The organism is Gelidibacter mesophilus DSM 14095 (assembly GCF_000423005.1).
In the GTDB taxonomy this organism is placed as follows: Bacteria; Bacteroidota; Bacteroidia; order Flavobacteriales; family Flavobacteriaceae; genus Gelidibacter; species Gelidibacter mesophilus.
Window position 1 is genome coordinate 57,672 of the sequence record NZ_AUHD01000013.1, and the last position, 55,349, is coordinate 113,020.

A 55,349-nucleotide genomic window follows, 5' to 3' on the forward strand; every position below is an offset into this window, starting at 1 on the left:
TTGATAAAGAACATAATGCCATTGACTTAATCAGGAGGAAACAATTCATATTTACCAAACATTATACAGATGCACAAGTCCTTTCTTCTGGTTTTTTAGAAGAAGTGGATGTGGCCTTTAAAGCCGTGAGGCCTTATTTTGATTATATGAGTAGTGTTCTAAGCACTAATGTGAACGGGGAACCGCTTATATAACTTCAGTAATGGTAAAGCTATTGCCATTAAATTCAATCTGATCTCCCTTGGTTTTATTTTTTAGGAGCATGCCAATTGGAGAACCAGGTGAAATTGCAAAGACATTTAAGTGTTCATTCTCAATTTTTCCCGCACTGATAGAAATATAAAAATTATTGGCAGTCGTTTTGACCAAGCTCCCCAAAACAACGTTTTCAGAAACCAGATTAGGTCTGATCGTCTTTAAACTTTCCAACATTTTTTGGGCATCGGTCAAATGTTGAGAGTTTTTCTCTAAATCATTAAAAAGTTTTCCATTACCGGAATCATCATCTGGATCGCCACCTTTATCATTGCTCTCTATCGAGTCTTTGATGGTTTCAATCTCATTCTTATAATTGGTAATCCGCTTGTTGGCGTAATCAAAACAAGCTTGCAAAACATCACTTTTTATTTTCATATAACTTTTGCCATTTCCGGCTGAAATAGTTGGATATGACTAATCAAACGCTCTTTCACAAGATTCATCATGCGCTTGTTTAAGGCCGATGAATTCTCAATATAAACACCATACTCTTCAATTGTAAATTGACCAATGATCATTCCTTTAATTGAATTTCTGAACTTCATATCCTTATGTATAGCATTTTCGATATAGTCCAATTGTTTGGGCAAAGATAGCTCATAAAACACATTTTTGTGCTTTGTAATATAATTTTTAAATACGGCAATTATAAGTTCATTTTGCAGCTTAAGTAAAGGGCGTAACGTCCCATTTTGAAAACGCTCTTCAGTGCTCATTTCCTCATAGATTAAAGCAGTGGAAATGACAGGTCTAATCGTTAAGAGAGCGTCGGTTCTAGTGTTCATGGCTTTAAGTTTTAATAAAATTATGGATAATGCTTTTTATAAATCACCAATTTGAGAGATCTTGTCAACGGGTTTATTAACAATAGTATTATTCAATGATGCTTTAAGGAGATTCGATTCATTTAAACCTCTATTGAGTAACTATTGAACTACCTTTGGACTATATTTTAAAATTTACTTTCTGATTAGTTAAACCTCTGTCTAATCTTTTAAAGAATTATGCAAAACAAGGCAGGGTTTTATCAGTTAAAACGAAGGTCTAATCCTGAATAATTTTAAAAACAAAACTAAATACATATGAGATTTCATACACGAAAATGGGTAAAACCCGAAGATCTAAATCCTAACGGCACCTTATTTGGAGGGCAACTGTTAGCTTGGATAGATGAAGAAGCAGCACTATATACAGTAGTGCAACTTGAAAACCCAAAAATTGTAACAAAGCTTATTTCTGAGATAAATTTTATGAGTTCTGCCAGACAAGGTGATATTATTGAAATAGGAATGGAAGTTGTTAAATATGGTAACTCTTCTTTGATCTTGAAATGCGAAGCACGTAATATGATGACAAGAGAAACCATACTGACTGTAGATAATATTATTATGATCAATTTGGGGAGTGATGGCAAGCCTGCACCGCACGGTAAAACAGAAGTGGAATTTGTTAAAGATCGATTGAAATAGAAATATAGTTTTGGGTATTTTATATAAATAATGGGAAACCGTTAACAACCATTTTGTAGTATTAATCGTATATTTATTAAAGCCGGTGTCACATTTATTACAATGTAAAAAAACCGGAAATTAGACTGTTTATGGCAGCTTTACTTTTGTCGTTTTCGCTTTCTAAATCTTAGAAATTTAAGAGAATGATGATAGATGACAAACTTAAACTTGCAAGAACAACTTTATAAAACTTGAAATTATGAGAACTATAGTAAAATCGATCACACTATTATTTATGGTTGTTGCATTAGTAAGTTGCGAGGCGACAAGAAATGCAAACAATAAACAAAAAGGAACTGCAATTGGTGCAGGTAGCGGCGCCGTTATTGGTGGTGTTATCGGCAACAATGTGGGTAGTAAAAACAATTCGGCTTTAGGTGCTATTATAGGTGCTGTGGTAGGTGGTGTTGCAGGTAATTATATTGGCGACAATATGGACAAGCAAGCTGACCGGATTGAAGAGGAAATTCCAGGAGCTCAAGTAGAGCGTGTTGGCGAGGGTATTAATGTTGTTTTTGATGAAAGCAGTGGTGTTTATTTTGATACCAACAAATATAATATTAACGCTGCGTCTTCAGCAACACTTAGCAAGTTGGCAGGAATATTTAAAGAATATCCTGATACTGATGTTTTGGTGGAAGGACATACTGACAGTACGGGTCCAGATGATTTTAATATGACCCTGTCTAAACAGCGAGCGAAGGCTGTAACAACATTTTTATCAGGACAAGGCATTTCTTCCAGTCGATTCACGACCAATTGGTACGGTCCTAATCAACCTAAATACGATAATGCTACATCAGAAGGCAGAGCAAAAAACAGACGTGTAGAATTGGCCATTATTGCAAATGACAAAATGAAAAAAGAAGCACAAGAACAAGCTGGTAATTAAAACTTACCTTATTTATTACTAATAGAAAGCGGCCTTATTCGAAATGAATAGGGCCGCTTTTTATAGGTTTCTATTAGTCTTAATTTTTGGGAACTTCAAAAATTGATGGGGTCAATTCAAACAGCTCTAGGTCAAAATAGTTTATGGCTGAGAGAATATGATCAAAAATATCAGACATAATATATTCATAGTTCACCCAACGCTTATCGCTGCTAAACGCATAAATTTCTAAAGGAATTCCTTGAGAGGTCGGTTCCATCTGTCTTACCATAATAGTCATGTCTTTATTAATTCCGGAATGATTTTCAATATAAGTTTGGACATACTTTCTAAAAACACCTAAATTGGTCAGATTACGTCCGTTGATCAACGTTGTTTTGTCAATATTATGCTTGGTGTTATAATCCACCAATTCCTTTTGTTTTGTCTCGAGGTAAGTGGTGATGAGCTGGATCTTCTTTAAGTTTTCAATTTCATCATCCGTTAGGTAATGGATGCTTTTGGATTTGATCAAGATGGATCTTTTGATACGTCGGCCCCCTGAAGATTCCATACCGCGCCAATTTTTGAACGCTTCGGAAATAATGGCATAAGTTGGAATATTGGTGATTGTCTTATCAAAATTCTGCACTTGAACGGTTGAAAGATTGATTTCTATCACATCACCATCAGCACCATATTTATCCATGGTAATCCAATCACCAATCCGTAACGTGTCGTTAATGGCTACTTGAATACTTGCCACAAATCCTAAAATAGTATCTTTGAAAATCAATAGGAGAACTGCCGAGGCGGCACCAATAGTGGTAAAGAATTTCAAAAATGACAAGTCGATAAGGACGGCAAGACAAGAAGCCACACCTATAATCCAAACAAAGAGCATGACCACCTGAATATAACTGTCAATGGGTTTGTCTCTTAAACGCGGTAAGGTTTTGAAATAAGATTCTAAGGTGCGTAAAACACTTCTTAAAATCCAAATAGTCAATAAGATGCCATATACTTTGAGTCCGATAACCAAGAAAGCCTCAATTCTTGGATAATCAGAAAACACCAAAGGAAATAACCTAATGGTAATAAACAAAGGGACGAGATGTGCAATATTTCGGGGCGCTTTATGACTTACCAATAAATCATCAAACGTTGTTTTTGATCGTGAGGCAAATTTTGTAAAAGCTTTTACCAATAACCTTCTGGCAATAACATCTGAAATGAAAATCAGAATTCCCAAGATAAACATCAACGTGAGCAAATTAAAAAACTTTGCCCAGTCCTCCGTAAGACCGAGATTATAATATATATCGTAAAAAAAATGATTGTATAGAAACATTATACAGCTGTTTTCAAATACTTTCTCTCAACATAAAAGGTAGCGAACGGAATTAAAGATGCTAACAAAACAATCCCTAAAGTTTTGAAAGACCATTTTAATTTAGAACCTACCAAAAGAGCCAATAGAACATAGGCTATAAACAATAGACCGTGACCCATCCCTATGGGGTAGAGCAAGGTTTTATAAAGTTCAGGATAAAAGGGTTTAATGAGAAGCATATTGCCAAACAATACCAAGTAGGAAATACCTTCTAAAATGGCGACTGCCTTAAAGCTTTTAATTAGTGTAAACATGAATACTTAAATTTTATGCAAAAATACCCATGAAATCCTATAATAACTAGTTTTTAACGAGAAATTAATGAATATCAAAACAGCTGCAAAGAAGCACATTACTTTTTCTATAACGTACCTGACTGCCCCAATTGAAATGTTATCGGAGGATTAACCTTTGTCCGGTTTTGATATGTAAAGCCACTCCATATGATCCTGATTTTGGACTAATTTAATTCGGGAAAATCCGTTTTTTTCATAAAAGTGTTGAAGATAATCTTCTTCTGTAAGCAAAAAATAGTTTTGCCTAGGGTTTTCAGATTTCAATTGGTTTAACCAAAAAGTACCCAAATTCTTATTCCGCTGGTGTTCTGCAATCCAAATAAATCCCAAATACAAATAGCCCTCGTCAAAATAAGGCTTTGCTTCAGTTTCAAAATATTCAAATTGAGGTGGCGATTTGGAAAAAACAATCCCACCTCCAATAATTGTGCAATGATTTTCTATAATATAGATTTTGGCAGAATTTTTATGAGTTTTCCAAAAAGGAACAATCTCGACCTGCCAATTTTCAGGAAGTAGGTTGAAGAATTGCTCAGGGTTATTTTTTAATTCTCTAAATGTAAACGCATCCATCTCTACTTATAATAAGCCCCATGACCATAATCGGTCTGAATCCTCAAACCATCTATCGCCAATATCAGTTCTATAATACCCATTGTTGACAATCACAGAGTGTATTCTATTGTTCATCATTTTTTGGGCATCGCGCATGGTAATTCCCGTTCCTGTCACTAAAAGCGCAATTCCGGTATTTCCTGTAATCAACCATTCCTCATTGACTTTTTTCAAGTGCATCGGGTGGATCCCTTCCTTCAAATCCTTTTTAAAAACAACAACGGCATCTTTTGAAAACAATTCGAAAGTCTTTTTGTCGTCATAAGGAAAAGGAGGGACCACAATAAAAGCACCAACCTGAAAGCCTTTTTTAGTAGCGATTTGAAAATTTTGGCCAGAAGCTACTTTATAGAGCATTTCTCCAATAGGCTCCGTAATGCCGGCACGTTGAATAAAGATTTGAGGATAACCAAAGCGGGAGGTAAATTCTAAAGGATAAATGCCATTCCCATTGACAATGCAGTTGATATCAATATGACCTAAAAACTTTTGCTTGGCTAAGGTAGCTTCAAATTTTTTCAAAGTAGCATCAAAAACAGGAGACTTGTTGACCCAAAACATGCTGGAGCCCATCTCTCCTGTTGAAACGCCCAGTTCTTTTGGAAATAGTTTCTTATGTTCAAAAGTGATGTTGTAAGGTTTTAAAAACTCTTTTCCGTTGAAAAAAGACGATACAGAAATTTCAACACCTTTTACCTTTTTCTGTAGCTGAAAGTTCCCAAAATCATCGCCCCATGATTTATCATAAGCTTTCAAGACCCTAATAACGTCTAATCCTTCATCATCACTGCCCACAAATAATAATTGTTTAAGCTCTTGAGTCTCGCCCGAAGGTTTGATTACATAAGCGTCTGGATGTTTTTCAACATAGGAAATAGCGTCCTGAAAACTTACAAACTCTTCAAATGGCAGCGTTTTGATTTTATGTTTCTTTAACTCCGTTTGACCAAAGTTCCGATCTAATTCAAGAAGGTCTGTGTAGACGCTTCCCCCAAAAACAATTTTTCCTGAAGCTCTTAATGCTTCGCATTCCTTTCCAAAACCGGTATAATCAAAGATTAGAATATCTGCCCAATCACTATGTTTTTTCCAGTCTTTAACTCTTTTGACAAACCCAGTTCCAATTTCTTTGGAGCCCTTATCTTCAATATACAATTTAACGGTGTTGCCTTCACTTTGGGTGGCATAGGCAATATCTAGAATTTCTCCCCAGCGGGAAATAAACAAGAAGTTTTTTGGTAGGCTATTCTGCTTTTTCAAAGTGTTTTTTTGAGGAATTTGATTCTACGAAATTAGTTTTTTTTTGGTTTCAAAATCATTTTTAAATGAAAAAAGACCGTTATTTCTAACAGTCTTTTTTCGGATTAATTAATCAACTTCAAATGCTATTCATTCGAGCCCATTAATGCAAAGAATTTATCTAAGTTTGGAAGAATTACAATACGTGTTCTTCTGTTTTTTGCTCGGTTGTCATTAGTGTCGTTTTCTGCAAGAGGCTTGAAGGAACTTCTTCCTGAAGCAATCAATTTCTCTGGAGCAACACCATAATCGTCTACTAGTTTTCTAACCACTGAAGTTGCACGTAACACACTTAAATCCCAGTTATCAGCAATTTTACTTGTTTTAATGCTTCTTGAATCTGTGTGACCTTCAACCATTACTTCAACACTAGGTTCAGAATTGATAACATTGGCCAATTTTTGTAAAATGTCATTTGCCTTATTACTTACTCTGTAGCTTGCCGTGTTAAAAAGCATCTTGTCTGAAATTGAAATCATGACAACAGTTTCATTGATGTCAATTGAAATATCTTCATCTTCATTTAGATTACTGCTATCCATAGACTTGTTTAAGTTGTAAGACAATGCAAGATTCATTGAATCTTTTAGAGTTTTAGCTTCAGCAAGTTTAGAAGCGTCTATGTTTTGTAATGTCTTACGCATTGCTTTTTTTGTATCGTTAGAAATTACTGCAACATTGTCAACATTAACGAGCATGGCATCATTTTCCTCTGTAAGCGAATTGATTTTTTTATTGTAGTTGTCAACTCTTGCTTGGATTGCTGAAAATTTATTTTCCAAATCTTCTTTTTCTACTCGAGTTTTAGTAAGCTCACTTTTAATCTGACCGTTTTCTTGTTCTAAAGCGACATATTTCTTCTTAGAAACACATGACGACAACATTATAGCGGTAATTAAAACAATTGAAATTTTTTTCATAATATTAATTTATTGGTTTAGTATATGTACGGACTTCCTCACATTATAGACGTTAGTCCATCTCACATTTTAGATTATTTTAACATTTGGATACTGATAGAGTCAGATTAGGTGGGAGTTATATAATGACCAGAATAATATTCGTTAGAGTGATCTCTAGAAAAGCCCAATATCAGAACAGCTCCATTTAATAATTTTTGGTTTAACATATGACGAAAGCAATTGAGATTTGTGAAATTAAACGCTCTTTTACGCTGTTGCATTATCTTCATCTTTAGTTCCGTTTTCATCTTTCTCCAATCGTATAGGGAATCCTTTTTCTCCACCATACAATTTAATTTCTTGAATATCTGCCGGTAAGTAATAACCATCCTTTTCTAAGGCTTCTTTAATGTTTCTGACGACATTTCCTTTTGTAATCAAGGCCATTCTTCTAAAATCCTTGGTATCTACCCAAAAGAATACTTTTAAGTTTACCGTACTTGTGGCCAATTCATCTTCAATCACAAAATTCTCGTGTTCTTCATCTTCAATGACGTTGGGCTCTTTTTTTAAGGTTTCCATTATCGTTTGTTTGGCCCCTTCTATATTATCTTCATAAGCAATGCCAATTACAAAATCCCATCTGTAAAAACCATCTTCGGTAAAGTTGGTCACGGGCTTCGTCAAGACATCACTGTTTGGAATATAAACATCCTTACCATCAAAGGTTTTAAGTTTCGTATATCGAAATTCTAAATTTTTAACCTTGCCAAAGTTATCTCCAATTTCTACGGTGTCGTTCACGTCAAATGGTCTATTAAAGGCTAGGATGACCCCCGCAATAAAGTTTTCACCTATATCCTTAAAAGCAAATCCCAAAATCAAGGCGCTGGCTCCTGCAGCCGTTAAGATGGCTGTTGCAATAGCTCCCAATCCTGCTGCTCTCAAGGCTACCATAATAGCAAATACAATTAAGATATATTTTATAGCTTGTCCCAAAAATTTACTCATCAGAGGGTCGTGGGTTCTGGCATTAATACGGTTTCTTGCAAATTGGCCGATCCATTTTGCAATTAGAGATCCTAAAACAACAATAAGAATGCCCATACCTATCCCTGGCAATTGGTCAATGAAATTATTGTAAAAATTGATAAAAGAATCCGAAACGGTTTTTGGGTCAGTTTGCATATAGTGTTTGATAACTGGGTTAGCTGATATAATTGATGACCATAGTCACTATATTATTACTTGGATGGCTGTTCGCTTCCATTTTCTTCCAATGCATCATTACCAGGTCCTCCTTGACTGTAAAGCTGATTTTCTTCATCTTTAAGTTTCTTTTGTGATAAATCTTCTGGTAGAGTACGTCCTGGAATATCTAAATCTTTGCCTTCAAAATCCACTGGTCGAGATCTATGATCAGCATCCAATTGGGAATCATCGCCACCATCAGTTCTTAAATTTTTATTTTTTCCACCTAATACATCCTTATCATGCTCTGTTATATTTGAATCATAGGTTTGATTCTTCTTTTGATCTTTTTTATTGTTTTCCATAATTATGAGTTATAAGATTCAACTTGAATTTTCAATGTACATCAAATTAAAAGCTAGGGTTGACCGATTTGAAACGAATCTTGATCCGAATAAGAATAGTTGGTGATGCGCACTCTTTTGAAGCAGATGGGTTCATATTAAATGCTGTAGGAGCAATCATTACCTATTTATTAACCTAATTTTGAGAAAATCAGATAACTTAAATCCTTTAGCCATGTTTTTCAACCGTGGCGTACTGAATCCTTAAAAGGATATATCTGAATCTAAAAAATATCGTATTAATGATATTTAAATCTCATTCAAAATTATATTTAGAAGATGTCCAAACAACCATTATTAACACCCTATTCATTAAACGAATTAAAATTACCCAATAGAATAGTCATGGCGCCAATGACGCGCAGTCGTGCCGACAATCCTGAAAATGCACCAACAGAAGATCTGCATGTTCCTTATTATACCCAACGCGCCACCGCGGGATTGATCATTACTGAAGGTTCACAGGTGTCCAAAAATGCTGTAGGCTATATCCATACCCCAGGGATCCATTCAAAAGCGCAGGTGGAAGGCTGGAAGAAGGTCACCACAGCGGTGCATGAAGCTGGCGGTCGGATTTTTATTCAATTATGGCATGTAGGCCGAATGTCGCATCCAGATTTTCATAACGGCGATTTGCCCTTGGCACCTTCAGCCATCAATCCTAATTCAAAATCCTTTACACCTGAAGGCTTCAAGGCAACCGTCACCCCAAAGGAAATGACGTTGGAAGATATTAAAATAACCATTTTAGATTTCCAAAATGCAGCCAAAAATGCTGTTGAAGCTGGATTTGATGGTGTAGAAATTCATTCATCCAACGGTTATTTGTTCCATCAATTTTTTAACGGCACAAGCAATCATCGCCAAGATGACTATGGTGGAAGTATTGAAAACAGAGCACGTTTTTTCTTTGAAACTTTAGATGCCATTGCCCAGGTCATTCCTCAGAACAGGATTGGTGCGCGATTTAATCCATCACTACATAATATTTTTGGAATGACCATGGATAAAGAAACCATTCCAACATTTGATTATATCATTGAAAAGTTGGACAAAAACTATGATTTGGCCTACATCCATTTATCAGAACCCTTTAATGATGTTTCTGATGTTGCATTTGCAGAACCGCATATTGCAAAGCGCTACCGTCCAAAATATAATGGAACGTTAATGATAAGCACAGGGTTTGACCAAGATTCCGGCAACAAAGTCATTGAAGACGATGATGCCGATTTGGTGTCTTTCGCTAAACTATACATCTCCAATCCTGATTTAGTAGGTCGGTTCAGAGAGCATCTTGCAACGACGCAATGGAATTCAGACACCTTTTATACCCAAGGAAAAGAAGGTTATACCACCTACCAATCAAAAACAAACAATTTAATTATAAATTCATAAGACATGAGTACTACAGATAAAAAGAAAAATTTTGCAACTATTAATCCTACTTCTGAAGAAGAGATTAAAACCTATACCTACATGACTAACAACGAGGCTGAAAAAGCGGTTGAGAAATGTCATAGCGCATATTTAAAATGGCGACAAACCCCCATTAAGGATCGTGCAAAAATTATTAAAGCAATAGGTAAGGAACTAATGAACCAAAAAGATGAATTGGCAGCATTGATGACCGAGGAAATGGGCAAGCTCCTACGACAAGGCCATCAAGAAGTTGAATTATGTGCCGGAATCTGTGAATTTACGGCTACAGAAGGTTTGAATGTTCTGAAAGATGAAGAACGTGAGTTGAACGATGGAGGCAAAGGAATCATTACCTATTCACCGATTGGCGTAATTTACGGCATTCAACCTTGGAACTTCCCAGCGTACCAAGTCATCCGTTATTCTATTTCAAATTTGATGGCTGGTAATGGGATCTTACTTAAACACGCTGAAAATGTTACTGGTTCTGCACTTTTGCTTCAAACAATTTATGAAACTGCTGGGTTGCCCAAGGATTTATTTAAAGTTTTAATCATAGATCATGACCAATCCGATTTAATTATTGAAAACGATCTGGTACAAGGTGTTACTTTAACTGGAAGTTCTGATGCTGGACGGATAATAGCCAAAAAAGCTGGTGAAGTATTGAAGAAAACCGTTTTAGAATTAGGTAGTAATGATGCCTACTTAGTATTGGAAGATGCTGATGTGGCCATGGCGGCCAAAACCTGTGTGCAAGGACGCGTTTATAATAACGGTGAAACCTGTGTTGCGGCGAAACGTTTTATCGTTACTGAAAAAGTATATGACGACTTTAAAACTGCGTTTTTGGAAGGTATGAAAGCGGTCGTAACTGGAGATCCAACAGAAAAATCTTCTAAAATGGGTCCTATTGCACGTAAGGACTTGCGCGAAACCCTTCATGAGCAAGTTGAAAAAAGTGTGGAAAAAGGCGCTAAAATTATTTTGGGAGGAAAAATGCCAAGTGGAAAAGGTTATTTCTATCCTGCTACAGTTTTGGAAAATGTCAAACCAGGACAACCTGCCTATGATGATGAATTGTTCGGTCCCGTGGCGTCTTTAATAAAAGCAAAAGATAATGACGATGCGATGCGGATTGCCAATGACAGTAGATTTGGTTTGGGTGGCGGCATCTTTTCAAAAGATGAGAATAAAGCAATCGAACTGGCGCAAAAATACTTTGATACAGGAATAATAAACATCAATTCCTTCGGATTGGCCAATCCTAATATGCCTTTTGGAGGCATTAAGAATTCCGGATTTGGAAGGGAGCATGGCGGTTTTGGAATGCGGGAATTTATCAATGCAAAATCCATTATGATTCCTAAGAAGAAATAAAACAGTATTTTGTAAAAACACAATAAAATTATAGAAGTGGTTATGGAACAAATAACCGCTTCAACAGTTAAAATTAAGTTGAACACTAAAATCTATAATTATGAAATTTGATAGAACAGCAAAAGCCCACTGGGAAGGTGGCGGAAAAGACGGAAAAGGAACCTTATCAACTGAGAGTGGGGTTTTAAAAGAATCGCCATATGCATTTAAAACTCGTTTTGAAGATGCCGTTGGTACCAATCCGGAAGAATTGATTGGAGCAGCCCACGCGGGATGTTTTACGATGCAATTGAGCTTTTTTATTGTAGAAGAAGGCTTTAAGGCAGAACGATTGGATACCAATGCCAAAGTCTATTTTGAAGATGGTAGCATTCCTAAAATCGAACTGGAACTTAAAGGGAAAGTCCCAGGCATGGATGAAAGTAAATTTAAGGACATCGCTAACAAAGCCAAGGAAAACTGTCCCGTATCAAAACTCTTGAATGCTGATATCACTTTAAAAACAACCTTTGAGAGTTAGGACTATAAAATTTTTCAGATAGAATAGTCTAAGAATGAATCAATAAATACAACAAAATGAATACAACTATAAAAGCCTTTGGAGCCGAAAATGCCAAAGCAGATTTAAAACCAATGGATATTGAGCGCAGAGCCTGTAGCGATGATGATGTAAAAATTGACATTACCTATTGCGGTGTTTGCCATAGTGATATCCATACCGTCAGGAATGATTGGAAAAACTCAAAATACCCAGTAGTTCCTGGTCATGAAATAATAGGACGCATTTTGGAAGTTGGTAAAAATGTGAGCCACTTTAAAAAAGGCGATTTGGTTGGGGTTGGCTGTATGGTGGATTCATGTCAGGAATGTTCTGCTTGTAAAGAGGATCTGGAACAATTTTGTGAAAAGGGCATGGTGGGTACCTATAATGGCAAAGACAAACATTTAGGTGGACATACCTTTGGTGGCTATTCTACTTCTATAACAGTCAATAAGGAATTTATTTTAACCATTCCTGAAAATATTGATGAAAAAGGAGCCGCACCTTTATTATGTGCAGGAATTACCACGTGGTCGCCTTTGCGCACTTGGAACGTCAAAAAAGGCGATAAAGTAGGCGTAATTGGATTGGGTGGTTTAGGACACATGGGCGTAAAATTTGCCAATGCCCTAGGGGCGCATGTTGTAATGATTACAACCTCTCCTGACAAGGCAAAAGACGCGAAAGCCCTGGGTGCTCATGAAGTTCTTATTTCAAAAGATGAAGACGACATGAAAAAGCACAAGAACAGTTTTGATTTTATATTAAACACCATTCCGGTTGGTCATGAGATGGACCCATATATTGCGCTATTAAAGCGCGACGCTACTATGGTGCTTGTAGGTGCCGTTGAGCCTTTGAAGCCATTTCATGGCGGTGGACTTATTGGTGGACGCAAGCGCATTGCGGGATCTTTAATTGGTGGGATCAAAGAAACTCAAGAGATGTTGGATTTTTGTGGAAAACATAATATCGTTTCAGATATTGAACTCATTGATATGAAGGATATTAATAAAGCTTATAAACGGGTTATCGACTCAGATGTCAAATACCGATTTGTCATTGATATGGCATCTTTGAAAAATTAAATAAGACTTTAAAATAAGATTATTTAAAGAGGCGTGTAAGCGCCTCTTTTCTTATTTTTGCGCATTCTTTTTTATAAAATCCCAACACCATTTAACCATGAGTAGTTCAAAAAACACACTCTTTATCATACTCGCTTTCTTCTCCATTTATGTGATATGGGGCTCGACTTATTTATTAAATAAGATTGCGGTATCTGAACTGCCTCCGTTTATGTTAGCTTCCATCCGGTTTATGACTGCAGGCCTTCTCATTTTTGTCATTGCAAAACTGATGGGAAAATCGTTATCCATCACAAAAAAACAGCTGGTTAATGTGTTCATTGCCGGTTTTTTATTTTTGACCATAGGTAATGGGGTCATCGTTTGGGCTTTGAAGTATGTAGACAGCGGATTTGCAGCCTTGGAAATATCAGCACAACCTTTAGTGGTATTAGTTTTGATGCGGGTATTTCAAGGAAAAAAAATTAAGGCCATGTCCATTTTGGGAGTGATTCTTGGGATTATAGGTATCTTCTTATTAGTCAGTCAAAACGAAGTGGTCAGTAAAGAAGGTTCAATTGTTGGCATGGTCATGATTTTCTTTTGTATGGTGAGTTGGGCATCCGGAAGTCTGTTTGTAGGAAATGCTGATCTGCCCAGTAATTATTTTGTCAATACCGGCTATCAAATGCTTGCGGGAGGATTTATGTTAGTCATTGGAAGTTTGTTATTTGGAGAAGTTTGGAGTTTACCCAATACGTGGAGCGAAGAAGTACAATGGTCTATGGTATTATTAATTATTTTTGGAAGTATTGTAGCCTTCACTTCTTTTAATTTTCTTCTCAAAAAAGTCTCCCCAGATAAAGTGGCCACCTCTACGTATGTCAATCCTATTATCGCCTTGTTATTGGGATGGTATTTTTTAAACGAAGTCATTACCACACAGTCCATAATTGCTGCAATAGTATTGTTAACAGGCGTATATTTTATTAACACCAAAAAGAAATTAGTCATTTTTGCAAGGTTCCGTAAGTAGAAATTAAATATCTTTAAGCTTTAATTTGCCATGGATAAACATTCACTTCTAGAAACACAAAGTCGCATTTTGCCGTATGTTCACAATACACCAATCCTAACATCGCATTTGTTGGATGATTTAGCAGGGGCAAAGCTGTTTTTTAAATGTGAAAATTTTCAAAAAATGGGTGCTTTTAAAATGCGCGGTGCCGTTAATGCCATTATGCAGCTTACTAAAGCGCAGCAGGAGCGGGGTGTGGTGACCCATTCTTCAGGGAATTTCGCTCAGGCATTATCGTTGGCGGCAAGAAATTTGGGAGTAACTGCTTATATCGTCATGCCCACTAATGCGCCCAAAGTTAAGAAGGAAGCGGTGTTGGGGTATGGTGGCATTATTACCGATTGCGAACCAAATATTCAAGCGCGGGAACAGGCTGCAACCCAAATTGTGGAGAAAAAAGGAGCAACTTTTATTCATCCTTCCAATGATCTCAATGTCATTTTGGGCAATGCCACGTCGGCTATGGAACTTCTTGAAGCACAGCCAGATTTGGATTTTGTTGTAAGTCCGGTGGGCGGCGGCGGATTGATTGCGGGTACAGCTTTGGCAACCCATTATTTTGGACAGAAGTGTGTAGTGATTGGCGGAGAACCCCTAGTTGCAGATGATGCCTACCGATCATTAAAAACGGGAAAGATAGAATCGAACGATTCAGCGCATACCATCGCAGATGGTTTAAGGACGCAACTGGGCGATATCAATTTTCCTATTATTCAAAAGTATGTAGATCATATTATCCGTGTGGAAGAGGACGAAATTTTGAGAGCTATGAAATTACTCTGGGAACGTTTGAAGATTGTAGTCGAACCCTCAAGTGCAGTGGCTTTTGGTGCGGTTTTAAAAGACAAATCCTATTTTAAGGATAAATCCGTTGGAATTATTCTTTCCGGTGGTAACGTAGATCTTGACACCATAAAATTCTCTTAAATCGGCAAACCCTTTGTCGGCGAAAATTGACGTTGGTATAATCACTTTACCTTTTAACGTTTAATTTAAGCGTTCATATAATTTTTTGTCGTTAAGGCGATTCAATCTGTTAATTTTGAAGCAATTAATAATTGTTCGTCCTATGAGAAAGTTCATTTACCTTTTGTCGTTTTCGCTTTATTTTAGTAGTTTTCATACCGTCAATGCTCAAGAATCGTATGAAGATCTTCCATCCAATTATAAAGAACGCCATCCTATATATGATTATTCTGATAAGGAGTTGAGCAATACGGATTCGATTCCTGACTTTGCATCCAAACCTAATCCGTTGAAGATTACCGGTACTGTATTTTTAAGTGATGGCGTAACGCCGGCGAAAGATGTTATTCTATTTATTAATCAAGCCGATGAACACGGTAATTACGAATTAAAAAAGCATTTTAAAAAACGTTATGTACATCATAGAGGATGGGTAAAAACTGATGCCGACGGACACTACACTTTTTATACTTTTGTACCAGGTAGGGATAGACATAGTAACGATTTGAAAAAAATTCATTTGGCCATCAAGCCACCTGACGAAGTAGAATATGTAGGTGACGATTTCTTGTTTGAGGATGATCCGCTCTTGAAAAAATCCTGTCGAAAGAGATTGGATGAAAACGGGATTGACAGTATTCTAAAGGCCGTAAAGATAGAAAACATGCATGTAGCGACAAAAAACATTATACTGAAAGAGAACAGAAACGAATACGCAAAAAATTAAAAGATTCTCACTAACAAAAAATCCCACGAGTTGTGGGATTCTTTCTTGCAATATTTTAATATGATTAATTTTTCATCTCGTTGACATTGTTTTGGATGTCAGCGATTTCACTTTTAGCGCCGGTTTTTAATTCGTCATATTTACTTTTCACCGTCGATTCTACATCGTTATAAGTGTTTTTTACTCTTTGACCAACCTCATTGGCTTTATCGTGAAGTTCTTGTTTTTTCTCTGGAGATAAATTTTTATATTTCCACCAGGCAAATACGCCTGCTCCAATTCCTAATAAGGCTAAAAGGCCTTTTCCTTGTTGTTTTTTCATGTTGTTTGATTTGTAATAAAGATAAGAAATTTTGAAGGCAATAAGAAGTTTTACAACCGTATTGTGATAACTTTAATATAACGCATTGGCCCTATTTTTTCTTTAAAACCTAGTTGCCATAATTTATGAGTTTGGAAATATTCAAATATAAAGGATTACAATTTCATGAATATTAGCAAATGTATTGAAGAGCGTTTTAAAGACAACTTGTTGATTGCGTCTATTCCCTCTTTTGAAATATAAAGAACGGTGATTTTCATTAAAATCTGGGCAGATATTTTTCCGAATGTCTCACTTCAATGCGTTAAAACATATAAAATTCTTGTTTTCAAAATCATAAAATCTTAAATTAAAGGAAAATAAAGATTATGAAAACGCTGCTTATTTATATAATTATATTATGCTCCACTCCAGTTTTTGCTCAGTTTCCGAGTGCAAGTGTTACGGACCCCAATATAAAAGTACAAGCCGATAGGATAACTGAGGATTACAGTAAACACTTGGCCCTGACCGGGGTTCAAATTCCTTTATTCAAGAATAAAGTGGCCCATTACCTCGTTTTGGCACAAGATATTAAAACAGAAAAAGAAGGTCGTGAACAATTAGATGCCTTAGTGGAAATGCAAGCCGAAGAATCCTTGGCTATGAACGATATATTGACCTTACAACAATACCGACTCTACAAAAAGTTAAAAACTGAAATTCAATCTTTAAAAATGGTGGAGTAGTCGTCTAGTTTTTATGCTCACTGATTTTTTTGGAAGACGTTTTGTATATGAGACAAATCAAACTAGGAGTTTTATTTAAATTCCACCAAATGAATTGTTGCGGGCCCACTTGCAGCTTCATTGGAAATAAAAAGCTCACCATCTTCACTAAAAGTCATGCCTTCTGGTTGTGGAAAGCTGATTTCATCTAGCTTATAGACGGTTTTTAAATTGCCTTTTTCATCAAGGATCAATAACTTCGGATGCTTACCTTCCAAAACATAAATATCATTGGTCTTTGGATGTATAGCTATTTCTGATGGATTGAAAGTTTTGTGCAATTTTTTCCCTCTATATTCTTTTAAGGCTTCTGCATTCATTTCAATTTTATAGGCAGGGGAATTAACGGCAGCAGTTTTTGAGGCCAAAGAAATCTTATAAATACCTTTAAAATCATCAGTAGTATCCTTGTCCTTTGGTGCGGTCAACAAGGAATTATCTTTTGGAGAGTACGTCAATGATTCCATATTATTGGACGCCTTAAAACCCGTTTGATGAGAGCTAATAATTTTGTTGGTGGCGCTCCAATTCTTTATTTCATATAATAAGCCATCACTTTGCATTACATACATAATGTCATTGTTGAGTGCAATGCCTTCATAGTCACCATTTCCAGCAAAAGGAATTTCTTCAACAATTGACTTTTCATCGAGATCATATAGGTATACCACGCCATTTTCATCTTCAACACAAGCTAAAGTATGGCTGTCAATCCACACGATACCACTTATTTCGTCTAGCTCTTTGGGTAATTCCCAAGTTTCAGAGATGTTATAATTATCACGTCCTTCAGTAATTTCTGCATTGGCTTGACTTACTTTAGAAAATCCAATGACTCCAATTCCAATTAAAACTGCAGTAAAAAGGCCGATATATAGGTTTGATTTTTTCATAGTCTGAATTTATAATTCAAAGGTCTGCTTAAAAACTGTAAACATTCGGGAAAACAACTCCATGGCTTTAAATTCGATCAGTTTTAACTATTATTTAGGAAAACTAAGACGGAATGTATGTTGGCCATTGAAAGTATAAGATAACTTTATCCTATACTTTTCTGCTATAGCCTTAGCAATGGCCAAACCAAGACCTGTAGATTTTTTATCAGTGCTTATTTTTTTGAATCTGGCAAATACGGTATCGGAGTCCAGTGGTTCTTTGCCACCAAAGTTACTTATTGAAATTTCTTTTTCGTTCATTTTAATGGTTACCGTATTATTCTGATGGCCGTGTATAATTGCGTTTTTAATCAGATTTGTCAATAAGATAATTGCTAAATCTTTATTTATTAGAAACGTCACATCTGAAAGAGTCTCTAAATCAAGCACCACGTTTTTATGCGCTGCAAAATCAACAAAATCGTCCATAATATCAGCAATCAATGTCTTGAAACTGAGGATTTCTTCGTCTACAAATTGTTTGTTTTCAATTTTCGAAATGAGGAGCAAGGATTTATTAAGTCTTGTCAACCTGCCAAGATTATCTAAGATTGAGGCCATGGTTTGAACATCTTCTCCGGATAAATTGGTGTTTTCAATAAAAAGTTCCAGTTTATTGATGCTAATGGCCAAAGGAGTTTGCAACTCGTGTGAGGCATTCTCAATAAAATGCTGCTGCTCCAAGAAACGTGCTCTGCTTTGATTGATGAGCGTTGTAACGGAGGTATTAAGAAGTTTAAACTCTTCAATGGTCGTGTCCTTGGTTTGGATATGATGATTTTTTTCAATTCTAAAGTCTCGTAATTGTGCCATCAGACTATGAAAGGGTTTCCAGATTTTTTTGAGCATTAAGTTGTTTAAAATAACAATCGTAATCATCAATAATGCGTAAAGAACAATCAAATAGGTCACCAAATCCTGTATCAGATCATCCTCTTCAACCATAGAGGTAATGAACTTTACTTTATAGTAATCATTGTGATAGGCTAGTTTGGTTTCATAGACTCTGACCGGTTCAAAATCCTGTTCATTGAGCATATACATTAAAGTATCCGTGTAGCGTTCTTCAAATCTTTCGTATTGATTTTTAGAAATTGGCGTGATTTCGTGATTCCAAAGATCAATATCTTTATGGTCAAGGATCTCCGGATTTGTTGGCAATCGCTGTAGAAGCAATACTTTTTGGTTTTCGAGTCCATCATCTAAACTGTCATAAATTTCATCCAGCATGGCATAATAGAAGATAAACGCCCAAATGGTGATGAGCGGCACCAGAAGAATGGCCAAGTACTTGGAAGTGTAGTTGAGTAATTTCATCAGATGGTTTCAAGTTTGTATCCTACACCATACACAGCCTCAATGGCAATCGTGGCGTGTTCAAGTTTTTTGCGTAAGTTCTTGATTTGCGAATAAATAAAATCGAAACTATCTGATTGATCAATATGATCACCCCACACATGCTCCGCAAGTGCGGATTTGGTCACTAACCTGGTTTTATTTGTAATGAGATACATTAAGATATCATATTCCTTTCTATTGAGAGTAATTTCATTGGCATTGATAGTCACTTGTCTGTTTTCAGGTTGAATGGTTAGATTTCCAATAGTGATATAAGAATTGCCTTCAAAATGTCGACGTCTTAAAACAGCTTTTACCCGGGCATGTAATTCGGCCATATGAAATGGTTTGGGCAAGTAATCATCAGCACCCAAATTCAAGCCTATCAATCGGTCGTCCAAAGAATCCTTGGCCGAAACGATGATAACACCTTCGTCCTTTCCTGAAGATTTAAGTGCTTTTAAAAGTTCTAATCCGTTGCCATCAGGAAGCGTAATATCCAACAAAATACAGTCGTAATGGTAAACTCCAATTTTATGCAAGGCCGATTTGTAATCAGAAGCTGTCTCCACAATATAGTGTTCGCGTTCTAATGTTTTAAGCATATTCTCCAACATTTCAGGTTCGTCTTCTATAATCAGCAATTTCATATCAAGGTGTTTTAGGCAATTGTAATACTGAAATCTATAATCATTTAGGAATTCCTCTAAAGTATAGAAAAAGAGGGCTACGAGTGTAGCTGTCATCTATAAATTTTTGCAAAAGCTTAACAAAAAATCAAGAACAATTCCTAATTCATTACAGTTTTGAGAGCTTTCTTTGTTTCAAATTAAAATAAATAACGATGAGAAATTTAAAAATAGCCGCATTATTATTGTTTGCAACCGCAGCAGTAAGTGCACAGGATTTAAAAATGAATGAAGTGCCTTCCAATTTACAGACCATTTTTACCAAATCGTATAGCAATGTTACGGACGTTGAATGGGAAAAGAAAGGTGAAAACTTTAAAGTTGAATTTGAAATCAACAAAATGGATCATGATATTTGGTATAATGCCCAAGGCGATGTCATTAAATCAAAAATAGAGATTTCAGAAAGCGCATTGCCATCTGCTGTGGCCTCTACGATTAAGGCGAAATATCCAGATTATAAAATTGATGAGATAGAAGTCCGTGAAGAGGGTGGGAAAACAACCTATGAAATAGAAATCGATAAAAGTTGGTCTGACGAGCGCAAATTAATTGTCGATGCTTCTGGGAAAATATTAAGTGATAACGAAGATTAATCTTTTATTACCACTTTTAGTTAAAAGGATTGAAACCAAGTTTCAATCCTTTTTTTGTTTAAAATCACGAAAGTTTGACCTTTAAAAGCGCAAACTAGGTTTCCACTTCATAGACTATGGATATAGTTTACCTCACAAGTCCATCAACGTATGACAAATCCGTTATTGTTCTATATTTTCAGAATCTTCTTTCTTTTTCCCACTCATCATAAAATTGATAAGAATTCCTACCAATGTGACGCATACGAGTGCAAAAATAACGATCATGAATACGCCATTATTCCAGTTGGCATCTAAAAGTATAGGTTGATACATGCTTATAAAGTTTTGATTGTTAACAGTAAAAATACATCATATTACTTTAAAAAAATATGATTTATATCAGTATTCTTTGGGGTCTCACGTTGCTGCAATTAATTTAGCATAAAACTTTGACTGTCAAATTAAAAATACCTGACAAATCTCTTTTATTGATATGGAATTTGTATAATTTTGCAAATTGTAATAAATCATGTAAAATGAAAACATATATTGTACTGATTTTAGTGCTCTTTTCTCTAAAATCAGTAGCCCAAATTGATTACAAAAGACAGTTGGACAGTTTGACGACCGTTCATAAGGTATGCGTTATTGAAAACAGTATTAGAAACCACCGTATCAAACTGGATCATCTTAAAAAACAAAAGCAGAGCTTGAACGCGCAACTTCAAGAAATTCAAGGTTTTAAATTAGGGCGTACTGATGCCGAAAAAGAAGAGCAGCTTGCTGAAATCAATCCGTTAATTGAGGCCAATGCCACTACGCTGACTGCAGCAGGAGTCCAATTGACCACGCTGATCAATGAATTGGTTATGGCCAATGAGGATGTGAAAGACTTGCAGATTAAGTAACTCTGAAAATAAGAATGTCTTACTTCTACGACGGAAGTGCTTAAGGTGTTTCCAATTTTGTTTGCGTACAGATTTATCGCGCTAGAACCGCGTGTTATAGTGAAAAATCTCAAGTGTATTTGAAAGCTTAAGTTACTTTAATCGAACCTTTAAACATCAAAGATAAAAGTCCACGAGGTTGAAAATCTCGATAATTAGCAACTTAAGCCGATTTGGAATTATACTGTGAAATTTGGCTACGCTCCTGGTTTTGGAGGTAAGGCAAAGGCCACGGCATCATGTTCAAAATGATTCCGGTGTGAGCCATCACAAAACGGCTTATTGGCAGATAAGCCACATCTACAAAGAGAAATCACATCACGACCGCCAAGGTCATAGACATTTCCGTCCTTATCCACAATTTCAAAATCGCCTTCAATTCTTAGTGAGCCATTATTGTTCACTTTTAAAGTTGTTTTACTCATAAGGTTTTATTTATTAGGTTAAAGTGATTATATATAAATTTTAAAAGTTTTTTATGACGTCTTGATAGGTTCCATCTGAAGTTTGAAATTCAATAATGAGACCGCTTAAAGCTACGCCAAGCTTTCATAATCTGCTAAACTACACTAAGTTTTTGAATAATAGGGAGCGAATTGACATTGGTGCTTTCAAAAAGCCCGGACCAAGGATTAACATTTTCCTAACAGCGCAACTTAAATTAATGCTGTAATTTCGTGTTTCTTAACTCTTTTGAGTTTTATTCAAACAAAAATGACTTTACAAAACATGAAATCTTCACATACCGCATATTCAATTTTAGAGCTTGCTCTCGTTTCTGAAGGACATAGTCTTAAACAAACCTTCAATAATTCTCTCGAACTCGCACAAAAAGCCGAAGACTTTGGTTATACACGCTTCTGGCTGGCAGAACACCACAACGCCGTCAACATTGGCAGCAGTGCTACCTCTGTACTTATTGGTTATATTGCTGAAGGCACCAAAACCATCCGCGTGGGCTCTGGAGGAATTATGTTGCCCAACCATTCGCCTCTCATTGTTGCCGAGCAATTTGGGACGTTAGGCTCTTTATATCCCAATCGCATCGATCTAGGTTTAGGAAGAGCTCCAGGAACTGATAGAGAAACAGCCCAAGCCATTAGATCGGATTTTATGCAAGCGGCACATTCTTTTCCAAAAGATGTGGAAGACATCCAAACGTATTTTTCCATAGAAAATATCCCATCTAAAATTAGAGCTACCGTAGCTGAAGGGGTAGAGGTACCTATTTATATCTTAGGTTCTAGTACAGACAGTGCCCATTTATCTGCAAAGAAAGGTTTGCCATATGCATTTGCGAGCCACTTTGCTACCCGACATTTAGAGGAAGCTACCGAGATATACAGAAGGGAATTTCAGCCTTCAGAAACTCTGGAAACCCCGTATGTCATGGCAGGAGTCAATATCATTATCGCCGATACCGATGAGGAAGCTGAAAGTTATGCCACTTCATTAATTCGAATGTTCCTTGGAATCTTTACCGGTAAAAGAGACTATATGCAGCCGCCAACGGCCATGACCCAAGAATATCGGGAAATTATGGAGCATCCACAGGTGCATCAAATGTTGAAATACTCATTCATTGGTAGTAAAGCCACCGTTAAAGCTCAAGTAAAAGCATTTTTAGAGAAGAATAAAGTGGAAGAACTTATTGCAGTGACTAATATTTATGATATCAAACATCGCATTCGTTCTTATGAATTGTTTGCTGAGATCATGGATGAGTTGAATGCTGACTTTAATTAGACATGTATCAGCTTTTTAGGGTATGGATCATTGTTTTTGTGAGATGAATCAATTATTATGATGATAATTAAACACCTTCGTATTTTAACTATAATTCATAAATATGATAAAGCCAAGAACTAAAACCCCAGACCTTTCAATTAATTTAGTTAACGATACCAAGTGGAAACTTAGTGATCAAGATCCTGAAAATTTCACACTTTTGGTAGTTTACCGTGGAAAGCATTGTCCGGTTTGCAAAAAATATCTAGAAACAATTCAAAAACATCTGGAAGATTTTTCTGAGAAAGGCGTCAACGTCATCGCTATAAGTTCCAATTCAGAAAAGTTGGCAAAAGCCAGTTATGAAGCATGGAAAGTTAGTGATTTGCCAATTGGGTACGGCTTTCCGATTGAAGAAGCGCGCAAGTGGGGACTTCACATTTCAAAAGGCATCAAGGATGAACCAGAAATGTTTATTGAACCTGCGATATTTTTAATTCAACCGGATCAAACTCTTTATGCATCTTCAATTCAAACGATGCCTTTTGCAAGACCAGAAATTGGAGATTTATTAAAGGCGATTGACTTTGTGGTCAAAGAAAACTATCCAGCACGGGGAGAAGCCTAGTTGAGTTTTAAGAATATGCCCGATTTGTGCTATAAAAAACAGTGTGTAGCGCTTTCAATTTTTTTACTTTTATAGAGCATGAATACACAAGACGATTCCTTAATTTTCGATTTCAAAACAGAAAGAAGCACCTCTCATTGGTTGGTAGTCAACGATGGCGTTATGGGAGGTGTATCCAAAGGGAAAATTTCAATTAATGACTCAGGCAATGGACTATTTGAGGGATTTGTGTCAACTGAAAACAACGGTGGGTTTTCTTTGGTGAAATATGCGTTTTCAAAAAGAGACGTGTCGCAATTTACATCGGTTAAACTACGATTGAAAGGCGATGGTAAATTATACCAACTTAGAATAAAAGCAGATCAAACGAAGTCATTTTCCTATATCCATCCATTCCAAACTTCGGGAGCTTTGCAAACTATAATGATTCCATTTCATGATTTTTTCGCAAGTTATAGGGGCAGCCGATTAGATATTCCCAATTACGATGGAAAGTTTATGGAAGAAGTTTCCTTATTCATAGGGACTGAAAGGTCGGGAGATTTTACCTTGGAAATTGAACGGATTTGGATGGCCTAGAAGCCGATTTTTAACAAAATTATGACCACTATATTTTCAAACAGGCTTAAAAAAACCTAAACTTCATCTTCAGAATTGTTGGATAAAAACCTAAATCACTAATGTTTATTTAGGAGTTCTAACCGTAATTAATTGAGTAAATGGTGTTATTCCCTGCAAAACTGTGGCTATCTTTGCGCAAAAGATAGTTTATGTCAAAACAATTTTCTGATTTAGGTATTAATGATCAACTGCAAAAAGGTTTGCTGGAATTAGAAATTTCAGTTCCGACAGATATTCAAGTTAAAACCATCCCAGTAGTTTTAAACCAAAAGGAAGATGTTGTGGTTCTTGCAAAAACTGGGACAGGGAAAACTGCTGCGTTTGGTTTGCCATTACTACAATTGATTGATCTAGAAAACACCAATATTCAAACGCTTATATTGGCACCCACAAGAGAATTGGGCCAACAGATTTATAATAATCTAGTAACTTTTGCTAGCTATCACCATGACGTTTCCATCGCATCTGTATGTGGTGGAATTCCTATAAAACCTCAAATAGAACGATTAAAGATGCCCACACATATCGTGGTAGCTACGCCAGGACGTCTGGTCGATTTAATGACACGAGGTGCTATTGATATCAAAAGCGTTCACTATTTGGTTCTGGATGAAGCCGATGAAATGGTAAGCGCTTTAAAAGACGAGGTGGATGCTATTATAAAGGCTATTCCGAAATCGAGAAGAACACTATTATTTACGGCTACCATGCCTGGCGCAATAAAACAATTGGTCCAAAATTACATGTCTAAGCATGTCGTACAGATAGAAGCCGATATGGGGAATGTAGGACATCAGGGCATTGATCACCAATATCTTGTTGTTGAACCTATTGAAAAACTAGAAGTTTTACTACATTTCTTGAATTCCAAAGAAGGCGAACGTGGTATTATATTTTGCAAAACTAAAGCTGCCGTTAATAAATTGGCAAAGAATTTGGCCATCAATAAGTTTTCGTCGGGGGCGCTTCACGGCAGTTTATCCCAAGGCATTCGCGACCGGATTATGGGGCAATTTAGAGAAGGTCATATTGACATTTTGGTTGCTACAGATTTGGCTGCTCGTGGGATTGACGTTAAAGAGTTGTCTTATGTAGTCAATTATCATTTACCAGATACCTATGAGGCTTATGTGCACAGAAGTGGACGTACGGCAAGGGCGGGTGCCAAAGGCTTGTCATTAACCATTCTGCAAAAAGAGGAAGTTGAAGATATTGCCGACTTTGAAAACGAACTGGGTATTGTCTTTAGAGAATTCAAAAAAGCGGATGCCGAGAGCATTGAAGAAAATAACGGGCTTTTGTGGGCCAGAAAGATTTTTAAAACCAAACCAAATCGGGAGGTTTCAGAAGATTTCAAAGCAAAGATAAAAACGATATTTCATCACTTGACCAAAGACGAGCTTGTCGATAAAATTTTGGCGAATTATTTGGCACAAACCCATACAGAAACCTCAAAAGCAGAGGTTTCCAAAAAAATAAAAAGAAGCAATAACGATGGCAAATAGCATAAAAGACCAACAGGATATTTTAGATAAGTTAAATATCCAGAGTTTGCATCCCATGCAAAGAGAAGCGATTGCCGTTATTGGATCAAATACCAATACCATTTTATTATCCCCAACAGGTACCGGAAAAACCTTGGCGTTTTTGTTGCCCTTGCTGGAGATTCTAGACCCCAAAAACGCCGATGTGCAGGTGTTGATTATTGTGCCTTCACGTGAATTGGCCATTCAGATTGAGCAGGTGGCCCGTGACATGGGCTCCGGATTTAAGGTCAATGCCGTTTATGGTGGCCGACCAATGTCGAAGGACAAAATTGAAATCAAACATGCACCGGCAATTTTAATTGGCACACCTGGTCGTATTTTGGATCATTTTGATGCGGATCGTTTTTCGAAAATGAGTATCAAAACTCTTATTTTAGATGAGTTTGACAAATCGTTGGAAGACGGTTTTGAGGAGGAGATGAAAGGCATTATAGGACAGTTGCCAAGTATCAATAAGCGAATTTTGACTTCTGCCACTAAACTCGAAAAAATTCCGGGATTTGTGCGCTTGGACAAGCCTACGACAGTGGATTACCTATCAGCCAAAAGAAAAACGACGCTTTCCATTAAAACAGTGGTATCGCAAAAGCCAAATAAACTTCCAACATTATTGGAGTTGTTGCAATATATTGGCAATCACCAAGGCATCATTTTTTGTAATCTAAGAGATAATATTGACCGGGTAAGTCATTTTTTAAAACGGAATAATATCAGTCATTCCTGTTTTTCGGGAGGGATGGAACAGCAAGAACGCGAACGTTCTTTGATCACCTTCAGAAATGGTACAAGTCAGATTCTTCTCGCTACGGATCTCGCTTCTAGAGGGATCGATATCCCAGAACTCAAATTCATTATTCATTATGAGTTACCTAAACACGAGGAAGAATTTATCCATAGAAATGGCAGAACCGCAAGAGTTTATGAAAAAGGTACTGCTTATATTTTAAAAGGCAGTGATGAGCAATTACCCGAATTTGTCAAGACCTCAAAAGTCATCAAGATTTCCACAAAAGCACCAAAGTCGGCGCCATTATGGGAAACCCTCTTTATTTCTGGAGGTCGTAAGGATAAAATTTCCAAAGGAGATATTGTCGGACTTTTCATGAAACAAGGCGGACTCACGCAAGAGCAACTGGGGACGATTGAACTCAAGCAAGACTGCGCTTTTGTTGCGGTTCCACGAAAAGAAGCCAAACGGATTGTTGACACTTTGGACAATACCCGATTAAAGAAGAAAAAAGTACGGATTAGAGTGCTTTAAATTTAGCACCTCACCCAATGGATTTTAGACAAGCCGCGATAGCTATCGCGACTTATCTAAAGAAAAACTCTTGACTAAAGGTGATCCTTTTATTTGTTAACCGGGATCGCTTTCAGCTGAATGATACCCACAGCATTCAAGACCTTAATAATTTGATAGGTCATATCAACTTCATACCATTTGACGCCAAAATTCGCTCTACTGGCAAATTTATGATGGTTATTATGATAACCTTCGCCCATCATTAAGAAATCAAAACGAAATAAATTCTTGCTGGTGTTTTTCATTTTATAATTTACATAGCCGTAGATATGCCCAAACCAATTAATGATTACCCCGTGAATAGGTGCCATCATAAAAGTAATCGGTAATAGTAGCCATTGCCACCAAGCAGTCACAAAGTAAATAAAGAACAAAACGTAAAGTGCCATCCAAAGAATTCTTGACACGCGGGAACTCGCAAACTTATCAAAAGCTTCCCATTGTGGTACGTTTTTGGTAAAGCGCTGATCCACTTCAATGCGTTGTTTATTGATATCCTGATAGATATTTTTTGTTTTCCACATCATCGCGAACATGTTAGGATCATGTGATGGTGAATGAGGGTCTTGCTCTGTATCTGTGTAAGCATGATGCATACGGTGCATGACGCCATACCCATAAGCACTTAAATAGCTTGAACCTTGAAAAATCCAAGTCAAAACAAAAGTGATGCGTTCTGTAGTTTTTGACATCGTAAACACTTGATGTGCTGCATAGCGATGCAAAAAGAAGGATTGAAAAAATAAGCCTCCATACCAAAGTACCAAAACGAATATTACAATAATCATAGTTTTTTTTTACAAAGATACTGGGATAAGAAGCATCAAACAATGAACCTAAGTCAATTAAAACTGCGTTGTAATGCAGATATGAGGTTTAACTCATGCATCCCATAATTGCAGTTTTTGCCAATAAATAAGCGAAAGGACAAAAACCATTCTAGAATCGAATTTAAATGCGCTTTCTAATTCTGCTTAAGGCTTGGGCAGTAACACCTATATAAGAACTGATGTATTTAAGAGGAATATCTTTTAAAAGTTCAGGACGTTCATTGAACAATTTCAAATAACGCTCTTCCGCGGTTAGATTCAATAAATGCTGTTCCCGTTTGGACTTGATGAGAAATAAGCGCTCCGCAGCCAATCTTCCGATGAGGTTACCAATTTCAGTAGTTTTATAGACCGCTTGTAAATCGTCATAAGAAATGCTTAACAAGGTGGTATCCGTCAAGGCCTGCAGTTGGTATGCTGAGGGTTTTTGGGTCAAAAAAGAATCGTAGGCACTGATAAATTGATCCTTGAAACTAAATCCAAATGTGATTTCCTTTTCCGGATTGTCTTTGGGTATAAATAGCCGTACGACCCCAGATTCTATAAAAGAAATGTGATTTTCTATGGCGTCAAGTTTTAAGAAAACCGTTTTCTTTGGAATCACCCGCCGTTCTAATTTGGAGGTAAAAAAATCCCAATCTGATTGAGAAATTGTGGCTATTTGATCTAAGTAAGCTTTTATTTGATGCAAGTCTTATAATCCTTGGAGTTGGAAACTCAAAGATATTGCTCTTTTATCTTAAAATCAAATCAAATTTTGAATGGAACGCTGATAATGCTGATTTTACTTGGCACTTATTGATTGTGGTTGATATCCTCATTTATTTTGATAAATTATATACCTAGAATTTAGTGGCCTGTTGGCAGAAAATGAGCATTTGGAATTTTGAATTTTTTTTGGATACTTTTTCTCTTCGCATCTTTGCGCCTCTGCGAGAAAACCTCACCCACGAAATTATAATTTGAATATGCATATCAATTGAAATAATAAGCGCATGTCATTTTTCCATTTATCTTTAAGCTATACTTTAAAAATAAAACCTACATTGCCCTATATTATACCTCAGTTGCTAACCAAAATTAACCTATGGAAATTGCCTTATTAATTGTCATTATCATTTTATTGATCGTTCAGAATTCTAAGTATCGCAAAGAAAACGGGAGTCTAACTGATAAACTTCATACGTTAAATGACAAATTGAATCTTTTATTATCGCATTATAAAGATGGAAAAAAACCAAATGATGCGGCATCTGTAGCATCAAGGGCAGTGCCTCTAACAGAAGAACCCGTTGAGGAGCCAGCAATTGTAGAAACACCACCAATTCCATTAGTTGTTGAAGAGGAGGCGACACTTGAAGAGGAAACCTCCGTACCGATAAAAGTCGCAGTATCTGCAATGTCAGCATATAAACCAGTGCCCGAAATAGAGGGTGAAAAAGAAGTGAAAGCTCCAAGACCTGGTATTTGGAAGCGCTTTAAGGAAAGAAATCCAGATTTGGAAAAATTCGTGGGTGAAAATCTGATCAACAAAATCGGGATTCTTATATTGGTTTTAGGAATCAGCTATTTTGTAAAATATGCCATTGATAAGGAGTGGATTAACGAACCTGCTCGGGTTGGGATTGGAATTTTAGCAGGAAGTTTGGTGCTTTTTATAGCCCACAGGCTCCATCAAAAATACGCCCCATTCAGTTCCGTTCTCGTTGCGGGAGCAATTGCTATTTTTTATTTTACAATTGCTATTGCTTTTCACGAATATCAATTGTTTGGGCAACAGGTCGCTTTTGCAATTATGGTCCTCATCACGGCCTTTAGCTGCTTGATTTCCTTATCCTACAATCGTATGGAGCTCGCTATTTTATCTTTAATAGGTGGATTTTTAGTGCCATTTATGGTCAGTACGGGCAGTGGAAACTATATTGTATTATTTACTTATATCGCTATTTTGGATATTGGCATTTTGGCTCTGGCTTATTTTAAAAAGTGGCATGTTGTTCAAGTGCTTGCTTTTATACTGACCATGTTGTTATTTGGAAGTTGGGTGGTTACAGAAATGGACGCTACTGATCCGCCTTATCTGGGCGCCTTAATTTTTGGATTTGCGTTTTACCTCATATTTATTGTCATTACCATCATTAACAATCTGCGGACTAAAGGCAACTTTTCCAAAGTCCAGCTGGTTATGTTAACAGTTAATAACTTTGTTTTTTATGGCATCGGAATTTTGGTGTTATCAGAATTCCAACCTGAATTAAATGGATTGTTTACGACACTATTAGCACTGCTGAACATGGGGTATGCCTTGCTCTTGTACAAGAAATTTGGTCTGGATAAAACAGCTATTTATCTTTTGATTGGTTTGACCTTGACTTTTATCACCTTGGCAATTCCCGTTCAGTTTTCAGGAAATAGTATTACGATGTTTTGGGCGGTAGAAGCGGTATTATTGTTATGGCTCTCACAGAAATCACAAATAAAAAGTTATCGTTTTGCAGCCGTTATAATTCAATTCTTAATGCTCGGAAGTTTGCTGATGGATTGGTTTAACTATGCAAATACCATTGATACTCAAAATTTTATTCTCAATCCTATCTTCATTGCCGGGCTGTTGGTGGTAGGCTCATTTGTGGGTGTTGGTTATTTATTGCGCCATGAAACCGAAAATTTATTAAAATTCGGACTGACTTTCAAACCACAAGTTTATAGAAAACTAACTGGGAGTCTTGCCATATTCACCGGCTATTTTGTGGGCTTGTTAGAAGTGTCGCACCAATCCTATTCGCGATATAGTTTTACTGATTTCTTGGCCATTAGCGTGCTTTATCATTTGTTTTTTGTAGCAGTGCTATGTTTTATGTTGTTTAGAAATAGGAATGCTTGGCGTAAGAAACTTATTAATATCATGACGCTCGTCAATATCATTTTGTTTGCATTCTTGTTGATGAGAATTCCGTTTTTGGAAGTGGAAAATAATATTCTGAACAGTACTCAGCATTATACCGCATATTATCTGCATATGTTGTCACTGGGACTGATTGTGTATTTTTGGTTTTTATTAGTTAAAAGCAATCAAGAGCAAAGAGTTTTCTCACTATTTAAAAAGACATGGACCTTATGGACGGCCGTTTTTGTGTTAGTCATTATTGCAAGTACTGAAGTGATGATACAAGGACTACATTTTATGGATGTTTCATTAGATCACACAAGATTTGATTACCATGCTCTAACTGAAATGATCTCAGCCGCCAGATATAAGATAATAAAAACAGGATTTCCAGTATTATGGGGAATCATGGCCTTTATTTTCTTGATGGTAGGCATTAAAAAACAAATTAAGCATTTACGAATTATTGCGCTTACCCTTTTGGGAATTACAATTATTAAACTGTTTGTGTATGATATCAGTAATGTTTCTGAAACCGGAAAGATTATTGCCTTTATTTTATTGGGAGTACTCATCCTAATTATTTCATTTGTCTATCAAAAACTAAAATTTTTGGTCGTTGACGCAACTAAAACCTCAGAGAATGATAAAATCGATTAAGATTTTTATAATGCTTTTCGTGAGCATGGCCTTTTCACAATCAACCCCAGTAAGTGGTACAGTTGAGCCCGTAAAGGAAGATGGACTGTACCGTATTCGCATTCCGCATGATTTTCGCTCGTACGCCACAGAAGACTTACGTGATATACGCCTTTGGGATGCCAATGGCAATCAAGTGCCGTATTTTGTGCAACCTGCTTCTGATTATAAACTGACGAAAGCTTCCGACTTCACCGAATTCGAGAGGGTTTCTAACTCCAGAATTGTAGATTCCAGCGCGACCTATATATTTAAAAACCCCTATCAAACCATTGAAAGGGCAGTGCTCTTAATAGCCAATTATCAAGGCAGTAAAACCTATCGTTTAGAAGGCAGCCTGGATCAAGAAGAATGGTTTGGCCTGGTGAATAGCGGACAATTGAACCAATTAAATCATCCAACGGAAACCAGTGTCTATAAGGAGATTTTTTTTCCAGTAAGCAGCTACCGCTATCTCAAACTCGTTTTTGACGACCGGTATTCGCTGCCCATTAATCTTTTGAGTATTGGAATGGCCACTACTGAAACGGTCAACATTGTACCCATCACGATGGAACCAATTCCGGTAAAAAGTATTGAATTTATAGAAAAAGAGAAGAAAACCTTAATCCATATTAGTTTTGAACGGCCGGAAGTCGTCGATCAGTTGCGTATGGAAATTCAAGCTCCCGGACTATTTAGTCGGAATGCTGTTTTATATACCTTGAAAGAGCGGGAGGTAAAGCGCAGTTTGGAATCTTACCGGCAGCATTTGCTAGCGTTTTCTATCCGATCGGATAAAGACCTGATTTTCAATGTGCCTTCAGGTTTAGCGCAGGAACTATTTTTGGAAATAGATAATAAAGACAATCCTAAATTGGAAATCAGCAGTCTCCAATTGATGCAAGAATCAGTATATTTGGTAAGCTCATTAAAGGCGAATGAAGTTTATGAGATCACCGCCGGCAACGCTCAATTGAACTTTCCAGATTATGATATTTTTGATGTCACCAACACCACTAAAACGGAATTACCCATTGTTGAAATTGACGGTATATTATACGAAACCCCTAAAATAGTCGCCTTAAAGCCCATGGCGTTTTGGCAACGACCTTGGTTTATGTGGAGCTGCATTGGGATTGCGGCACTCATGATTTTATATTTTGCTTTTAATATGCTGCAGGATATGAATAAGGATAAAAGTGAATAGTGGGTTTTTAAAAAATGAGAATCGGAAATAGAAGTTGAAAAGTTTTAAAATCAATATTTCTGATTGGCATATTTCCGATTTAGATTTGATGCTCAAAGAGAAACTGGAGATTGTATTTATAGAGGATTTAAAGTAATCACTATTTCAGATTCTAATTTTGAATTGAAAGTTCAAACTGAAGCTTGTAATATACTTGTGAAATAAAAACAATTTGCCATCACTTAAAATATCACGACTATGAACAAAATATTTGATACTTATCGGCCAGAAGGATTTGGAACTGTTAACGGATATTTATTCGTTGAAAATCCGGAAGCATTGATTAATTTTCTTGAGAAAGCATTCTTTGCAGAAGAAATCAGCCGGTCCATCAATCCTAAAAATGAGGATATTGCCAATGTGATTTTGAAAATTGGCAATTCCTGTTTTATGATCAGCCAGGCCAGAGGACCGTTTTTAAATATGCGCACAGCATTTTATTTATATGTTGATGATGTGGAGGAAATTCACAAAAGGGCAGTCCAGAACGGAGCAAAGGTGGAATTTGAGCCAGCAAACATGGATTATGAAGACAGACAATCGGGAATAATCGATGCGAGCGGAAATTATTGGTGGATTTCAAAACGACTTGTTAAAAAGGGCTATCACGAATAAAACAACTTGCACATCATAAGATTAAGGCTTACTTTTGTAGCCGTAAATGAAACACTTAAATAACATATTGCGTCTTCCTTTTTTCAGTACTTATTATTACCAAATAATATCTGCTCGGAATGGCTATGTATGTACTTCACTTAAAATCTAATAAGTAAATAATTTTATAACATAACCTAAAGCCCGAGCCTATGCTCGGGCTTTTTTTATTTTAAATACAATGGAAACGATTGCAAAACTCAAAGAAAATGTTGAAATCATTCTTCCTGAAAATGGATTGGAAGAAAAGTTGGAACAGGCTAAAAACGAAAACCGCCAACTCATAATTAAGCTCGGTTTTGATCCAACTGCCCCAGACTTACACTTGGGACACGCGGTTGTTTTAAAGAAACTCAAGGAGTTTCAAGACTTAGGACACCAAATTGTGATTTTGGTGGGAAGTTTTACGGCACGCATTGGAGATCCTACAGGAAAAAATAAAAGTCGGAAACCCTTAACTGTAGATGAGGTGCAGCATAATGCCGAGACCTACCTTAAGCAATTATCTCAGATTATAGATGTTGATAAAGCCAAAATCGTTTTTAACTCTGATTGGTTGGACAGCCTTTCATTCACTGAAGTCATTCAGATTTTATCAAAGGTGACCGTTGCCCAATTGATGCAACGCAATGATTTTAATAAACGATTTACTGAAAACACACCCATTGCCATGCACGAACTGGTGTACCCCATTTTGCAAGGGTATGACTCTGTAAATATTCAAGCAGATATTGAAATGGGAGGAACTGACCAACTCTTTAATTGCACCATGGGCAGGCAATTACAGGAAACCTTTAAAATGAATGCACAAACGGTCATGTGCATGCCTTTATTAAAAGGACTTGACGGAAAAGAAAAAATGAGTAAATCCTTGCACAATACCATCGGATTAACGGATGCACCCAACGAGATGTTTGGAAAGACCATGTCTATTCCTGACAGTTTAATTGAAGAATTTTTGCATTTGACAACGGATTTTTCAGAATCTGAAAGAAAAGCCATCAGCTTGAGTTTAGCAGACGGAGAAAACCCTATGAACATTAAAAAGAGCATTGCTAAAAACATTATCACCCAATATCATAATGACGTGGCTGCAATGGAAGCTGAAGCATTTTTCAGTAAACAATTCCAAAGCAAAAATTTTGAAGAAAAAGTGTTTGAACCTATTGCTTTGGATAGCATTATAACGGAGGAGGGCACCCTTACTTTGGTTGACTTATGCTTTCAGGTGAAGGACGGGTTAAGCAAATCGGCTGTAAGAAGACTTATTGAAAATGGCGCTGTTCAGATTAATGAGGAAAAAATGACCGAGCCATATACCACTGTTTCGATAACTAAGCAAACCAAAATTAAAATTGGCAAAAGAGATCTCTATGAATTGATCTAATAGGTAAAAGAAAAAAGGTTGTCCGTTCGGACAACCTTTTTTTATAACTACATCAGTACACCTAGTTCAAACTTTCCAATAGTTTTTCTGCAACCAGTTCAGAAGATGCTGGATTTTGACCGGTTATTAAATTCCCGTCCTGTAAAACGTAAGGAGCCCAAGCTTCTACATTGGAATATAATGCGCCATGTTCAATAAGCATATTCTCTAATAATACAGGAACAACGTCGGTTAATCCAACCGCTGCTTCCTCCTGATTGGAGAAGCCTGTCATTTTTTTACCTTTTACCAATCGGCTGCCGTCGGCATTCTTAACGTCTTTCAAAACTGCTGGAGCATGACAAACAAAAGCAATAGGTTTCTTTTGGGCGTTGAATTTCTCGATTAACGCAATGGAATTGGTATCGTTCACCAAATCCCATAACGGTCCGTGTCCACCTGGATAAAATACAGCGTCAAAATCGTCAGGATTCATATCTGCCAATCGTTTGGTGTTGGCAATTTTCTCTTTGGCTGCTGCATCGCTGTCGTAACGTTTGGTCGCGTCAGTGGCTGCATCGGGTGTGTCACTGCTCGGATCAATAGGCGCAGCGCCTCCTTTGGGTGTGGCAATGGTAATCTTGGCACCTTGGTCCAATAGTGTATAATATGGACTTGCAAATTCTTCTACCCAAAATCCTGTTTTTTTTCCGGTATCTCCTAGTTTATCATGAGATGTCAATACAAATAATATATTCATGTCTTTTTGTTTTTTAATGTTTGTTAGTCCTTCTGAAACTACTTCTTTGGCGTTTTGATGGTTCGCCTCTTTACAACCTGATGCCATCATCAGGATAATTAAAATTCCTGTGGTTTTAAATGGTCGCATTAACTATCAATACGCCATTTTTACAATCTCTTCAACCATATCTGGTGATAGGGATTTATGCTCACCCAAGCCTAGCCAATTCCGTTCGGTAAATCGTTTGGAAATAGTTTCGGCCGTGCCATCGTAATCTTTGGTATACGCCGACAACTTGGTGTCAATACCCATTTCGTGGAAAAAATCAACGGTTTTCTCAATGGCGGTATGCGCTTTTGAATCGGTATCACCTTCGGTAATATTCCAAACACGCTCCGCATATTGTGCTAATTTTTCTTTCTTAGCCTCAAAATTGAACTTGTAATGGCTTGGCGCGATTACCGCTAAGGTGCGTGCATGATCAATGCCAAATAAAGCGGTCAATTCGTGCCCAATGGCATGAATCGCCCAGTCGCCAGGAACGCCTTTTTGGATGAGTCCGTTAAGGGCCATCGTACAGCTCCACATAAAATCAGAAGCGGCTTTATAATCTGTCGGATCTTTTAAAACCGTTGGTGCCACTTCAATTAAGGTCTGCAGAATACTCTCCGCAAACCTATCCTGTAATTTAGCAGCTATCGGATAGGTCATATATTGCTCCAAAACGTGCGTAAATGCATCGGTTAAGCCATTTGCCAATTGACGTTTTGGAATGGAGGTTATCACCTTGGGATCTAAGATGGAGAATTCGGGAAATAATCCAGGTCCACCCATTGATAATTTTTCTTGGGTTTCTTTTCTCGTAATTACCGCTCCGGAATTCATTTCAGAACCCGTCGCAGGTAAGGTCAACACGGTTCCAAAAGGCATCCCTTTTTCAGTCTTTATGTTCTTGGTTAAAATATCCCACGGCATATCACCTTCAAATAGGGCAGCAGCGGATAAAAATTTGGTACCATCAATGACAGAACCGCCGCCAACGGCCAATAGATAGGAAATATTTTGATTCTTAATTACTTCTAAGGCCTCCAATAAAACGGCGTATTCTGGATTGGCAGGAATACCGCCAAACTCAATGACCTCTACATTGGCCAATGCTTTTTTTACTTGATCGTAAATTCCGTTTGTCTTGATACTTCCGCCACCATAAAGCAGGAGGACTTTAGCATCTTTAGGAATTTCGTTGGTCAATTTTTCTATACTGTCCTTTCCAAAAATAATTTTGGTCGGATTTTTAAATTCAAAGTTGTTCATCTGTGTTTTATCTTTTTAATTCAGATTTAAATTTTAACTACCATTTTGCCTGTGTTCTTGCCTTCGAATAGATCCATAAATGCTTGTGGGATATTTTCAAAACCTTCCACCACCGTTTCGGTATAGGTAAGTTTTTCTGCTGCTAACCATTCTCCCAATTGTTTCATGGCTTCTGGGAATTTTTCCGAATAATTAGAAACAATAAACCCTTGCATTAGGGCACTATTTTTAACTAAGAAGGGTTGTACGCTGATGCTTTTTGGTAGTTCTGTCTCGTTATAAACGGAAATGGCACCACAATTAATGGTCCGTGAAAATTTATTGATATTGAACAATACGGCATCTGAGATTGGCCCACCCACATTATCAAAATAAATATCGATTCCGTTTGGCGCCGCCTTGGCAATCGCTGCTTTCATATCCGTAGTGGTGTTATAATTGATACCTTCGTCAAAACCAAATTTGCTTTTCAGCAATTCTACTTTTTCATCGGTACCGGCAACTCCAATTACGCGTAGGCCCAAATTCTTAGCAATTTGGCCTACCACAGATCCAACGGCACCTGCCGCTCCTGAAACAATTAACGTTTCTCCTTTTTGAGGTTTGCCTATTTGGGTCAGACCTAAATATGCCGTCAATCCAGTCATGCCTAAAATACCTAAATAGGCGCTCAAAGGAGCTTTTTCAGCATCGACTTTCATGAGCTCTTTGCCAGAGGATATTTGTAGGGTTTTCCAATCTAACATGCCCATAACATAATCGCCTTCTTTGAAGTTGTCGTTTTTAGAGGATTTTACTTTGGCAATGATGCCAGATTTCATAGGCTTATTGAGTTCAAAAGGTGGCATATAGGATTTGGCATCGCTCATGCGTCCTCTTAAATACGGATCCACAGAAACATAAATCGTTTCTAAAAGTAATTCGCCTTCATTAACTGTTGGCGTTTTATCGTCTTTTACAAATTCAAAATCTGATGATTTAGGATTTCCTTTTGGTCTGTTTTTTAATAAAATGGTCTGTATCATTTTGTTTTATTTTAGATTAAAATTAATTCTTGTTATTTGTAATATAAGTCCCCGTACCTTTTTTTTAGGACTGTACATTGTGATTCTTATTTTTCGAGTCCTGTGTTAAGCCTACAGCAGTATTCAATCTTGATTCTTAATTCTGAAAGCGCAGCGGTCTTAATTCCTAATACTGCTCCAAGCTGCCTGATAGGCTTCTTCTATTTGATCAGAATTAAACTTAATTATGCCGCGCTTTTGGGCAATCATCAAAAATGATAACGGATTGATGGCATAGGCATATAGCAGATAATCTGATATCGGTTTGATAATACCTTCCTTTTTACCGCGTTCCCAAAGGTCGAGTAGGGGTTGCAAATGTTTAATGCCTTCCTGCAGACTCGGCTCGTCAATGATGGGAGAATTGTCACATTGCGACAGAAACATAGCATTTTCAGATTCCTTTAATTTAAAATCCGCAATCCGTTTCCAAATGTTTTCAAAACCTTCTTCAACGGACATGTGCTCATTATATTCGGCAAAGGCATATTCCGTATAGTTTGCCTTGACTTCAATATAGGTCTTGTTTACCAAATCCTGCTTGTTCTCAAAATACAAATAAATTGTAGCTGGCGAAACATTCGCCATTTTAGCGATTTTACTCATAGGCGTGGCGTGAAATCCGTTGTTGTTAACCAAGGCAATGGTCGCCCGGATCAGTGCGTTTCGTTTAGCAATACTTTTTTGAAGTTGGGCCATGTTGTTTTAATTCTAATGCAAAGATACAAATAAAAGTGAACGTTCATTCTTTTTTAACATGGGTTTGGGAATGGTGGTGTGGAATAGAATGTTCATGTAGCAGTGGAAGCACTTTGTTTTAGGAAATGACTTGAAACTAGCAATTTTGCTTACAAACACATACCTGCCCACCGTTACGACAGCTGGTCTCGCATGTGACGGATGTCATTCGAACTTTTCATAACCGAGAATTGGCTCCTATATATGTTACGGATGGAACGAATTTTTGGACACGAATTACACAGATTTTTACGAATGGATCATTAATACGCATTGATTCCACGAATTAAGAAGAAAAGTAAACCGTACCCTTCGTGAAATAGAATCTGACTCTTTCGAGTAGCAATTGAATGCCAAAATCGATCCGTGTGATTCGTGTTAAGCGTTCGTCGTTTTGGCGCTATTCTAAAATTAGAGTAACCGCATCATTTGATTTTGTCTGCGGCTATTAAGTAGCTGGTTAAAACTTCAGCCATCACTACAAATATTTAATTGATAGTCATAGTTTCATCTTTTTGATCTATGTTTGACGTTGATGAATAATAGCGCTTAATTTCTGCAAAGTCACACCCTAAGTATTATAAATAAAACGAAGTTTATTAACCTAAAGTTTGTTATTTGTTTTTAAACATCTTTAATCAATGGTTGCATCAGATACTTTAGTCACCTACATGTAGATTTTATTGGCAGTTTATGCTGCCGTTATTTTATTTTTCGTGGTACGAGGTGCCCGAAAAAACAAGAATATTCAAGATTACGCCGTTGGAAATATCGGTTTTCCTTCTTGGGTCGTGGGTTTGTCTCTTGCCGCCTCCATGACCAGTGCGGCCACCTTTATTATCAATCCAGGATTTATAGCGCTTTACAGGATTTCTGGGGTGATTTCTTTTGCTTTGGTATTGCCCATTGCGGCATTTATTTCGTTGATAGTATTTACCAAAGGCTTCGCCCGGCAGGGGAAAGCCGTTAAAGCAACCACTATGGCGCAATGGATAGGGAAGCGCTATGAAAGTAAAAACTACGCCATCTTCTTTGCCTTTGTAGCCCTTTTGCTCATAACATTTATTGTGTTGATCAATGTGGGACTTACCCAGGTCATTTCCAAAACATTGAATGCCGATCCGTTTTACGTGCTTATGGGCATCACGGCATTTGTGTTTGGCTATATGATGTTTGGCGGGGCTAATTCTATGGTGTACACCAATACCATCCAGGCCATCATAATGTGTATTGTCGCCCTGATATTAATAGGTTCTGGTGCAGAATATTTTACTAATGGCATTGATGGATTTATCGCCAAGCTTAACGCTATCGATCCAAACTTAACCAAACCCACCAATCCGTCAAGTTTTCTGTTCCGTGATTATTTTGAGATTATTGCAACGCAAATTGTAATTGGTGTGGCCATTGTATGCCAGCCACATATCATCACAAAATCCTTGCTGCTCAAAGATTCCAGCAAAATAAATACCTACCTGTTCAGTGGCATCTCATTTATGATCATCTTTTTTTTGGTAGTGATTGTTGGTTTATATGCGCGCATCAGTTTTCCGGATTTTATGGTGAACGGCACTACCTTAAAGATGGATGAAATCATTCCAACCTATGTGGTCACTAAGTTTTCAGTAGGTGTTGGATTGGTGATTGTCGTGGGATTGATTTCTGCTGGACTATCCACTTTGGAAAGCTTGATTCAATCCTTATCGATTACCATAACGTCAGACATTATTAATCCGTTGTTTAAAGATAAATTCACTGAAAAAACGATTTCAATAAATAAAATGGTGATTGTTGTCTTAGGAATTGTCAGCTTTTTATTGAGCTGGAACCAAATCAAGAATCCAGATATCAGTGTGGCCATCTTCGCCCAAAACGGTGTTTATGCCTATTTTGCCGCCGCTTTCGTACCGGTGCTTTTTGGAACGTTTTTAAAGAATGTTTCCACACGCTCGGTATTTATAGCGAGCATCACCGCCATCGTTGTGCATTTTGGCATCTATTACGGACGGCTGACCCCTTACATGCAGGAACCTGTCAACAATCCTGGAGTTTCAGCGGCTATCGGGATTGTCACATCACTTATTATTGGGTATATATTTTATAAATTAGACGAAAAGAAACAACGTGGACACATTAGACTGGACAGCTAAATGGGCGGATTATACGCCTGAAAAAATCGCGATCACTTCGTATGACACCAATAGAAGTTATACCTATAGTGATTTGAATAGGTATGCCAATAGATTAATTGAGATGCTTGCAGAACTTCAGTTGGAAGAAGGTGATAGGATTGCCGTTTTAGCCGAACACTGCCTCGACTATATGGTGCTCTTTGTGGCCTGTCAGCGCATGGGTATCATAATCGTGCCTCTAAATTATCGGTTGTCCAGAAAAGAAATAGCCAAGCTCATTTTAGATTGCACACCCAGTTTGGTCATTTATAATGCAAATCATCACGATAAAGTAGCCGCGCTTCCACAAGAGAATCTAAAAGCTGTCGCTTTTAATGCGCTCAGAACTTTTTTTGAAAAAGCTGGTAGCGCATCCATAAAAGACGTGCAAATCAAAGCTGATAATCCGCTGTTTATATTTTATACTTCTGGCACTACCGGCGCTCCAAAAGGTGTGATTTACACCAATAAAATGCTGTTTTGGAACAGTTTGAACACGTCCATGCAGCTTGGGATCACGTTTAGGGACTCTACCATTAATATTTTACCGCCCTATCACACCTCAGGTTGGAATGTGTTTGTAACGCCCATCTTGCACAAGGGCGGACATATTGGGATATTGGAAAAATTTGATGCCGAAAAAACCTTATGCTTGTTGGAGCTCAATAAAACGACATTGTTTATGGCGCTTCCAACCATGTTGCTGATGATGCAAAAAACACCGGTTTTTAAAAAGGTCGATCTCAAGAAATTACGGTATATCATTTCCGGTGGTGAAAACGTACCGGCAGAACTCATTTCCTATTGGAAAAAGGAAAAGAATATCTCTATCAGACCTGGTTATGGTTTGACTGAGGCAGGGCCAAGCATTACTTCTTTGCACCATAAAATGGCGCAGCTCAAACCCAATTCCATAGGCAAACCCAACTTTTATCTGGATGTGAAAATCGTCGATAAAAAAGGCGTGCAGGTCAAGCCAAATGAGGTTGGGGAACTTTGTATAAAAGGCGATATCGTCACCCCTGGCTACTGGAATAATTCAGTAAAAACAAGTAGTAAAATAAAAAAAGGCTGGTTTTTTACGGGTGATTTTGCCTATGCTGATGCTGAAGGGTTTTTATATATGAAAGGTCGTAAAAATGATATGTATATCTCTGGCGGTGAGAATATTTACCCACAGGAAGTGGAAGCAGAACTTGAGGCGCTTCAAGATATTGGCAAAGCCGTGGTTTTGAGTATAAAGGATGACAAATGGGGGGAATGTGGCATTGCCTTTGTAACCACTACCAATAAAGACCTTTCCGTTACTCAAATTCAGGAATTTTTAAAACCGAATCTCGTGGCATTCAAGCACCCAAAGTATCTATTTATTCTCGATGAAATTCCACTCACCAGCTTGGGGAAAGTCTCCAGAAAGCAACTCTATTCTTATTTTAACACCCTTAAATCAAATCCATGAAAAATTATAGCTTCTTCATTATTTTTATACTAATTATGACTTCTGCTTTTTCACAAAACGTTCAAAAACCTATGAAAGAAATTCTTTCAGACTACGATTTCAAAACCCAAATGACCACCTTAGAGGGGTTGGAGATTGCTTATATCAAAGCAGGGAACGGTGAAAAAACTTTGTTGTTTGTGCATGGTTTGAGCAGTAATTCAGATGCGTGGTCGAAAAATATTGCCGATTTAAAAAATGAGTATACCTGTATTGCTCTGGATTTGCCAGGCTATGGCAAGTCCTCCATCCCTGATGCGGCATATACGCCTTCGTATTTTGCGGATGTCTTTCAGCAATTCATTAAAAAAATGGCGTTAAAAAATATTGTATTGGTCGGGCATTCCATGGGAGGACAGGCGAGTATAAAATTAGCAACAGCCCATCCCGATCTTATTGAAAAACTCATTCTTATTGCCCCGGCCGGACTGGAACAGTTTTCTGAAGCCAATGCGGCTATGATGAAAACGTTTCTTACCACGGATTCGGTACAAAATACTACTGATGCTCAAATTGAGAATAATTATGCGTTGAATTTCTATAAACAGCCTGAAGCTGTTTCTAAGATGATCACCGACCGAAAAAACATTAAGAACGCATCCGACTTTGAAGCGCACTGCACAGCCATTGTAAAGAGTGTTTATGGCATGTTGGATGACACGGTCTCTAACGATCTGAGCGCAATCACACAACAAACTTTAGTGATTTTTGGAGATAAGGACATGCTTATTCCAAATCGGTATTTTAATCCAACCTTAACTACGGAGGCTGTTGGAACCAGCGCTTTGGAAACTATGAAGCATGCCACTTTAGAATTTATCAGCGATGCCGGACATTTTGTACAGTTTGAAAAACCTAAGGAAGTAAACGCGCTCATTCGCGAATTTATAGATCCTCAGTAATTTTTTAAGAGCAATCACTTTATTCTTTTAAAAAGAAAGCCTCGAGTCTCTTTTTTATTCGTGAAATTAAAATCAGCGTTTTCAAATCTTTTGCTTTTAAACTACAATCCATCGGAATTTAGTGCAATCCGCGTCTTAAAACTCTAGAGTCCAATCAACTAAATAAAAGTCCTAACCTTTGCCATACAGCGCCGGTCTTCACCAAATTTGCGTCCATGAAAACGAAGCTTAAAAAATTTACAGAGTTTAGTAAAACCATTCTTCCCAACGAAGCAAAATATCTCGAAACACAATATTAGTTTGTGGACGGTGAAAAGCTGCAAATTATTGAGCGTATTATCGTCAATGCGCTCTCTCAAAGTAGATTTACTGATTTTGATATTTCCATAGACAAGCGTAAATATTCCTATATCAAAGATTGGATCGAGAAGAAGTTGCAGAGCATAGATGTTGATGCCAACATTGGTTGGCTCATGGCTCTAAATCAAAAGATTCTTACTGATGCCATTACCTCCGATGAAGAAAAAGCGTTCTTGAATTATATTGCTTCCTACAAAACCATAGATTTCAATTTTCATAATCTATATGATCTTGCCAAGGAGTACAAATCTTATCTTTTGGTGCGGATGCGCTATAAAGACCACCAAATTGTAGCCGATTTTATAAAAACCTATAAATCGCACTACAACAAGGCCCAGGAGATTAAAGAAAAATTATATACCGCCACTACTGAAATCACCGATCAATATACGTTGAACAACAATGAGACCATGCATTTGGAAAAATGGCTCTTAAAAGTGTTTAAGGACGATTTGATTAACGGTAAAAACAGATACCAAGCCTTTGTATTGCTTGCTTTTATGTACACCAATTATAACGAAAATGACAAGCTGAAAGTGTTGTTCAACCAAATTGATTATTACTTCAGTCAAGGTAAAATGTACTCCAGGCGTTTGCTGTCCAACTATTATGCGAGCAGGGTGTTGTTACATTCCAAACAGGACGAATTTAAGGAAGCGGAGTTTTATGGCTACCTCTCCATCCGTCACAATAATAATGACACCTTGATGTATCTTAATAATTTGGTGGCTATTTTATTGCGTAACAATACGCCGGAAAAAGCATTTTTTTTATTGGAAAAGCACAAGGACCTTTACAAGGAAACCCATAATTACCATCAAAAGATTGGCTACTGCTCGTATCAAATTCGGGTATTATCAGAACTTCAACAAAACACGCTTGCTGAAGCTACCGCCAAAACATTTTTGAGGAAACACAAAAACGAGGTCTTAAAACACCGTTGGCACCATTTTTTCACGTCTTATATCAGTACTTTGATTACCCAGGAAAACTACGAAGACGTATTGAAGCTTGCCTCAAAATTTGATCTCATAGAGAAGGAAAAGGAACGTCAAAAGCAAAACAATTATGTGCCAAATATCTCCTGGAGTATTTCACTGTCGCGATATATGGAAGGCAAAATAAATTCGACCCGATTATTGGAGGAAATCAAAGCACCACTGTTAGACATCCAGCCCACCACAAATCAAAAACAACTCATGATTAAAGTGATTGATCGCCTCTCCAAAAACTTACCTGAGGCATTTTTAAAACTAAAGTCACACATCTGATATTTCGTAATAGAAGTCCTGTATCTACGGAAGGATGTACTTTTAAAGTTTTGATTGGTAGGGATAGTCACACTTAAAAGCTTCCGTTTTTGACTGCGTTGCTTGTGTATTTCCTAATAGATTGCCTAATATAAATTCAATCAATACTCTCAATATTATGAAAAAACTATTCTTACTATTAACCTTTATTGGTTCTTTTGTGGTCAATGCACAAGATACAGGAACGATCAGCGGATTGATTACAGATGCCAAGGGTATGCCTTTATCTGGAGCAACCGTTTCAATTAAAGCGTTGAACAAAGGTGCCATGACCGACTTTGATGGGAGGTATGCTATTGAAGGCGTGACTGCCGGTTCTCAGAATGTAGCGATATCCTATATGGGGTATGAGACCTCTAACAAAAGCGTTATGGTGACTTCTGGTCAAACCACTCAATTGGATGTGTCGTTAAATGAGTCAGATACGGTTTTAGATGAAGTGATCCTGACCGCGAATAAGAAACCCCAAAAAATCACCGATGTTCCTGCCACCGTAAATGTTATCACGGCCAGAGACATTGAAGAATTCCCAAGTTTTAATATTGGTGAATTGGCGGCAAGACAAAAAGGGGTGGACTTTGTAAGATCTGGTGTTTTGGGCACTGGAATTAATATCAGAGGATTTAACTCGGCCTTCAATTCAAAAAATCTTCAGGTGACAGATGATCGGTTATCGACATTGATCGCCACCGGATTGCCAATGGGCTCTTTTACCACTGTTTCTAAAGATGACATTGAACGTGTAGAAATTCTGTTGGGACCAAACGGAACACTTTATGGCCCAAATGCACACAACGGATTGGTGAGTACCATCACAAAAAACCCGAGAACCTCTGAAGGAACCACTTTTGCCATTGGCGCTGGTAACCAAAGCGTATTTACAGGAAGAGTACGCCATGCACAGATCATTAATGATAAATTTGCCTATAAGGTTCATTTTGAAAGAGCTCAGGGTACTGAGTTTGAATACACGGACAGTGTGTATGTAGGTACCAAAGGGTATAAGGAATTGGATTTAGATCGTGATTTCACCTCTCAAAAATATGGCGCGTCCTTAAATTATAAACCTACAAAAGGGTCAGAACTTACAGGATATTACGGACACAGCAACAGTAGCAATATTGGCGTCACCAGTGCTGGGCGTAACCAAATAAAAGACTGGACAATTGACGAGGCGCAACTTAAATTTGTGTCTAAAAACTTTTTTGCAAACACTTATTACACTTGGAGTAAAACGGACGACACTTACGCAATGAACCAGCGTACCCAAAACTATGTCTCGTTTATAGATAATGGATTCTCCGATGAAGAAGCCCGGGAACGGTCTTATACAGAGCAATGGTTCCAATTGGGCCCAGGTCAAGGTAATGGCATTCCATTGGAGCGGGGCGCCTTGTTTGTGGACGATTCAAGACGATTTAATGCAGAAGCGCAGTACAATAACAATTGGGATGCCTTCTATTTAACGGCAGGCGCCCAATATCAAAAAGATATGGCAGACTCCCATGGTACCTATCTTTTGGATGATGGTGGTATCGATTTATCGCAAACCGGTGTGTACACCCAATTGGAGTATAAGTTGGACGATTCTGGCTGGGGTTTCTTGTTGGGAGGTCGCTTGGATAATCACGATTTATACGGCTCTAACTTTATCCCAAAAGTGGCCATCACTAAGAAAGTCAATAACGGCACCTTCAGAATCACTTATGGAAAAGGCATCGCGGTACCCTCCATCCTGAACCTTAAAGGGAAATTATTTGGCGGTCTCGTATTAGGAAATGGCGAAGGCTTTACCTTGGCCGATGGTACAAAAATCCCAAAATTGGATGTAGAAACCATCAATTCCTACGAGATCGGCTACAAAGGAAAATTGTCTGATCAGTTATTTATTGACACCAATGCTTACTATAACGTGTCTGATAATTTCATCAGTCCTTTGGTCAACGTTGCCGCCAGCAGTCCCGTTACCCATATGGGAGACACACCAATAGGAGAGGTGGTTCCGGGTTCTACCGGCGCAGTGATCCTGACCTATTTGAACTTTGGTCATGTGGATACTTACGGATTTGATGTGGGGTTGAACTACTATTTTACCGATAGCTTTAGAGCCGTGTTTAACTACTCGTACTTCGGACGCACGCTCGATCTTGATGATATGGCCAATGACGGAAATATGGACGGCGTGGTATTAGAAAGTGAATTGCCAATCAATACGCCAAATCATAAATTCAGTTTAGGGTTTCACTATAACAAAGGGAAGTTTTACGGCGCCATCTACGGTAGATTCGTGGAAAAATATGATTTCTTCTCTGGTATCAACGTTGCTGCAGAAACTCAAGATATGAATGGGGATGGGGTGAATGAAATTGTTGAAAATGCAAGAGTAGGAAGAACTTGGAACTACGGCCAATTGGGCGGATTTACAGTGGATGCCAATGCGGGCTATCATGTGACGGACGATTTGTCTTTAGGGATGAACATTACCAACCTGTTCAATACTGAAATTAGAGAGTTTGTAGCGTCGCCAGCAATAAGCACCTTGATTTCCTTTGAATTAAAATACAACATCAATTTCTTTAAGAAATAAGCAGTTCCAACCCATTACGTTTCTATACCATGTCAAAACTACATGCTAATGATATTGAACTTGATTATGAAGATCATGGCGCCGGTAAGGTGTTGCTATTGCTTCATGGTTTGGGATCAACAAAAAAAGATTTGGACGCTCAAGTCCCATTCTTTTCCAAAACCCATCGGGTCATCACCTTGGATTTGAGAGGTCACGGCAGTTCTTCAAAACCTAAAGACGCGTATGGCGTGGGGTTGATGACCGAAGATGTCAAAGCTTTTTTAGACCAACTGAACATCAAAAAGGCAACCTTTGTGGGCTTTTCAATGGGAGGCGCCGTGGCTTTTCAAATGGCGGTCAGTTATCCGGAATATGTGGACAACTTGGTGATTGTCAACAGTGGTCCTGATTTTAACGATATGGGCACCATTGGTGAAGAGCTCCTCAAGAGTAGAACGGCATTTTTGGAAACGAAAGGTTTGGATGAGTTGGCAAAAGAAATTTCATTTAATATGTTTCCAGAAGCGCATCAGTTAGATATGCGGAATGCTTTTGAAACCAGATGTCAAAACAATGATTACAATGCCTATTACAAATCTTTTGTCACTTTGATGGATTGGGGATTGGGAGACCAATTAAAAAACATCGAAGCAAGAACGCTTGTGGTAGGGTCTGATATGGATTATACGCCTGTATCCTTTAAAAAAGATTATGTCGATAGGATGCAAAATGCACGTTTGAGCATCATTGAAAATTCCCGACATGGCGTCGTGATAGATCAGCCCGAAGCGTTTAACTTAGTACTTAACAAATTTTTGGAAGATGAATAAAACGGTATTGATCACAGGAAGTACAAGCGGCATTGGCTTAGCGCTAGCCAAGCGGTTTGCTAAAAAAGGCTATAATATCATGTTTCATGGTTTAGAGTCCAATGGCCAGGAGATTGCCGATAAAGTAGGAGCGAAGCACAAAGTAAAAGTGGGGTTTTCCAACGCCAATTTATTGAAGTCAGACGCTATTGAATATCTTATAGCCGAAACGATAGCAACCTTTGGCGGTTTGCACGTGTTGGTCAACAATGCGGGCATTCAATTTGTATCGCCCCTTGAAGATTTTCCAAATGAAAAATATGAGAACATCATTGCCATTAATATGAATGCGGTTTTTTATGCCTCCAAAGCCGCTTGGATCCCAATGAAAACACAGCAATTTGGTAGGATTATCAATATTTCTTCCGTTCACGGCTTGCGGGCGTCAGAGTTCAAATCGGCTTATGTGACGGCCAAACACGGAGTGATTGGGATGACCAAGGTCATGGCCTTGGAAGGTGCGCCCTATAATATAACCTGCAACGCCATTTGTCCAGGCTATGTCAAAACCCCGTTGGTAGAAGGCCAGATAAAAGATCAGGCCAAAGCCCACAGGATGACCGAAGACGAGGTGGTGGAAAAAGTAATGCTTGTAAAGCAAGCGGTCAAAGCATTTGTGCCGGTGAAAGCTATTGCGGATATGGCCATTTTACTGGCGAAGGACACGTCGACCACCATTACGGGCACGTCGTTTGCTTTGGATGGCGGCTGGAGTGCGCAGTAGGTTTTTAGACGCGTCTTGATAAGTATTGAGGTCACGGATTGAAAGGATTTTTAGACACGGATTTCACGGATGCATTTTAACCAAAAAAAAACGTAAACAGATGAAACGCTATCTATTTCACGAATGCAATAACAGACGGTGATTCTGTTGTACAATCCTTTATTTTGATTGGTATTTATATCACTATGATTTAATGATTTATTTTTTTTGATTAGCTACCTCTTGGTCCCGATAACAATTGGGATTGGGAGGTTTTTTAATTTGGAATAAAGCTATTGTTGTTTAGATTTTTAGTCCAATCAAACGGGCCTTCCCGAATACATTGCGCTCTTCGAAATGAAGGGAAGGTGTCTTTAAGCTCAGAAAAGATATTAAAGACAGAAGGATCTTTTTTTAGTAAATTAATAGTAGCGTTAAATTCTCCTCCTTTTTAAGGAGGAGTGGCTTCTGCTTCCGCAGAAAAGCAGAAGGCGAGGTGGTTAATTGTATGAATAAGCCAATTCTATTTCATAATTAAATGACGACTGTATGCCTGTTTTTTTAACATATTTATTATAAATTTTCTAAATAAAGATTATGTTTGTAGGGCTTCTCTTAATTGATTAGGCTTCAATTTGTTGTATGTTCTGATTTCTGTGTGATTTAGGATTTTGAGTGATTTGTGTTCTGGAGGATTATGGTATGAAGTCGAGTAAATTATAACGAATTAGGGTAAGGGAGAGAATATAACACCATTAGGGTGCAGTTATCCGATCAATAATATTGGATATATGTGCATTATTGGAACATATAAATAGTTCTACGCAATTTGACCAAATCAACGAAAATTGTGCTTAAATTCAAGTTTTTTGATTTTTAAGAAAGAAAAAATGAAACCGAATTTGAAACCGAATTTGAAATTGAAAATAAAACGGCGGAATTAATTACTCTTGCGGAATTGCAAAACGTGCGGAAAAAAAGCGGAATTTAGGATTCACCCAAAACCTGTTCTTTGCATCGAAAATTTAGCTAACCGAAAAGTTTCGGCTGAATAGCAGAATCGCTAAACGTAACGGCTGAACTGTATGAAAAAAGGATTTTCCCAGGTTTCGTCTTTAACGAGGAAAACCAAGAAAACCCAAAGTTTGAGCTGAATAACAAAACGGTAAAACGTGTGGAAAAACATTGCGGAATGAAATCCGAAATTTTTTTGAGATTTTAAGAAAAAATAGAAGAAATAGAATTTTAAAAACACAGCGGAATTTGACTCGTGCGAATAAACACAAACGGAATAAAAACTGCGTAGAACAACGTGTATAATTAATGGCTGGTCCTCGCCTACTTACGAAAATCCTTGCGGATTTTCTATTTGGTTTTTATTTGCTAAATTAGGTGCTTAAACACGCCACTAATCATACACAAAACCGTTAGCTGCAATTAAAAAAACAAATGATAAACAATTGGTTAGAACACAATGAGCAGGTTTCGAGTTATTCATTTAGGTCTATCTATGTAGGTGAAAAAGCAAAATCTGACAATGGCACAATAGAATTTTTACAAGAAAAAATAATTACGTCATACCGAAACTTTGATTTTTACAAGTTCTATTTAGAGAATTCTTCAGAATCGGACATTAGAAATTTTGTTTTGAATCAAGTTATTCCTGCCAATATAACACAGTTTGATAAAAATGTTAGACAAGGTGATTGGGGAGAAATTCTTTCAGCACTAATTGTAGCCTATTTTCAAGATCTCGAAGTTCCAATCAACAAACTCCAATGGAAGTTAAATAAGGACAAGGCAGTATTTGGAACAGATCTGTTTGCCTATAATAAAGGTGACAAAATAACTGATGTATACTATTATGAGATAAAAACAAGACTCAATCCAAAAAACAAAGAGGGAAAAGCTCCAAATAGAAATTACATTACTGTAATTGCCCATAATAGTTTAGCTAAAGATGAGTCAGCTCCGACGGAATCAATAGCTGAGTTTTTATCAAGATTATTTTTTGAAATGGGTAAATTAAACGAAGCAAAAAAGTTTAAGGATATCGTTAAAAACCCACAGAATTATAAACGTAATTTTGAATTATTTTTTATAATTGATAGAGACAATTTTGACATAAAAATTCTTGATGAATTGAATGCATTACCATCTCAACTAGACCCATTAAAAGTAACATTAATATTTATAGAAGATTTGCAATTATTAGTTGAGAACACTTGGAATGATATAGAATCCGCATTAGTAAAACTTCTTAAAGATGAGTGAAAGCATATTAAGTAAGAGCGATTACATTGCAGAGACCGAATCTGACATTGAAGAACTTTTAAAAGATACTTTATTAAGTAATTACAAAAATCAAATTTTTGCTTGGAAATTAAATGCTGAATTTAAGAGAAGTTATAAAGAAAGTTTTTTATATAATAGAGCATTGTTTTTGTCTTCCAATTCTTGTTTGTTAATCAATAATGAAGGTAATGGGAAAATTGCAATTTCAGGCTTAAAAGAAAGTGCTGAGATCTATGCATATTTAAGTGATTTAAGCGACATTAATGAAAAGTATGATAGAGAGTACTTGATATTGAAATCTGCATTATGTTATGACCTTTCTGGTTATCAAGCAAATGCTTTCTGCGTTGCGAGTAGATTAGATTCTTTAGTTTTAAAATCTGAAACTGAATTAATAAATATTGAAATAGACAATCTAATTATTGAGCAAATAATTCTAATTTTATTAAAAAAAATACCTTTAGCTCAAAGTAAACTTCAACTATATAAGAATGATGATTTAGGTTTTTTATTATTTAAAAAAGCACTTAGCAGTTGGTATAGTTATATTTTAAAACTAGATGAGAGTAACTTTATCAGCCAATTTGATGATGCGTATAGGTATTTTTTAAACATTGGTAACACGTATTTATCACACCTGATTTTTTTATTAAAAACAAGGGTTGTATTATTTAAAAATCGCTCAATCTTCAATAATCTTAATCAATATGAATTTATTGAAAGCAGTAAAAATTGGAGGAAATACATTAAGCTACTCGCTTATGACTATTATGCTAATAATAGAATAAAGGAAATTGATAAACGAAAATCAATTTTCGAATTATGGACTTCGCAATTGAGAGCTATAGAGGGTGGTTTAATTGCAAAAGATGAAAATTTTGTTGTGCAAATGCCAACAAGTGCTGGTAAAACTTTTATTGCAGAATTATCAATTTTAAAATATTTGATAAAATACCCAAAGAAGAAGTGTATTTACATAGCTCCTTTTAGAGCGCTTACAAGTGAAAAAGAGATTGAGTTAGCTAAATATTTTACCAAAATGGGATATTCAGTTTCTGCTTTATCAGGTAGTTATGAAGTTGATGAATTTCAGGATTTAATATTATCAGAAACAGATATATTAATAGCTACACCTGAAAAGATTGATTTACTACTTAGACTAAATCCGGATTTCTTCAATGATATCTCATTTATGGTTGTAGACGAAGGCCATATAATTGGTGATTATAGCACAAGAGCAACATTATTAGAGTTTTTAATAATTAGATTAAAAATAAAAATCCCTGAATTAAAGACGTTATTCATATCTGCGGTTATGCCAAGTGAAAACGCAAATGAATATGCCATTTGGTTAAGTGGTAAAGAGGAAAATGTTTTAAGATCTCTCTTGCATAAAGAGAGTCCAATAAATGAAGAATGGGAACCTACGAGAAAATTAATTAGCTATTTCGAATGGGAAGGAAAGAATGGAAATATTACATTTCAAAATGTTATTAGAGAAGATGAAGAAACTAAACTTAAATATGGAGCAAAATTATATTCTTTCATCGTTGAAAAGGAATTTTCTAATCGTTTTCCATTAAAAAACAATAAGCCACAATCGGCTGCAACTTTAGCCTATAAACTTTCTGAAGAAGGCAATACACTTGTGTTTTGTGCTATGGTAACAAGAATAAAATCTGTAGCAAAAGCCTTTTTGAAATTATTATCAAATATTGAAATAGAAGATAGACCAGCAAGATTTATTCAAGATGAAAATAAGGAATCATCTTATTATGCTCAAATTTGGTATGGTAAAGATTCATATATAACTAAGGCTATACATTTAGGAATAGGTATCCATTATGGGGATATGCCTGAACAAGTTAGAAATGCTGTCGAAAGTGATTTTAGAAAAGGACTATTAACTGTATTACTTTCTACAAATACAATAGGTCAAGGTTTAAACTTCCCAATAAAAAATTTAATTTTTTACGAAACTCAAATAGGGCGAAATCTTGAAACTGAAGAAAATATTTATATTCAAAAAAGAGATTTCTGGAATATTGTTGGAAGAGCTGGAAGAGCTGGAAAAGAAACGGAAGGCACTATAGTCTTTATTATAAATTCCTATACTGATAGAAAAAAATATGAGGAATATATTAATAAAGATAATATAGAAAATGCAAATAGTCTTTTCTTTTCTGTTGCAGAGAATCTTATAAAAGAAAGAATATCTGAAACGAAGCTAGATGATTTATTATCAATTCTTTCCGAAACATATCTTTTAGATTTAATGACTGAAGAGATCATAGGAACAGATTATCAAGAAGTTATTGAAAATATAATTAATAATAGTTTGTTTAAAGTACAGTTGGATAAAAGAGATTTTGATATTGAGCCCTTGAAAAAAGGGTTTAATAAAATTTTTAAATCTATTGAAGAAAAAGCATCATTTAAACAGATACAAATTTATAAAACAACAGGTTTATCTCTTAAAAGCAACCTTATTATAGATGAATTTGTAGATAATAACATAGACTCATTAAAAGAGTTTGTTAGAGAAGATAATTATCTAAGTGTAATCAATAGTTTTTTAAAGTTATTGTCAGAAAATAATATCGACGAAATGCATGATTATAAATTAGACAACTTTGTGATTAAACCAACTGATTTTTATGACATAATTGAATACTGGGTAGTTGGGGAATCTATTAATGAGATATTAAAAGAATGGAAAATAAAGGAAATGGAAATTGAGCAATTTCATATTTTTGTTTCTAAGGCTTTGTATTATTTATATCCATGGGGTATTTCTTCTTTTATATCTATTTTGGCTTTTAAACTCAATAAGGAGGTTAAAGAACTCCCTGAAAATATAAAAAGTCTTTCTAGTTATTTAAAATTTGGATTGGATGATTCTACAAGCTGCTTATGTAGGTCGCTTGGTATTAAAGGAAGAGAAGTTTCAAGGCTTTTATATCAGTCATCTAATAAATTAGAGGGTAAAGAATTTATTGTCTGGCTATCCAACTTAAATAGTTTAGAAATTGAAACATTTGTTCTTTCAGATTTTGATAAGCAAAATATTAGAAATGTTTCATTGAAATTGACACCTAATAGCTATAGAGAAATACCTGAAGTTTTTAATTTCAAAATACAAGGTTCAGAATACAATGATATTATGCGTTATAACTCTAAATCAGTTGATATTAATGACTTTTTGACCTATAAGCGGGATGAAGAGAATGAGGATGATCCATATGCAATCTTAGTTTATAATGATGACAAAGAATTAGGTTATATTCCAAGAGAATATGCAAAATTACTTTCTGCCGAAATTGAAATTGAAGAAAGTGTATATGAAATTAAAATATTAAACATTTCTGCATTCAAGAATTATAATGAAATAGAAGTAGAAATGAATAAAAGCAGCTAACAATGTAAATAAAAAATAGGCGAATTTGTGCTAAATTTAAGTGTTTTGGCTCGCCTCAAACTTTGTGCTTAATCGAAAGTTTAGTATTTCTAAATCGCCCACTTTTCATATACAAACCGTCAGACTGCGCAATAACCTCCCTTTCTTAATAACTTTGTTGATTTCCTTTTAACGCATTGCCCAGATCACTTTAAGATATTGGTTATCTTAATGTTATGGATTTTATAACAGGTTTTAACAGGGATCAATTGATAATGATGGACTTTGAGTCATGCGTAGGTCATGATTCATGGGCGCGTACCGTTGATATGTTCGTGGATATCCTCCCAATGGAGGAACTGGGCTTCAGGGACGTGCTCAATTCAGAGGGAAGGCCTCCCTACCATTCGACGGATATGCTCAAGCTCT

52 protein-coding genes and 1 pseudogene (1 of these 53 only partly in view) are annotated in these 55,349 nt (G+C 36.8%); 32 read left to right on the plus strand and 21 right to left on the minus strand.

Going from position 1 to position 55,349, the window contains the following annotated elements:
- Positions 1-194: the final stretch of a DUF2461 domain-containing protein gene (locus tag G525_RS0114475; protein WP_027126801.1), read on the plus strand. The gene continues 490 nt to the left of window position 1, outside the view; the window shows 194 of its 684 coding nt (coding positions 491-684); its start codon lies beyond the left edge, outside the window; it ends in the stop codon at positions 192-194.
- Here the strand turns inward: G525_RS0114475 and G525_RS21105 are convergent.
- Positions 187-633: a hypothetical protein gene (locus G525_RS21105; protein WP_035479777.1), complete on the minus strand. Its 447-nt coding sequence runs from the start codon at positions 631-633 to the stop codon at positions 187-189. The genes G525_RS0114475 and G525_RS21105 overlap by 8 nt on opposite strands.
- Complete coding sequence (locus tag G525_RS0114485) at positions 630-1,043, minus strand: hypothetical protein (RefSeq protein ID WP_027126802.1); 414 nt, start codon at positions 1,041-1,043, stop codon at positions 630-632. Before G525_RS0114485 ends, G525_RS21105 begins: the two co-directional genes overlap by 4 nt.
- Before the next feature lie 297 nt (positions 1,044-1,340).
- On the opposite strand from G525_RS0114485, the gene G525_RS0114490 reads away from it, so the two are divergent.
- Both G525_RS0114490 and G525_RS0114495 read left to right on the plus strand, forming a co-directional pair.
- Positions 1,341-1,727, plus strand: coding sequence for an acyl-CoA thioesterase (locus tag G525_RS0114490; RefSeq protein WP_027126803.1), 387 nt, complete (start codon positions 1,341-1,343; stop codon positions 1,725-1,727).
- A gap of 241 nt (positions 1,728-1,968) precedes the next feature.
- Complete coding sequence (locus G525_RS0114495; protein ID WP_027126804.1) at positions 1,969-2,661, plus strand: YiaD family glycine zipper/OmpA-like lipoprotein; 693 nt, start codon at positions 1,969-1,971, stop codon at positions 2,659-2,661.
- A gap of 79 nt (positions 2,662-2,740) precedes the next feature.
- On the opposite strand, the gene G525_RS0114500 is transcribed toward G525_RS0114495, so the two are convergent.
- From G525_RS0114500 to G525_RS0114530, 7 genes are all read right to left on the minus strand, one after another.
- Positions 2,741-3,991 (minus strand): mechanosensitive ion channel family protein, encoded by a 1,251-nt coding sequence (locus tag G525_RS0114500; protein WP_027126805.1) that lies wholly within the window; start codon positions 3,989-3,991, stop codon positions 2,741-2,743.
- Positions 3,991-4,287 (minus strand): DUF3817 domain-containing protein, encoded by a 297-nt coding sequence (locus tag G525_RS0114505; RefSeq protein ID WP_027126806.1) that lies wholly within the window; start codon positions 4,285-4,287, stop codon positions 3,991-3,993. The genes G525_RS0114500 and G525_RS0114505 overlap by 1 nt, the downstream gene beginning before the upstream one ends.
- 150 nt (positions 4,288-4,437) lie before the next feature.
- Positions 4,438-4,902: a GNAT family N-acetyltransferase gene (locus tag G525_RS0114510; protein ID WP_027126807.1), complete on the minus strand. Its 465-nt coding sequence runs from the start codon at positions 4,900-4,902 to the stop codon at positions 4,438-4,440.
- 6 nt (positions 4,903-4,908) lie between these two features.
- Entirely contained in the window at positions 4,909-6,204 is a 1,296-nt protein-coding gene (locus G525_RS0114515) for a phosphoribosylamine--glycine ligase (RefSeq protein WP_027126808.1), read from the minus strand.
- A gap of 125 nt (positions 6,205-6,329) precedes the next feature.
- Positions 6,330-7,163, minus strand: a complete 834-nt coding sequence (locus G525_RS0114520) for an OmpA/MotB family protein (protein WP_027126809.1) — start codon at positions 7,161-7,163, stop codon at positions 6,330-6,332.
- Between the two features lie 249 nt (positions 7,164-7,412).
- Positions 7,413-8,333, minus strand: a complete 921-nt coding sequence (locus tag G525_RS0114525) for a mechanosensitive ion channel family protein (protein ID WP_027126810.1) — start codon at positions 8,331-8,333, stop codon at positions 7,413-7,415.
- A 56-nt stretch (positions 8,334-8,389) separates the two neighbouring features.
- Positions 8,390-8,701 carry a hypothetical protein gene (locus G525_RS0114530; protein WP_027126811.1) on the minus strand — a complete coding sequence of 104 codons (312 nt, stop codon included), beginning with the start codon at positions 8,699-8,701 and terminating at the stop codon, positions 8,390-8,392.
- 318 nt (positions 8,702-9,019) lie between these two features.
- On the opposite strand from G525_RS0114530, the gene G525_RS0114535 reads away from it, so the two are divergent.
- The 7 genes from G525_RS0114535 (at position 9,020) to G525_RS0114565 (ending at position 15,921) form a co-directional block, all read left to right on the plus strand.
- On the plus strand, positions 9,020-10,138 hold the full coding sequence (locus tag G525_RS0114535) for an alkene reductase (protein WP_027126812.1): 1,119 nt from the start codon (positions 9,020-9,022) through the stop codon (positions 10,136-10,138).
- Positions 10,139-10,141: 3 nt separating this feature from the next.
- Positions 10,142-11,542 (plus strand): NAD-dependent succinate-semialdehyde dehydrogenase, encoded by a 1,401-nt coding sequence (locus G525_RS0114540; RefSeq protein ID WP_027126813.1) that lies wholly within the window; start codon positions 10,142-10,144, stop codon positions 11,540-11,542.
- A gap of 100 nt (positions 11,543-11,642) precedes the next feature.
- The gene (locus G525_RS0114545) at positions 11,643-12,062 is read left to right on the plus strand and encodes an OsmC family protein (RefSeq protein ID WP_027126814.1); all 420 of its coding nucleotides are present in this window, start codon (positions 11,643-11,645) and stop codon (positions 12,060-12,062) included.
- 56 nt (positions 12,063-12,118) lie between these two features.
- Positions 12,119-13,171, plus strand: a complete 1,053-nt coding sequence (locus tag G525_RS0114550; RefSeq protein WP_027126815.1) for an NAD(P)-dependent alcohol dehydrogenase — start codon at positions 12,119-12,121, stop codon at positions 13,169-13,171.
- A 97-nt stretch (positions 13,172-13,268) separates the two neighbouring features.
- Positions 13,269-14,186 carry an EamA family transporter gene (locus G525_RS0114555; RefSeq protein ID WP_027126816.1) on the plus strand — a complete coding sequence of 306 codons (918 nt, stop codon included), beginning with the start codon at positions 13,269-13,271 and terminating at the stop codon, positions 14,184-14,186.
- Between the two features lie 30 nt (positions 14,187-14,216).
- Positions 14,217-15,155, plus strand: a complete 939-nt coding sequence (locus G525_RS0114560) for a pyridoxal-phosphate dependent enzyme (protein ID WP_027126817.1) — start codon at positions 14,217-14,219, stop codon at positions 15,153-15,155.
- Between the two features lie 142 nt (positions 15,156-15,297).
- Entirely contained in the window at positions 15,298-15,921 is a 624-nt protein-coding gene (locus tag G525_RS0114565; protein WP_027126818.1) for a peptidase associated/transthyretin-like domain-containing protein, read from the plus strand.
- Positions 15,922-15,985: 64 nt separating this feature from the next.
- Here G525_RS0114565 and G525_RS21110 read toward each other — a convergent pair whose 3' ends face one another.
- Entirely contained in the window at positions 15,986-16,243 is a 258-nt protein-coding gene (locus G525_RS21110; RefSeq protein ID WP_035479780.1) for a hypothetical protein, read from the minus strand.
- Between the two features lie 368 nt (positions 16,244-16,611).
- Here G525_RS21110 and G525_RS0114575 point away from each other — a divergent pair, with 368 nt between their 5' ends.
- A complete protein-coding gene (locus tag G525_RS0114575; protein WP_027126819.1) occupies positions 16,612-16,971 on the plus strand; it encodes a hypothetical protein in 360 nt (119 codons plus the stop codon).
- 71 nt (positions 16,972-17,042) lie between these two features.
- Here G525_RS0114575 and G525_RS0114580 read toward each other — a convergent pair whose 3' ends face one another.
- From G525_RS0114580 to G525_RS0114590, 3 genes are all read right to left on the minus strand, one after another.
- Complete coding sequence (locus G525_RS0114580; RefSeq protein ID WP_027126820.1) at positions 17,043-17,903, minus strand: SdiA-regulated domain-containing protein; 861 nt, start codon at positions 17,901-17,903, stop codon at positions 17,043-17,045.
- Positions 17,904-17,993: 90 nt separating this feature from the next.
- Positions 17,994-19,262, minus strand: a complete 1,269-nt coding sequence (locus G525_RS0114585) for a sensor histidine kinase (RefSeq protein ID WP_027126821.1) — start codon at positions 19,260-19,262, stop codon at positions 17,994-17,996.
- Entirely contained in the window at positions 19,262-19,933 is a 672-nt protein-coding gene (locus G525_RS0114590; RefSeq protein ID WP_027126822.1) for a response regulator transcription factor, read from the minus strand. The genes G525_RS0114585 and G525_RS0114590 overlap by 1 nt, the downstream gene beginning before the upstream one ends.
- Positions 19,934-20,127: 194 nt before the next feature.
- Between G525_RS0114590 and G525_RS0114595 the strand changes: the two genes are divergently transcribed.
- Positions 20,128-20,568, plus strand: coding sequence for a PepSY domain-containing protein (locus G525_RS0114595; RefSeq protein ID WP_035479783.1), 441 nt, complete (start codon positions 20,128-20,130; stop codon positions 20,566-20,568).
- Between the two features lie 162 nt (positions 20,569-20,730).
- Here the strand turns inward: G525_RS0114595 and G525_RS22405 are convergent, their stop codons facing one another.
- Positions 20,731-20,883 (minus strand): hypothetical protein, encoded by a 153-nt coding sequence (locus G525_RS22405; RefSeq protein ID WP_169514449.1) that lies wholly within the window; start codon positions 20,881-20,883, stop codon positions 20,731-20,733.
- Between the two features lie 203 nt (positions 20,884-21,086).
- Between G525_RS22405 and G525_RS0114605 the strand changes: the two genes are divergently transcribed.
- The gene (locus G525_RS0114605) at positions 21,087-21,458 is read left to right on the plus strand and encodes a hypothetical protein (RefSeq protein WP_027126824.1); all 372 of its coding nucleotides are present in this window, start codon (positions 21,087-21,089) and stop codon (positions 21,456-21,458) included.
- 236 nt (positions 21,459-21,694) lie between these two features.
- Here the strand turns inward: G525_RS0114605 and G525_RS0114610 are convergent, their stop codons facing one another.
- Entirely contained in the window at positions 21,695-21,922 is a 228-nt protein-coding gene (locus G525_RS0114610; protein ID WP_027126825.1) for a CDGSH iron-sulfur domain-containing protein, read from the minus strand.
- A 304-nt stretch (positions 21,923-22,226) separates the two neighbouring features.
- Here G525_RS0114610 and G525_RS0114620 point away from each other — a divergent pair, with 304 nt between their 5' ends.
- The 5 genes from G525_RS0114620 (at position 22,227) to G525_RS0114640 (ending at position 27,282) form a co-directional block, all read left to right on the plus strand.
- On the plus strand, positions 22,227-23,243 hold the full coding sequence (locus G525_RS0114620) for an LLM class flavin-dependent oxidoreductase (RefSeq protein ID WP_027126826.1): 1,017 nt from the start codon (positions 22,227-22,229) through the stop codon (positions 23,241-23,243).
- Positions 23,244-23,346: 103 nt separating this feature from the next.
- Positions 23,347-23,853, plus strand: a complete 507-nt coding sequence (locus G525_RS0114625) for a redoxin domain-containing protein (RefSeq protein ID WP_027126827.1) — start codon at positions 23,347-23,349, stop codon at positions 23,851-23,853.
- Positions 23,854-23,931: 78 nt separating this feature from the next.
- Positions 23,932-24,432: a CIA30 family protein gene (locus G525_RS0114630; RefSeq protein WP_027126828.1), complete on the plus strand. Its 501-nt coding sequence runs from the start codon at positions 23,932-23,934 to the stop codon at positions 24,430-24,432.
- 191 nt (positions 24,433-24,623) lie between these two features.
- On the plus strand, positions 24,624-25,979 hold the full coding sequence (locus tag G525_RS0114635; RefSeq protein WP_027126829.1) for a DEAD/DEAH box helicase: 1,356 nt from the start codon (positions 24,624-24,626) through the stop codon (positions 25,977-25,979).
- Positions 25,969-27,282, plus strand: a complete 1,314-nt coding sequence (locus tag G525_RS0114640) for a DEAD/DEAH box helicase (RefSeq protein ID WP_027126830.1) — start codon at positions 25,969-25,971, stop codon at positions 27,280-27,282. Before G525_RS0114635 ends, G525_RS0114640 begins: the two co-directional genes overlap by 11 nt.
- 89 nt (positions 27,283-27,371) lie before the next feature.
- Here G525_RS0114640 and G525_RS0114645 read toward each other — a convergent pair whose 3' ends face one another.
- Together G525_RS0114645 and G525_RS0114650 are read right to left on the minus strand one after the other, a co-directional pair.
- Positions 27,372-28,112 carry an acyl-CoA desaturase gene (locus G525_RS0114645; RefSeq protein WP_027126831.1) on the minus strand — a complete coding sequence of 247 codons (741 nt, stop codon included), beginning with the start codon at positions 28,110-28,112 and terminating at the stop codon, positions 27,372-27,374.
- Between the two features lie 163 nt (positions 28,113-28,275).
- On the minus strand, positions 28,276-28,845 hold the full coding sequence (locus tag G525_RS0114650; RefSeq protein ID WP_027126832.1) for a Crp/Fnr family transcriptional regulator: 570 nt from the start codon (positions 28,843-28,845) through the stop codon (positions 28,276-28,278).
- Positions 28,846-29,241: 396 nt separating this feature from the next.
- Between G525_RS0114650 and G525_RS0114660 the strand changes: the two genes are divergently transcribed.
- The 4 genes from G525_RS0114660 (at position 29,242) to tyrS (ending at position 35,009) form a co-directional block, all read left to right on the plus strand.
- Entirely contained in the window at positions 29,242-31,701 is a 2,460-nt protein-coding gene (locus G525_RS0114660) for a DUF2339 domain-containing protein (protein ID WP_027126834.1), read from the plus strand.
- Positions 31,685-32,929 carry a DUF3999 family protein gene (locus G525_RS0114665; protein WP_027126835.1) on the plus strand — a complete coding sequence of 415 codons (1,245 nt, stop codon included), beginning with the start codon at positions 31,685-31,687 and terminating at the stop codon, positions 32,927-32,929. Before G525_RS0114660 ends, G525_RS0114665 begins: the two co-directional genes overlap by 17 nt.
- Positions 32,930-33,166: 237 nt before the next feature.
- Complete coding sequence (locus G525_RS0114675) at positions 33,167-33,583, plus strand: VOC family protein (RefSeq protein WP_027126836.1); 417 nt, start codon at positions 33,167-33,169, stop codon at positions 33,581-33,583.
- 220 nt (positions 33,584-33,803) lie between these two features.
- A complete protein-coding gene (tyrS, locus tag G525_RS0114680; RefSeq protein WP_027126837.1) occupies positions 33,804-35,009 on the plus strand; it encodes a tyrosine--tRNA ligase in 1,206 nt (401 codons plus the stop codon).
- A gap of 61 nt (positions 35,010-35,070) precedes the next feature.
- On the opposite strand, the gene G525_RS0114685 is transcribed toward tyrS, so the two are convergent.
- The 4 genes from G525_RS0114685 to G525_RS0114700 all read right to left on the minus strand — a co-directional run bounded on the left by G525_RS0114685 (position 35,071) and on the right by G525_RS0114700 (position 38,807).
- Complete coding sequence (locus tag G525_RS0114685; protein WP_027126838.1) at positions 35,071-35,877, minus strand: type 1 glutamine amidotransferase domain-containing protein; 807 nt, start codon at positions 35,875-35,877, stop codon at positions 35,071-35,073.
- 6 nt (positions 35,878-35,883) lie between these two features.
- Positions 35,884-37,044: an iron-containing alcohol dehydrogenase gene (locus G525_RS0114690; protein WP_027126839.1), complete on the minus strand. Its 1,161-nt coding sequence runs from the start codon at positions 37,042-37,044 to the stop codon at positions 35,884-35,886.
- Positions 37,045-37,070: 26 nt separating this feature from the next.
- Positions 37,071-38,069 (minus strand): NADP-dependent oxidoreductase, encoded by a 999-nt coding sequence (locus tag G525_RS0114695; RefSeq protein ID WP_027126840.1) that lies wholly within the window; start codon positions 38,067-38,069, stop codon positions 37,071-37,073.
- A gap of 159 nt (positions 38,070-38,228) precedes the next feature.
- Entirely contained in the window at positions 38,229-38,807 is a 579-nt protein-coding gene (locus G525_RS0114700) for a TetR/AcrR family transcriptional regulator (RefSeq protein WP_027126841.1), read from the minus strand.
- A gap of 722 nt (positions 38,808-39,529) precedes the next feature.
- Between G525_RS0114700 and G525_RS21115 the strand changes: the two genes are divergently transcribed.
- From G525_RS21115 to G525_RS22540, 10 genes and pseudogenes are all read left to right on the plus strand, one after another.
- Entirely contained in the window at positions 39,530-40,996 is a 1,467-nt protein-coding gene (locus G525_RS21115) for a sodium/pantothenate symporter (protein WP_211222935.1), read from the plus strand.
- Positions 40,971-42,476, plus strand: a complete 1,506-nt coding sequence (locus G525_RS0114710; RefSeq protein ID WP_027126842.1) for a class I adenylate-forming enzyme family protein — start codon at positions 40,971-40,973, stop codon at positions 42,474-42,476. The genes G525_RS21115 and G525_RS0114710 overlap by 26 nt, the downstream gene beginning before the upstream one ends.
- A gap of 71 nt (positions 42,477-42,547) precedes the next feature.
- Positions 42,548-43,417, plus strand: coding sequence for an alpha/beta fold hydrolase (locus tag G525_RS0114715; protein ID WP_169514450.1), 870 nt, complete (start codon positions 42,548-42,550; stop codon positions 43,415-43,417).
- Positions 43,418-43,719: 302 nt separating this feature from the next.
- Positions 43,720-45,048 carry a hypothetical protein gene (locus tag G525_RS0114720; RefSeq protein ID WP_027126844.1) on the plus strand — a complete coding sequence of 443 codons (1,329 nt, stop codon included), beginning with the start codon at positions 43,720-43,722 and terminating at the stop codon, positions 45,046-45,048.
- A 157-nt stretch (positions 45,049-45,205) separates the two neighbouring features.
- On the plus strand, positions 45,206-47,674 hold the full coding sequence (locus G525_RS0114725) for a TonB-dependent receptor (RefSeq protein ID WP_027126845.1): 2,469 nt from the start codon (positions 45,206-45,208) through the stop codon (positions 47,672-47,674).
- Positions 47,675-47,703: 29 nt separating this feature from the next.
- Entirely contained in the window at positions 47,704-48,486 is a 783-nt protein-coding gene (locus G525_RS0114730; RefSeq protein ID WP_027126846.1) for an alpha/beta fold hydrolase, read from the plus strand.
- The gene (locus G525_RS0114735) at positions 48,479-49,249 is read left to right on the plus strand and encodes a 3-hydroxybutyrate dehydrogenase (RefSeq protein WP_027126847.1); all 771 of its coding nucleotides are present in this window, start codon (positions 48,479-48,481) and stop codon (positions 49,247-49,249) included. Before G525_RS0114730 ends, G525_RS0114735 begins: the two co-directional genes overlap by 8 nt.
- 1,428 nt (positions 49,250-50,677) lie before the next feature.
- Entirely contained in the window at positions 50,678-51,502 is an 825-nt protein-coding gene (locus tag G525_RS0114740; RefSeq protein ID WP_027126848.1) for a Hachiman antiphage defense system protein HamA, read from the plus strand.
- Entirely contained in the window at positions 51,495-54,941 is a 3,447-nt protein-coding gene (locus G525_RS0114745; protein ID WP_027126849.1) for a DEAD/DEAH box helicase, read from the plus strand. Before G525_RS0114740 ends, G525_RS0114745 begins: the two co-directional genes overlap by 8 nt.
- A 215-nt stretch (positions 54,942-55,156) precedes the next feature.
- A pseudogene (locus G525_RS22540) lies at positions 55,157-55,349 on the plus strand (hypothetical protein); the annotation flags it as partial.

Bases quoted from the DNA above. Each gene is read 5' to 3' on its own strand.
- G525_RS21105 (WP_035479777.1), bottom strand. From the start codon at position 633: ATGAAAATAAAAAGTGATGTTTTGCAAGCTTGTTTTGATTACGCCAAC.
- G525_RS0114485 (WP_027126802.1), bottom strand. From the start codon at position 1,043: ATGAACACTAGAACCGACGCTCTCTTAACGATTAGACCTGTCATTTCC.
- G525_RS0114490 (WP_027126803.1), top strand. From the start codon at position 1,341: ATGAGATTTCATACACGAAAATGGGTAAAACCCGAAGATCTAAATCCT.
- G525_RS0114495 (WP_027126804.1), top strand. From the start codon at position 1,969: ATGAGAACTATAGTAAAATCGATCACACTATTATTTATGGTTGTTGCA.
- G525_RS0114500 (WP_027126805.1), bottom strand. From the start codon at position 3,991: ATGTTTCTATACAATCATTTTTTTTACGATATATATTATAATCTCGGT.
- G525_RS0114505 (WP_027126806.1), bottom strand. From the start codon at position 4,287: ATGTTTACACTAATTAAAAGCTTTAAGGCAGTCGCCATTTTAGAAGGT.
- G525_RS0114510 (WP_027126807.1), bottom strand. From the start codon at position 4,902: ATGGATGCGTTTACATTTAGAGAATTAAAAAATAACCCTGAGCAATTC.
- G525_RS0114520 (WP_027126809.1), bottom strand. From the start codon at position 7,163: ATGAAAAAAATTTCAATTGTTTTAATTACCGCTATAATGTTGTCGTCA.
- G525_RS0114525 (WP_027126810.1), bottom strand. From the start codon at position 8,333: ATGCAAACTGACCCAAAAACCGTTTCGGATTCTTTTATCAATTTTTAC.
- G525_RS0114530 (WP_027126811.1), bottom strand. From the start codon at position 8,701: ATGGAAAACAATAAAAAAGATCAAAAGAAGAATCAAACCTATGATTCA.
- G525_RS0114535 (WP_027126812.1), top strand. From the start codon at position 9,020: ATGTCCAAACAACCATTATTAACACCCTATTCATTAAACGAATTAAAA.
- G525_RS0114540 (WP_027126813.1), top strand. From the start codon at position 10,142: ATGAGTACTACAGATAAAAAGAAAAATTTTGCAACTATTAATCCTACT.
- G525_RS0114545 (WP_027126814.1), top strand. From the start codon at position 11,643: ATGAAATTTGATAGAACAGCAAAAGCCCACTGGGAAGGTGGCGGAAAA.
- G525_RS0114550 (WP_027126815.1), top strand. From the start codon at position 12,119: ATGAATACAACTATAAAAGCCTTTGGAGCCGAAAATGCCAAAGCAGAT.
- G525_RS0114555 (WP_027126816.1), top strand. From the start codon at position 13,269: ATGAGTAGTTCAAAAAACACACTCTTTATCATACTCGCTTTCTTCTCC.
- G525_RS0114560 (WP_027126817.1), top strand. From the start codon at position 14,217: ATGGATAAACATTCACTTCTAGAAACACAAAGTCGCATTTTGCCGTAT.
- G525_RS0114565 (WP_027126818.1), top strand. From the start codon at position 15,298: ATGAGAAAGTTCATTTACCTTTTGTCGTTTTCGCTTTATTTTAGTAGT.
- G525_RS21110 (WP_035479780.1), bottom strand. From the start codon at position 16,243: ATGAAAAAACAACAAGGAAAAGGCCTTTTAGCCTTATTAGGAATTGGA.
- G525_RS0114575 (WP_027126819.1), top strand. From the start codon at position 16,612: ATGAAAACGCTGCTTATTTATATAATTATATTATGCTCCACTCCAGTT.
- G525_RS0114580 (WP_027126820.1), bottom strand. From the start codon at position 17,903: ATGAAAAAATCAAACCTATATATCGGCCTTTTTACTGCAGTTTTAATT.
- G525_RS0114585 (WP_027126821.1), bottom strand. From the start codon at position 19,262: ATGAAATTACTCAACTACACTTCCAAGTACTTGGCCATTCTTCTGGTG.
- G525_RS0114590 (WP_027126822.1), bottom strand. From the start codon at position 19,933: ATGAAATTGCTGATTATAGAAGACGAACCTGAAATGTTGGAGAATATG.
- G525_RS0114595 (WP_035479783.1), top strand. From the start codon at position 20,128: ATGAGAAATTTAAAAATAGCCGCATTATTATTGTTTGCAACCGCAGCA.
- G525_RS22405 (WP_169514449.1), bottom strand. From the start codon at position 20,883: ATGTATCAACCTATACTTTTAGATGCCAACTGGAATAATGGCGTATTC.
- G525_RS0114605 (WP_027126824.1), top strand. From the start codon at position 21,087: ATGAAAACATATATTGTACTGATTTTAGTGCTCTTTTCTCTAAAATCA.
- G525_RS0114610 (WP_027126825.1), bottom strand. From the start codon at position 21,922: ATGAGTAAAACAACTTTAAAAGTGAACAATAATGGCTCACTAAGAATT.
- G525_RS0114620 (WP_027126826.1), top strand. From the start codon at position 22,227: ATGAAATCTTCACATACCGCATATTCAATTTTAGAGCTTGCTCTCGTT.
- G525_RS0114625 (WP_027126827.1), top strand. From the start codon at position 23,347: ATGATAAAGCCAAGAACTAAAACCCCAGACCTTTCAATTAATTTAGTT.
- G525_RS0114630 (WP_027126828.1), top strand. From the start codon at position 23,932: ATGAATACACAAGACGATTCCTTAATTTTCGATTTCAAAACAGAAAGA.
- G525_RS0114635 (WP_027126829.1), top strand. From the start codon at position 24,624: ATGTCAAAACAATTTTCTGATTTAGGTATTAATGATCAACTGCAAAAA.
- G525_RS0114640 (WP_027126830.1), top strand. From the start codon at position 25,969: ATGGCAAATAGCATAAAAGACCAACAGGATATTTTAGATAAGTTAAAT.
- G525_RS0114645 (WP_027126831.1), bottom strand. From the start codon at position 28,112: ATGATTATTGTAATATTCGTTTTGGTACTTTGGTATGGAGGCTTATTT.
- G525_RS0114660 (WP_027126834.1), top strand. From the start codon at position 29,242: ATGGAAATTGCCTTATTAATTGTCATTATCATTTTATTGATCGTTCAG.
- G525_RS0114665 (WP_027126835.1), top strand. From the start codon at position 31,685: ATGATAAAATCGATTAAGATTTTTATAATGCTTTTCGTGAGCATGGCC.
- G525_RS0114675 (WP_027126836.1), top strand. From the start codon at position 33,167: ATGAACAAAATATTTGATACTTATCGGCCAGAAGGATTTGGAACTGTT.
- tyrS (WP_027126837.1), top strand. From the start codon at position 33,804: ATGGAAACGATTGCAAAACTCAAAGAAAATGTTGAAATCATTCTTCCT.
- G525_RS0114685 (WP_027126838.1), bottom strand. From the start codon at position 35,877: ATGCGACCATTTAAAACCACAGGAATTTTAATTATCCTGATGATGGCA.
- G525_RS0114690 (WP_027126839.1), bottom strand. From the start codon at position 37,044: ATGAACAACTTTGAATTTAAAAATCCGACCAAAATTATTTTTGGAAAG.
- G525_RS0114695 (WP_027126840.1), bottom strand. From the start codon at position 38,069: ATGATACAGACCATTTTATTAAAAAACAGACCAAAAGGAAATCCTAAA.
- G525_RS0114700 (WP_027126841.1), bottom strand. From the start codon at position 38,807: ATGGCCCAACTTCAAAAAAGTATTGCTAAACGAAACGCACTGATCCGG.
- G525_RS0114715 (WP_169514450.1), top strand. From the start codon at position 42,548: ATGAAAGAAATTCTTTCAGACTACGATTTCAAAACCCAAATGACCACC.
- G525_RS0114725 (WP_027126845.1), top strand. From the start codon at position 45,206: ATGAAAAAACTATTCTTACTATTAACCTTTATTGGTTCTTTTGTGGTC.
- G525_RS0114730 (WP_027126846.1), top strand. From the start codon at position 47,704: ATGTCAAAACTACATGCTAATGATATTGAACTTGATTATGAAGATCAT.
- G525_RS0114735 (WP_027126847.1), top strand. From the start codon at position 48,479: ATGAATAAAACGGTATTGATCACAGGAAGTACAAGCGGCATTGGCTTA.
- G525_RS0114740 (WP_027126848.1), top strand. From the start codon at position 50,678: ATGATAAACAATTGGTTAGAACACAATGAGCAGGTTTCGAGTTATTCA.
- G525_RS0114745 (WP_027126849.1), top strand. From the start codon at position 51,495: ATGAGTGAAAGCATATTAAGTAAGAGCGATTACATTGCAGAGACCGAA.